The 57,051-nt window shown below is 71.4% G+C and carries 49 protein-coding genes (2 of these 49 only partly in view); 30 read left to right on the forward strand and 19 right to left on the reverse strand.

Annotated features, from left to right (window positions below; all coding sequences use genetic code 11):
* From AC5L30_RS08810 to AC5L30_RS08825, 4 genes are all read right to left on the reverse strand, one after another.
* Window positions 1-116: the 5' portion of a sensor histidine kinase gene (locus AC5L30_RS08810; protein ID WP_494866399.1), read on the reverse strand. It extends 1,222 nt beyond the left edge of the window; only the first 116 of its 1,338 coding nucleotides appear in the window; the start codon lies at window positions 114-116; the stop codon falls past the left edge of the window.
* A gap of 122 nt (window positions 117-238) precedes the next feature.
* Complete coding sequence (locus AC5L30_RS08815) at window positions 239-1,186, reverse strand: permease prefix domain 1-containing protein (protein ID WP_494866400.1); 948 nt, start codon at window positions 1,184-1,186, stop codon at window positions 239-241.
* The gene (locus AC5L30_RS08820) at window positions 1,183-1,524 is read right to left on the reverse strand and encodes a PadR family transcriptional regulator (RefSeq protein ID WP_494866401.1); all 342 of its coding nucleotides are present in this window, start codon (window positions 1,522-1,524) and stop codon (window positions 1,183-1,185) included. Before AC5L30_RS08820 ends, AC5L30_RS08815 begins: the two co-directional genes overlap by 4 nt.
* Before the next feature lie 130 nt (window positions 1,525-1,654).
* A complete protein-coding gene (locus AC5L30_RS08825; protein ID WP_494866402.1) occupies window positions 1,655-2,254 on the reverse strand; it encodes a hypothetical protein in 600 nt (199 codons plus the stop codon).
* Window positions 2,255-2,386: 132 nt separating this feature from the next.
* On the opposite strand from AC5L30_RS08825, the gene AC5L30_RS08830 reads away from it, so the two are divergent.
* Window positions 2,387-3,841: a serine/threonine-protein kinase gene (locus AC5L30_RS08830; protein ID WP_494866403.1), complete on the forward strand. Its 1,455-nt coding sequence runs from the start codon at window positions 2,387-2,389 to the stop codon at window positions 3,839-3,841.
* A 50-nt stretch (window positions 3,842-3,891) separates the two neighbouring features.
* Window positions 3,892-5,073 carry a low temperature requirement protein A gene (locus tag AC5L30_RS08835; RefSeq protein ID WP_494866404.1) on the forward strand — a complete coding sequence of 394 codons (1,182 nt, stop codon included), beginning with the start codon at window positions 3,892-3,894 and terminating at the stop codon, window positions 5,071-5,073.
* On the opposite strand, the gene AC5L30_RS08840 is transcribed toward AC5L30_RS08835, so the two are convergent.
* From AC5L30_RS08840 to AC5L30_RS08850, 3 genes are all read right to left on the reverse strand, one after another.
* Window positions 5,070-5,618, reverse strand: coding sequence for a hypothetical protein (locus AC5L30_RS08840; RefSeq protein WP_494866405.1), 549 nt, complete (start codon window positions 5,616-5,618; stop codon window positions 5,070-5,072). The two genes, AC5L30_RS08835 and AC5L30_RS08840, sit on opposite strands and share 4 nt — an antisense overlap.
* The gene (locus AC5L30_RS08845) at window positions 5,615-6,154 is read right to left on the reverse strand and encodes an RNA polymerase sigma factor (protein WP_494866406.1); all 540 of its coding nucleotides are present in this window, start codon (window positions 6,152-6,154) and stop codon (window positions 5,615-5,617) included. Before AC5L30_RS08845 ends, AC5L30_RS08840 begins: the two co-directional genes overlap by 4 nt.
* Window positions 6,155-6,252: 98 nt before the next feature.
* Window positions 6,253-6,873: an L-threonylcarbamoyladenylate synthase gene (locus tag AC5L30_RS08850; protein ID WP_396716972.1), complete on the reverse strand. Its 621-nt coding sequence runs from the start codon at window positions 6,871-6,873 to the stop codon at window positions 6,253-6,255.
* A 145-nt stretch (window positions 6,874-7,018) separates the two neighbouring features.
* Here AC5L30_RS08850 and dnaE point away from each other — a divergent pair, with 145 nt between their 5' ends.
* The gene (gene dnaE / locus AC5L30_RS08855; RefSeq protein WP_494866407.1) at window positions 7,019-10,549 is read left to right on the forward strand and encodes a DNA polymerase III subunit alpha; all 3,531 of its coding nucleotides are present in this window, start codon (window positions 7,019-7,021) and stop codon (window positions 10,547-10,549) included.
* 54 nt (window positions 10,550-10,603) lie between these two features.
* On the opposite strand, the gene abc-f is transcribed toward dnaE, so the two are convergent.
* From abc-f to AC5L30_RS08870, 3 genes are all read right to left on the reverse strand, one after another.
* Window positions 10,604-12,241: a ribosomal protection-like ABC-F family protein gene (gene abc-f, locus AC5L30_RS08860; RefSeq protein WP_494866408.1), complete on the reverse strand. Its 1,638-nt coding sequence runs from the start codon at window positions 12,239-12,241 to the stop codon at window positions 10,604-10,606.
* A 325-nt stretch (window positions 12,242-12,566) separates the two neighbouring features.
* Window positions 12,567-13,262, reverse strand: coding sequence for a response regulator (locus tag AC5L30_RS08865; RefSeq protein WP_494866409.1), 696 nt, complete (start codon window positions 13,260-13,262; stop codon window positions 12,567-12,569).
* Window positions 13,259-14,845 (reverse strand): ATP-binding protein, encoded by a 1,587-nt coding sequence (locus AC5L30_RS08870; protein ID WP_494866410.1) that lies wholly within the window; start codon window positions 14,843-14,845, stop codon window positions 13,259-13,261. Before AC5L30_RS08870 ends, AC5L30_RS08865 begins: the two co-directional genes overlap by 4 nt.
* A gap of 98 nt (window positions 14,846-14,943) precedes the next feature.
* Between AC5L30_RS08870 and AC5L30_RS08875 the strand changes: the two genes are divergently transcribed.
* Window positions 14,944-16,338: a cation:dicarboxylate symporter family transporter gene (locus tag AC5L30_RS08875; RefSeq protein ID WP_494866411.1), complete on the forward strand. Its 1,395-nt coding sequence runs from the start codon at window positions 14,944-14,946 to the stop codon at window positions 16,336-16,338.
* Between the two features lie 188 nt (window positions 16,339-16,526).
* Here AC5L30_RS08875 and AC5L30_RS08880 read toward each other — a convergent pair whose 3' ends face one another.
* A complete protein-coding gene (locus AC5L30_RS08880; RefSeq protein WP_494866412.1) occupies window positions 16,527-17,054 on the reverse strand; it encodes a hypothetical protein in 528 nt (175 codons plus the stop codon).
* A gap of 293 nt (window positions 17,055-17,347) precedes the next feature.
* Between AC5L30_RS08880 and AC5L30_RS08885 the strand changes: the two genes are divergently transcribed.
* On the forward strand, window positions 17,348-18,760 hold the full coding sequence (locus AC5L30_RS08885) for an FAD-dependent oxidoreductase (protein WP_494866413.1): 1,413 nt from the start codon (window positions 17,348-17,350) through the stop codon (window positions 18,758-18,760).
* Between the two features lie 87 nt (window positions 18,761-18,847).
* Window positions 18,848-21,037, forward strand: coding sequence for an FUSC family protein (locus AC5L30_RS08890; RefSeq protein WP_494866414.1), 2,190 nt, complete (start codon window positions 18,848-18,850; stop codon window positions 21,035-21,037).
* Window positions 21,038-21,067: 30 nt separating this feature from the next.
* On the opposite strand, the gene AC5L30_RS08895 is transcribed toward AC5L30_RS08890, so the two are convergent.
* Window positions 21,068-23,179, reverse strand: a complete 2,112-nt coding sequence (locus tag AC5L30_RS08895) for an NACHT domain-containing protein (RefSeq protein ID WP_494866415.1) — start codon at window positions 23,177-23,179, stop codon at window positions 21,068-21,070.
* 149 nt (window positions 23,180-23,328) lie between these two features.
* On the opposite strand from AC5L30_RS08895, the gene AC5L30_RS08900 reads away from it, so the two are divergent.
* The gene (locus AC5L30_RS08900) at window positions 23,329-24,366 is read left to right on the forward strand and encodes an aminotransferase class V-fold PLP-dependent enzyme (RefSeq protein WP_494866416.1); all 1,038 of its coding nucleotides are present in this window, start codon (window positions 23,329-23,331) and stop codon (window positions 24,364-24,366) included.
* A gap of 61 nt (window positions 24,367-24,427) precedes the next feature.
* Here AC5L30_RS08900 and AC5L30_RS08905 read toward each other — a convergent pair whose 3' ends face one another.
* Window positions 24,428-25,600: an acyl-CoA dehydrogenase family protein gene (locus tag AC5L30_RS08905; RefSeq protein ID WP_494866417.1), complete on the reverse strand. Its 1,173-nt coding sequence runs from the start codon at window positions 25,598-25,600 to the stop codon at window positions 24,428-24,430.
* Window positions 25,601-25,717: 117 nt separating this feature from the next.
* Between AC5L30_RS08905 and AC5L30_RS08910 the strand changes: the two genes are divergently transcribed.
* The 3 genes from AC5L30_RS08910 (at window position 25,718) to AC5L30_RS08920 (ending at window position 29,050) form a co-directional block, all read left to right on the forward strand.
* Window positions 25,718-26,374: a TetR/AcrR family transcriptional regulator C-terminal domain-containing protein gene (locus AC5L30_RS08910; RefSeq protein WP_494866418.1), complete on the forward strand. Its 657-nt coding sequence runs from the start codon at window positions 25,718-25,720 to the stop codon at window positions 26,372-26,374.
* A gap of 82 nt (window positions 26,375-26,456) precedes the next feature.
* Complete coding sequence (locus tag AC5L30_RS08915) at window positions 26,457-27,911, forward strand: aldehyde dehydrogenase family protein (RefSeq protein WP_494866419.1); 1,455 nt, start codon at window positions 26,457-26,459, stop codon at window positions 27,909-27,911.
* Window positions 27,908-29,050: an alcohol dehydrogenase catalytic domain-containing protein gene (locus tag AC5L30_RS08920; RefSeq protein ID WP_494866420.1), complete on the forward strand. Its 1,143-nt coding sequence runs from the start codon at window positions 27,908-27,910 to the stop codon at window positions 29,048-29,050. The genes AC5L30_RS08915 and AC5L30_RS08920 overlap by 4 nt, the downstream gene beginning before the upstream one ends.
* Before the next feature lie 86 nt (window positions 29,051-29,136).
* On the opposite strand, the gene AC5L30_RS08925 is transcribed toward AC5L30_RS08920, so the two are convergent.
* Window positions 29,137-29,424 carry a hypothetical protein gene (locus AC5L30_RS08925; protein WP_494866421.1) on the reverse strand — a complete coding sequence of 96 codons (288 nt, stop codon included), beginning with the start codon at window positions 29,422-29,424 and terminating at the stop codon, window positions 29,137-29,139.
* Window positions 29,425-29,576: 152 nt separating this feature from the next.
* Here AC5L30_RS08925 and AC5L30_RS08930 point away from each other — a divergent pair, with 152 nt between their 5' ends.
* The gene (locus AC5L30_RS08930) at window positions 29,577-29,942 is read left to right on the forward strand and encodes a PadR family transcriptional regulator (RefSeq protein WP_494866422.1); all 366 of its coding nucleotides are present in this window, start codon (window positions 29,577-29,579) and stop codon (window positions 29,940-29,942) included.
* Complete coding sequence (locus AC5L30_RS08935; protein ID WP_494866423.1) at window positions 29,939-31,315, forward strand: permease prefix domain 1-containing protein; 1,377 nt, start codon at window positions 29,939-29,941, stop codon at window positions 31,313-31,315. Before AC5L30_RS08930 ends, AC5L30_RS08935 begins: the two co-directional genes overlap by 4 nt.
* A gap of 165 nt (window positions 31,316-31,480) precedes the next feature.
* On the opposite strand, the gene AC5L30_RS08940 is transcribed toward AC5L30_RS08935, so the two are convergent.
* On the reverse strand, window positions 31,481-32,338 hold the full coding sequence (locus AC5L30_RS08940) for an SPFH domain-containing protein (RefSeq protein ID WP_494866424.1): 858 nt from the start codon (window positions 32,336-32,338) through the stop codon (window positions 31,481-31,483).
* A 223-nt stretch (window positions 32,339-32,561) separates the two neighbouring features.
* Here AC5L30_RS08940 and AC5L30_RS08945 point away from each other — a divergent pair, with 223 nt between their 5' ends.
* From AC5L30_RS08945 to AC5L30_RS08980, 8 genes are all read left to right on the forward strand, one after another.
* Complete coding sequence (locus AC5L30_RS08945) at window positions 32,562-33,323, forward strand: ABC transporter ATP-binding protein (RefSeq protein ID WP_494866425.1); 762 nt, start codon at window positions 32,562-32,564, stop codon at window positions 33,321-33,323.
* On the forward strand, window positions 33,310-34,002 hold the full coding sequence (locus tag AC5L30_RS08950) for an ABC transporter ATP-binding protein (RefSeq protein ID WP_494866426.1): 693 nt from the start codon (window positions 33,310-33,312) through the stop codon (window positions 34,000-34,002). Before AC5L30_RS08945 ends, AC5L30_RS08950 begins: the two co-directional genes overlap by 14 nt.
* Window positions 34,003-34,055: 53 nt before the next feature.
* Window positions 34,056-35,306, forward strand: a complete 1,251-nt coding sequence (locus tag AC5L30_RS08955; protein ID WP_494866427.1) for an ABC transporter substrate-binding protein — start codon at window positions 34,056-34,058, stop codon at window positions 35,304-35,306.
* Window positions 35,303-36,184, forward strand: coding sequence for a branched-chain amino acid ABC transporter permease (locus AC5L30_RS08960; RefSeq protein WP_494866428.1), 882 nt, complete (start codon window positions 35,303-35,305; stop codon window positions 36,182-36,184). The genes AC5L30_RS08955 and AC5L30_RS08960 overlap by 4 nt, the downstream gene beginning before the upstream one ends.
* Window positions 36,181-37,194 (forward strand): branched-chain amino acid ABC transporter permease, encoded by a 1,014-nt coding sequence (locus AC5L30_RS08965; RefSeq protein WP_494866429.1) that lies wholly within the window; start codon window positions 36,181-36,183, stop codon window positions 37,192-37,194. The genes AC5L30_RS08960 and AC5L30_RS08965 overlap by 4 nt, the downstream gene beginning before the upstream one ends.
* A gap of 77 nt (window positions 37,195-37,271) precedes the next feature.
* The gene (locus AC5L30_RS08970) at window positions 37,272-37,961 is read left to right on the forward strand and encodes a transcriptional regulator (RefSeq protein WP_494866430.1); all 690 of its coding nucleotides are present in this window, start codon (window positions 37,272-37,274) and stop codon (window positions 37,959-37,961) included.
* 83 nt (window positions 37,962-38,044) lie between these two features.
* The gene (locus AC5L30_RS08975; protein WP_494866571.1) at window positions 38,045-39,613 is read left to right on the forward strand and encodes an MFS transporter; all 1,569 of its coding nucleotides are present in this window, start codon (window positions 38,045-38,047) and stop codon (window positions 39,611-39,613) included.
* 11 nt (window positions 39,614-39,624) lie between these two features.
* Complete coding sequence (locus tag AC5L30_RS08980) at window positions 39,625-40,233, forward strand: TetR/AcrR family transcriptional regulator (protein ID WP_494866431.1); 609 nt, start codon at window positions 39,625-39,627, stop codon at window positions 40,231-40,233.
* A gap of 46 nt (window positions 40,234-40,279) precedes the next feature.
* On the opposite strand, the gene AC5L30_RS08985 is transcribed toward AC5L30_RS08980, so the two are convergent.
* Both AC5L30_RS08985 and AC5L30_RS08990 read right to left on the reverse strand, forming a co-directional pair.
* Window positions 40,280-42,199 (reverse strand): helix-turn-helix domain-containing protein, encoded by a 1,920-nt coding sequence (locus AC5L30_RS08985; RefSeq protein ID WP_494866432.1) that lies wholly within the window; start codon window positions 42,197-42,199, stop codon window positions 40,280-40,282.
* 14 nt (window positions 42,200-42,213) lie between these two features.
* Window positions 42,214-42,996: a 3-hydroxybutyrate dehydrogenase gene (locus tag AC5L30_RS08990; protein WP_494866433.1), complete on the reverse strand. Its 783-nt coding sequence runs from the start codon at window positions 42,994-42,996 to the stop codon at window positions 42,214-42,216.
* 568 nt (window positions 42,997-43,564) lie between these two features.
* Here AC5L30_RS08990 and ruvC point away from each other — a divergent pair.
* From ruvC to AC5L30_RS09030, 8 genes are all read left to right on the forward strand, one after another.
* Window positions 43,565-44,092, forward strand: coding sequence for a crossover junction endodeoxyribonuclease RuvC (gene ruvC / locus AC5L30_RS08995; protein WP_112584546.1), 528 nt, complete (start codon window positions 43,565-43,567; stop codon window positions 44,090-44,092).
* A complete protein-coding gene (gene ruvA / locus AC5L30_RS09000; RefSeq protein WP_494866434.1) occupies window positions 44,089-44,691 on the forward strand; it encodes a Holliday junction branch migration protein RuvA in 603 nt (200 codons plus the stop codon). The genes ruvC and ruvA overlap by 4 nt, the downstream gene beginning before the upstream one ends.
* Before the next feature lie 87 nt (window positions 44,692-44,778).
* On the forward strand, window positions 44,779-45,846 hold the full coding sequence (gene ruvB / locus AC5L30_RS09005) for a Holliday junction branch migration DNA helicase RuvB (protein WP_494866435.1): 1,068 nt from the start codon (window positions 44,779-44,781) through the stop codon (window positions 45,844-45,846).
* Between the two features lie 122 nt (window positions 45,847-45,968).
* Window positions 45,969-46,325, forward strand: a complete 357-nt coding sequence (yajC, locus tag AC5L30_RS09010; protein ID WP_494866436.1) for a preprotein translocase subunit YajC — start codon at window positions 45,969-45,971, stop codon at window positions 46,323-46,325.
* Window positions 46,326-46,603: 278 nt separating this feature from the next.
* Window positions 46,604-48,523 carry a protein translocase subunit SecD gene (secD, locus tag AC5L30_RS09015; RefSeq protein ID WP_494866437.1) on the forward strand — a complete coding sequence of 640 codons (1,920 nt, stop codon included), beginning with the start codon at window positions 46,604-46,606 and terminating at the stop codon, window positions 48,521-48,523.
* Window position 48,524: 1 nt separating this feature from the next.
* Window positions 48,525-49,724, forward strand: coding sequence for a protein translocase subunit SecF (gene secF / locus AC5L30_RS09020; RefSeq protein ID WP_494866438.1), 1,200 nt, complete (start codon window positions 48,525-48,527; stop codon window positions 49,722-49,724).
* Between the two features lie 78 nt (window positions 49,725-49,802).
* On the forward strand, window positions 49,803-50,369 hold the full coding sequence (locus tag AC5L30_RS09025; protein WP_494866439.1) for an adenine phosphoribosyltransferase: 567 nt from the start codon (window positions 49,803-49,805) through the stop codon (window positions 50,367-50,369).
* Window positions 50,370-50,566: 197 nt separating this feature from the next.
* Complete coding sequence (locus AC5L30_RS09030) at window positions 50,567-53,089, forward strand: RelA/SpoT family protein (protein ID WP_494866440.1); 2,523 nt, start codon at window positions 50,567-50,569, stop codon at window positions 53,087-53,089.
* Window positions 53,090-53,186: 97 nt separating this feature from the next.
* On the opposite strand, the gene AC5L30_RS09035 is transcribed toward AC5L30_RS09030, so the two are convergent.
* Together AC5L30_RS09035 and AC5L30_RS09040 are read right to left on the reverse strand one after the other, a co-directional pair.
* Window positions 53,187-54,026 carry a peptidylprolyl isomerase gene (locus tag AC5L30_RS09035; protein ID WP_494866441.1) on the reverse strand — a complete coding sequence of 280 codons (840 nt, stop codon included), beginning with the start codon at window positions 54,024-54,026 and terminating at the stop codon, window positions 53,187-53,189.
* A gap of 59 nt (window positions 54,027-54,085) precedes the next feature.
* Window positions 54,086-54,970 carry a peptidylprolyl isomerase gene (locus AC5L30_RS09040; RefSeq protein ID WP_366636727.1) on the reverse strand — a complete coding sequence of 295 codons (885 nt, stop codon included), beginning with the start codon at window positions 54,968-54,970 and terminating at the stop codon, window positions 54,086-54,088.
* A 270-nt stretch (window positions 54,971-55,240) separates the two neighbouring features.
* Between AC5L30_RS09040 and AC5L30_RS09045 the strand changes: the two genes are divergently transcribed.
* Entirely contained in the window at window positions 55,241-55,951 is a 711-nt protein-coding gene (locus tag AC5L30_RS09045) for an MBL fold metallo-hydrolase (protein WP_494866442.1), read from the forward strand.
* Window positions 55,952-56,023: 72 nt separating this feature from the next.
* Window positions 56,024-57,051, forward strand: the 5' portion of a protein-coding gene (hisS, locus tag AC5L30_RS09050; RefSeq protein ID WP_494866443.1) for a histidine--tRNA ligase. 301 nt of this gene lie beyond the right edge of the window; 1,028 of the gene's 1,329 nt are visible here — the first part of the coding sequence; it begins with the start codon at window positions 56,024-56,026; the stop codon falls past the right edge of the window.

Consider the following 57,051-nt stretch of genomic DNA (forward strand, 5'->3'; position numbering starts at 1 on the left):
AGGGTGAGGCTGACCACCGCCAGCCCGGTCACCGCCAGCCCGATCCACAGGTCGAACCGGCGCTGTTCCGCCGTCGGACCCGGCCGGCGCCATTCCTCTCGCGGTGCCACGGTCATCCCGGAACGATGCCACGCCACCCGCCCGGCTTGCCGACCGGGCGCGCCGGTTCCCGCGCGGTCGCGCCGACGGGCGGCGGCCCGACGCGGGGTACGCGCCGGGCCGCCGTGCGGGGTGTCGCTCACGCCGTCTGACGGCGCGTCTTGATCGCGGTGTCGATCAGGTCCCAGACCGCTACCACGGCCGCGCCCACCGCGATGGTAGCGCCGAGGACGTTGCGGTTGTCCGCGTCCGCCAGCCAGGCCAGGCGCTCGGCCAGGGCCGGGTTGAGTAGCCGGTCGGAGAGCGCCAGCCACATCAGCGGCACCGCGAACGCCAGGCTGAGCAGCGCCCTGGCCACGAAGAGCGCCCAGGTCCAGTGCGCGATCCGGTACTTGACGATCTCGACCACCACGCTGGCGGCCAGGACGACGATCAGCGCCGGCAGCCAGAACGACCAGAGTGCCGGGTCGAGGATCGGAATGTTCTCGCCGTCGGTGCCGCGCACCCAGGACCGGTAGTGCTGGAACGGCAGGTACGCGATGGTCAGCACCAGCATGATCACCGATGCGACGGTGTCGGCGAGCGGGATGCCCCGGTGCACCGGGGCGTCGGGCAGCTGGTCGACCGTCCAGCCCGGCAGGTCCACCGTCGCCTGGGAGCGCTCGATGATGGCGAAGGTCAGGGTGAGCCAGAAGGCGATGTGCACGGCCACGTGCAGGGCGACCACGATGCCTGGCCCGATGGCCCCGAAACCCTTGCCCTCGGCGACCTCGACGATGGCGACGATCGTGCCGACGAGCGCCGGGATGAAGCTGAGCAGCAGCTTCAGCAGCCGCTGCCAGACCAGGTAGTAGGTCGGGCCGATGAGCTGCAACCGGCGGTCGGCGTACCGGGCGGCCAGCACGTCGGGGTTGCCCAGCTCGGTGAGCACCTCCCGCTCGGCCACGGTCGGGTCCGCGCCGCCGCCGGTGCGGTCGTCGATCATGTCCTCGATGGAGGCCCGCAGCTCGGTGGCGATCTCGTCGCGGCGCTGGGTGGGCACCGAGCGCAGGGTGGCGGCGAGGTAGCGGTCGGTCAGGGTGTTCATCGGTCCACTCCTTGGATCAGCCCGGTGACGGAGGTCTGCACGGCGGCGAGGTCGTCGAGGAGCCGGTTCAGCATCGACTCGCCCTCGTCGCTGGTCCGGTAGAACTTGCGCGGTCGGCTCTCCTCGGTGTTCCACTCGCTGGTCAGCAGCCCTTGGTCCTCCAGGCGGCGCAGCAGCGGGTAGAGGGTGTTGGCGTCGACCGGGAAGCCGTGGTCGGTGAGCCGTTGCAGCAGTGCGTAGCCGTAGTCCGGTCGGCGCAGCGCGACCAGGCTGGCCACCACGACGGTGCCTCGACGCAGCTCCTGTAGGTGCGTCCGTAGAACGTCCTCGCTAACCATGTGTCACACCATACTGTGTGACACACAGTGTTGTCTAGCAAGACATCATCGTGTCCGCCCGGCCTCCGTTCGGTCCGACACGACGTACGGGGCGCCCGGTCGACACCGGACGCCCCGCACCTGGGAAAAGTCAGCAGGACACGCCCTGGCGGAAGTTGCGCTCGACGAAGCTGGCCGGGCCGACCTGGAAGTAGCCCACCCCGGGCCGGATCGGATGCCCGGTGAACAGCTCCACCCGCGACCCGACCCGGACCAGGTACGCCTCGGCGTCCCCCGCGTCGTTGCGGATCAGCGACCCCCGTCGGCCATAGATCGCCTCCAACTCGTCGAAGGACATGCCGACCGTGGCGCCGGCGGGGGATCGCGGCGGCGCGGTGGCCGTACCGACCTCCACCAGTCGCCCGTCGCGGAAGGCCAGCAGCAGCACGCCGGCCCAGGAACCGGTCACGCCGGCGTGCACCACCCCGCCGCAGCTCGGCGCGGTCCAGCCGATGTGCCCGTTCGTGGTGAGCGCCGCCAGGCTGGCGCCGATGCGGTACACGCCGGCGCCGCCGACGCTGAGCACCTGCGGGTGGCTGTGCCCGACGGTGGCGGCGAGCGGACCGCGCGTCGAGGCGGGCGTGGCGCCGCCGGCCAGGGGTGCCGCCGCCGCCGGGCCGGCGACGGTCGCCGGAGCGAGCGTGCCGAGCGCCAACGCGGCGGTGGTGAGAAGGATCGCGGGACGGTTCATGGTGGCTCCTTCGGTGATGGGTCTCCTGCCCTGTTAGTCACCGCGCCGGGGCCAACGGTTCGTCGGGATTCCGACCGGCCGGGTCTACTGTGCAGAGAAACGCCGACCGACCGTGCTGGCCGGGGGTGAACGGTGACGGCTCCACTGCGGATCGGGCCCTACGCCATCGAGCGACTGCTGGGCGTCGGTTCGTTCGCGACGGTCTGGCTCGGCTACGACCGGGCGCTCGACGCGTACGTGGCGATCAAGGTGCTGGCCGAGAACTGGAGCCACGACCTGCGGGTCCGGGAACGCTTCCTCGACGAGGCCCGGTTGCTGCGCCGGTTGGAGCACGAGCGGCTGATCCGGGTGCACGCGGTCGGCGAGCTGCCCGACGGCCGGCCGTACGCGGTGCTGGCCTGGGCGGACGGAGGCAGCCTGCGGGACCGGCTGGCCGCTGGCGAGATCCCCGCGCCGACGGCGCTGCGGCTGCTCGGCGAGGTCTGCGCCGGGGTCGCCGTCCTGCACCGGCACGGCGTCGTGCACCGCGATCTCACCCCGGGCAACATCCTGTTCCGCTCCGCCGGCCCCGGCGGCGCGGAACAGGTGCTGATCGCCGACCTCGGCCTCGCCAAGGCGCTCGCCGCCGCATCCGGGCTGACCGCCCGGGCCGGCACCCCGGGCTACATGGCCCCCGAGCAGGACGATCCGGGCGCGGTGGTCGACACCCGCGCCGACGTGTACGGGCTCGGCCGGCTCGGCATCCGGCTGCTGGCCGCCGAGCCGTCGGGCGCGAACCCGACCAGACCCGAGCCACCTCGGCGCGCCCTGGAGATCCGCCTGCGGGACGATGTGCCCCCGGCGGTCGCGGCGGTGCTCGCCCGGGCCACCGCCCGCCGCCCGGCCGACCGCTACTCCGACGCCGCGACCCTGCACGCCGCGTTGACCCGCGCGAGCGGCCCGGCGGGACGGCCGATCGCGGCGACCCGCGCCAGCGGCCCGGCGGGACTCGCTGCGGCGTCCGGCCCGGCGCGGCACCAACCTCCGCCGGGCCGCCGGTACCGGTTGCGGCTGGCCGGGGCCGCGGTCGTGGCCGTCGCCGCCGTGGGTGCGGTGGGCGCCGAGCCGGGTGGCGCCGGGTCGGGTCGGCCGGTCGGCGGCACGTACACGACCGGGCCGTTGACAGTGACGTTGCCGCCCGGCTGGTCCGCCACGGGTGCCACCTGGGCCGGCCAGTACGGTGCCGACGGCAAACCCGAGCCGGCGCTGGTGATGTCGCCGCAACCCCGCCGGTGGGCCGCCGACCCTCGCCTGCCTGGCGCGTTCGTGGGCCTCTCCACCAGCACGGCGGCACGCGCCACGCCCACCGGGTTCCTGGCCGAGCGCACCCACGGCGACTGCACGCCCACGCCGGCCCGCGCCAGCCGACAGGCGGGCGTCGAGTGGACCGTGGTGGCGTACCGCTGCGACCGGGGGCGACCGCAGATCATCGAGTCGGCCGCCCTGCACCCCGGCCGGCCCGCCCTGGTGTACGTGCAGATCGTCCCGCCGGCGGACAGTGGGCCCGCCTTCGTGGACACCCTGCTCGCCGGCGTACGCCTGCGGTAGGTGCGGCCGAACGCGCCCGTCGGCGGTCCTCCGGGTGTGAAGCTGTCACCGTGGCGGAGAAGCGCGAGCCGGTGAGCGGCGGCACGCGTCGGGCGCCGATCCGCACGCCCAACGGGTCACCGCGTACGGATCTGCTGGAGCTGTTCTTCGACCTCGCACTGGTCGCCGGTCTGGCGATGACCTCGATGAAGATGGCCGCCGACCAGAGCTGGACCGGCATCGTCCAGGCGCTGGTCCTGCTGTCGACGCTGTTCGCGGTGTGGGTGACCACCACGTTGATCACCGACAGCTACAGCCCCCGGAAGCATCCGATCCCACTGCTGATCCTGGGCACCATGTTCGGCCTGATGCTGATGTCGGCCACGTTGCCAACGGCGTTCGGTGACCACGGGTTGATCTTCAGCGGTACCTGGGTCGCGATCTTCCTGGTCCGAGGGCTGGTGCTCGCCTGGTACCTGCGGGGCCGGCCGGAGCAGGAGCGTTCCGTACGTGCCCTGATCTGGGACGTCGGCACGGGGACCCTCTGGGTCGTCGGCGGTCTGGTGGCCGATCCCGGCTGGCGGCTCGGACTGTGGCTGGCCGCGCTGACGGTGGACTACACCGCGTACGGTCTGCGCTATCCGATTCCCGGTCGGGCACCTCTGCCGCGCTACCAGGTGGTACCCGAGCACCTCGCCGAGCGCTACCAGCAGATCTACATTCTGTCCCTGGGTGAGCTGGTCCTGGTCACCGTCCTCAGCCTGGGCCACCAACCGTTCACCGCGGATCGGGTGGCCACCTTCGGCACCGCGTTCCTCACGGCCGTGGTGCTTTGGTGGAGCTACGCCCGGGGAGCCGGCGCGACCCTGCGCGCGGCCATCGAGTCGTCACCGCGTCCGGCCCGGCTGGTGCAGACCAACCCGTACGCCCACTGGCTGATGCTCGCCGGGGTGGTCGGCACGGCTGCCGGTGTCGAACGGATCCTCGAGCAGCCCGGCGAGCGGCCGGACGCCCCGATGACCGCGCTCATCCTTGGCGGCGCCGGGCTGGTGCTGTGCGGTCGGGCGGTGCTCGAATACGAGGTCTACGACCGGCTGCCGTTGTCCCACGTCCTCGGCGTCGCCGTGACGATCGCTCTCGCCCCGGTCGCGCCGCACCTTCCCGGCCTGGCGGTGGGCGTCGTCGCCGGTCTGGTGCTGCTGGGCGTCGCCGCCGCCGAGTTCCTCCGGGCTCGGCGCCAATCCGCTGGTTAGCGGACCACCACGGTGATGGTGTGCTCCCGGCCCTCCTTGGGGATCGTCACGGCGACCGTGCCGGGGCGGACGAAGCGGATGTCCACCACGCCCGCCTCGTACTGCTGGGAGACCAACTCCGGGCGGTCCACGGTAACCAGCCCCGGCCCGATGCCCTGGATCCGCAGCACCGCGCCGGTGGCGAAGCAGAGTGATGTGAGCAGCTCGATCTCGGTCTCGGCGAGCGGCAGGTCGTAGCGGACCGCGCCCTGACAGGCCGGCGTCGCGTCGGTCGGCGGGGGAGTCGTTCGGGGCGTACCCCGTGTTCTGGTGGGTGCGGGCGGTGCCGCGACCGGGCGCGTGCTGGTCGGCGGCGGTCGGGACGGTGACCAGGTGGGCGCGGGGATCGCGGAGATCGCGGGGGTCGCGGAGGGGGTCGGCGTCGAACGGGTCGGGCCGGGCGGTTGTACGGGCAGTGGCGAGACGGCGTCGGCGCCGCCGCAGGCGGCGACGCCCACGGTGGCCGCGAGGACGAGGACGACCCGGTGGAGCGACGCCCGGCTCATTCGGCGCCGAGCCGTTGCCGGACCTGCCGCCGGGCCAGGTGCAACCGGGACTTCACCGTGCCCACGGGCACGTCGAGCAGGGCGGCGATCTCGGGGTAGCTCAGCCCGAGGACGTCGCGCAGGGCGACCACCTCGGCGAGGTCGGGGTGGACCGAGTCGAAGGCGTCGAGCAGGTCGAGGCGGGTGCCCGCGACCACGCTGGTGCGCCGGGGGTCGGCCTGGTCGGGCACCGGTATGCCGCCGGCCTCCAGGCGGCAGCGGCGGCGCAGCGTGCGGTACGTGGAGCGGGCCCGGTTGGCGGTCAGCCGGTGCAGCCAGGTGCGGAACGAGGAGCGCCCCTCGAACCGGGTGATGCCGCCGGCCAGCGCCAGCAACGTGTCCTGGCAGGCTTCCTCGGCGTCCTCCCGGCTGGGCAGGAAGCGGGCGCACAGCCGCAGCACCTCCGGGCGCACCGCGACCAGCAGGGCGTTCAGCGCGGCCGGGTCGCCGTGCGCGGCGGACCGGGCCAGGGCGTCGATGTCGTCCGCGTCGGGCATGCCGGATGTCCAATGCTCGCCGGTGCCGATCCCTGAGCGTACGACCGGCGCCGCCGCGGCGGCCCCGTAGCGTCCGGCACCCGACGCGAACCGGCGGGCTACTCGAAGCGGGACACGTCCCCGGCACCGCGGCGCAGGATCTCCGGCTCGGGCCCGGACAGGTCGATCACGGTCGTCGGCTCCTTGCCGCAGTCGCCGGCGTCGAGCACCGCGTCGAGCTGGTGGTCGAGCCGTTCCTTGATCTCCCAGCCCTGGGTCATCGGCTCCTCGTCGCCGGGCAGGACCAGCGTGCTGGACACCAGCGGCTCGGCCAGCTCGGCCAGGAGCGCCTGGGTGACGGTGTGTCGGGGCACCCGCACGCCGACGGTCCGCTTCTTCGGGTGCAGCATCCGGCGGGGCACCTCCCGGGTGGCCGGCAGGATGAAGGTGTAGCTGCCCGGGGTGGACGCCTTCACCAGGCGGAAGACCGCGTTACTGATCTGCACGAACTGACCGAGTTGGGCGAAGTCGTGGCAGACCAGGGTGAAGTGGTGCCGATCATCGAGGTGTCGGATCTGCCGGATCCGGTCCAGCCCGTCCTGGTTGCCCAGTTGGGTGCCGAGCGCGTAGCAGGAGTCCGTCGGGTAGGCGACCAGCCCACCACCGCGGATCAGGTCGGCGACCTGCCCGATGACCCGGGGCTGTGGGTTCTCCGGGTGTACGTCGTAGTACCTCGCCATCCTGAAGAGCCTAGGCCCATCCGGGGCCGATCAGGAGACGAGGGCCACCCTCGGCGCGGACGGTGGAGCCGCCGAGATCACCTCGGTAGGGTAGGTCCCGGTCGGCTCCGACCAACAAGATCCACACCGCCGGGGGGCGCCACGCATGGCTGATTCGTTCGCGCATCTGCACGTGCACACCGAGTACTCGATGCTCGACGGAGCGGCCCGACTGAAGGACCTGTTCGCCGAGGCCAAGCGGCTGGGCATGCCCGCTGTGGCGATCACCGACCACGGCAACATGCACGGCGCGAACGACTTCTACAACCAGGCGATGGCCGCCGGGATCACCCCGATCCTGGGCGTCGAGGCGTACGTGGCGCCGGAGTCGCGCTATCACAAGGCGCGGGTCAAGTGGGGTCGCCCGGAGCAGAAGAGCGACGACATCTCCGGTAACGGCGCGATCACCCACAAGACCATGTGGGCGAAGAACGCGCAGGGCCTGAAGAACCTCTTCACCCTCAACTCGCGCGCCTCCATGGAGGGGCACTACGTCAAGTGGCCCCGAATGGACATGGAGCTGATCGCCGAGCACGCCGAGGGGATCATGGCCACCACCGGCTGCCCGTCCGGCGCGGTGCAGACCCGGCTACGGCTGGGCCAGTTCGACGAGGCGCTCAAGGTCGCCGCCAGCTACCAGGACATCTTCGGCAAGGACAACTACTTCCTGGAGATCATGGATCACGGCCTCTCCATCGAGAGCCGGGTCCGCGAGGGGCTCACCGAGATCGCCCGCAAGCTGGACATCCCACCGGTGGTCACGAACGACTCCCACTACACCCACGAGGCGCAGGCCACCGCCCACGACGTGCTGCTCTGCGTGCAGACCGGCAGCAACATCGACGACCCCAACCGGTTCCGGTTCGAGGGCGGCGGCTACTTCATCAAGAGCGCCGACCAGATGCGCGCGGTGGACTCGTCCGAGCTGTGGCAGGAGGGCTGCCGCAACACCCTGCTGGTCGCCGAGAAGGTCGACCCGAAGGGCATGTTCGAGTTCCACAACCTGATGCCGCGTTTCCCGGTGCCCGAGGGCGAGACCGAGGAGTCCTGGTTCCGCAAGGAGACCTTCGCCGGCCTGGCCCGCCGCTACCCGAACGGCATCCCGGAGGGGCACGTCGTCCAGGCGGAGTACGAGCTGGGCGTCATCAACCAGATGGGCTTCCCGTCCTACTTCCTGGTGGTCGCCGACTTCATCCAGTGGGCGAAGAACCAGGGCATCGCGGTGGGCCCGGGCCGTGGTTCGGCCGCCGGGTCGCTCGTGGCGTACGCGCTGGGCATCACCGACCTGGACCCGATCCAGCACGGCCTGATCTTCGAGCGGTTCCTCAACCCCGAGCGGGTCTCGATGCCGGATGTCGACATCGACTTCGACGAGCGTCGGCGCGGCGAGGTGATCAAGTACGTCACCGACAAGTGGGGTGAGGACAAGGTCGCCCAGATCGCCACCTTCGGCACGATCAAGGCGAAGGCCGCGATCAAGGACTCGGCCCGGGTCCTCGGCTTCCCGTACGCGGTCGGCGACCGGATCACCAAGGCCATGCCACCGGCGGTGATGGGCAAGGACATCCCGCTCACCGGCATCTTCGACAACAAGCACCCCCGCTACGCCGAGGCGGGCGAGATCCGCGGCCTGTACGACTCCGACCCGGACGTCCGCAAGGTCATCGACACGGCCAAGGGCATCGAGGGGCTGATCCGGCAGACCGGTGTGCACGCCGCCGGCGTCATCATGTCCGCCGAGCCGATCATCGAACACATCCCATTGACGCGCCGCGACGCCGACGGGGCGATCATCACGCAGTTCGACTACCCGACGTGCGAGTCGCTCGGGCTGCTGAAGATGGACTTCCTCGGCCTGCGCAACCTGACGATCATCGACGACGCGGTCAAGAACATCGAGCTGAACCACGGCCGGAAGCTCGACCTGCTGGCCCTGCCGCTCGACGACAAGGCCGCGTACGAGCTGCTGGCCCGCGGTGACACCCTGGGCGTGTTCCAGCTCGACGGTGGGCCGATGCGGTCACTGCTGCGGTTGATGAAGCCGGACAACTTCGAGGACATCTCCGCCGTCCTGGCCCTGTACCGGCCCGGCCCGATGGGCGTCGACTCGCACACCAACTACGCGCTGCGCAAGAACGGCCTCCAGGAGATCACGCCGATCCACCCGGAGCTGGAGGAGCCGCTGCGGGAGATCCTGGCGCCCACCCACGGCCTGATCGTCTACCAGGAGCAGGTGCAGCGCGCCGCGCAGATCCTCGCCGGCTACACCCTCGGTCAGGCGGACCTGCTGCGCCGGGCCATGGGTAAGAAGAAGAAGGAGATCCTCGACAAGGAGTTCATCCCGTTCCGGGACGGCTGCCGCGAGCGCGGCTACTCCGACGAGGCGATCCAGGCGGTGTGGGACGTCCTGGTGCCGTTCGCCGGCTACGCCTTCAACAAGGCGCACTCGGCCGCGTACGGCCTGGTCTCCTACTGGACGGCGTACCTGAAGGCGCACTACCCGGCCGAGTACATGGCCGGGTTGTTGACCAGCGTCGGCGACGACAAGGACAAGATGGCGCTCTACCTGGCCGAGTGCCGCCGAATGCGCATCCAGGTGCTGCCGCCGGACGTGAACACCTCCGCCGGGCCGTTCACCCCGGTCGGCAAGGACATCCGCTTCGGCCTGGCCGCCGTGCGCAACGTCGGGGCGAACGTGGTCGCCTCGATCATGCGCTGCCGGGAGGAGAAGGGCGAGTACACCGACTTCTACGACTTCCTGTCCAAGGTGGACGCGGTGGTCTGCAACAAGAAGACCATCGAATCGCTGATCAAGGCAGGCGCGTTCGACTCCCTCGACCATCCCCGCAAGGGCCTGCTCGCGGTGCACGCCGACGCGATCGACGCGTACGCCGACGTCAAGCGCAAGGAGGCCGTCGGCCAGTACGACCTGTTCGGCGCCGGGTTCGGTGACGCCGACACCGGCAGCACGACGGTGATGCCCACCATCGGCGACAGTGAGTGGGACAAGCGCGACAAGCTGGCCTTCGAGCGGGAGATGCTCGGCCTGTACGTCTCCGACCACCCGCTGTTCGGCCTGGAGCACATTCTCAACGCGGCAGCCGACACCACCATCGCCTCCCTGGCCGAGGAGGGCGCGGTGCCCGACGGGGCGGTCGTCACCCTCGCCGGCATCCTCTCCGGGGTGCAGCGCCGGGTCACCAAGCAGGGCCGGGCCTGGGCATCGGCCACCCTGGAGGACCTGGCCGGCGGGGTGGAGACGCTGTTCTTCCCCAACACCTACGAGGTGATCGGGCAGTACATCGCCGAGGACGCCATCGTGGTGGTCAAGGGTCGGGTGGACCGCCGCGACGACACCCCACGGATCATGGCGATGGACATGTCCATGCCGGACGTCAGCACCAGCGCCACCAACAAGCCGGTCACCCTCACCATCCCGGTGCACCGGTGCACACCACCGCTGGTGGAACGGCTCAAGGAGACCCTCGTGCTGCACCCCGGCGACACCGAGGTGCACGTCAAACTGCAGAACGGCGGCCGCACCACCACCCTGCGGCTGGGTCCGTTCCGGGTGGCGGCGACGACCGCGCTGATGGGTGACCTGAAGAGCGTCCTCGGCCCGGCCAACGTGAGCTGACCGGGCCTCGGTCCGGCCGGCGTACGCCGGCCGGACCGAGGACGGCCGCCGGGCTCAGCCCCGGTCGGGGGCGCTGATCTCCCGCAGCTGGCCGTCGGCCAGCCGCAACCAGCGCTGTACGCCGATCTCGGCGAGGAACCGTTCGTCGTGGCTGACCACCACGAACGCCCCCTGGTACGCCGACAACGCGCTCTCCAACTGGGAGACGCTGACCAGGTCCAGGTTGTTCGTCGGCTCGTCGAGCAGCAGCAGCTGCGGCGCCGGTTCGGCGCAGAGCACACACGCCAGGGTGGCGCGCAGCCGTTCACCGCCGGAGAGCACCCCGACCGGCAGGTTCACCCGCGAGCCCCGGAACAGGAACCGGGCCAGCAGGTTCATCCGCTTGGCGTCCGGCAGGCTGGGCGCGTACGCGGCGAAGTTCTCCGCGACCGTGCGGTCCAGGTCCAGCAGGTCCAGCCGCTGCGACAGGTACGCGATCCGCCCGTCGCCGCGCTTCAGCTCACCGCCGGACGGTTGCAGGTCACCCTGGACCAGGCGCAGCAGGGTCGACTTGCCGACGCCGTTCGCCCCGGTGAGCGCGATCCGTTCCGGACCCCGGATCACCAGCTCGGCGCCGTCGCCGCCGAACAGCTCCCGGTCGTCGAAGCGGGCCCGCATCCCGTGGCCGGAGAACACCGTGCGCCCGCTCGGGACGGTGGTGTCCGGCAGGTCCACGACAATCCGGTCCTCGTCGCGTACCGCCCGGCCGGCCTCGTCGAGTCGAGCCTTGGCCTGACCGAGCCGGGAGGAGTGTGTCTCCTGCGCCTTGCCCGCCGACTCCTGCGCGCTGCGCTTGAGCCCGCCGGCGACGATCCGGGCCAGGCCGGCGTTCTTCAGGTTCTTCGAGGCGTTGCTGGCCCGCCGGTCAGCGCGCTCCCGGGCCTGCTGCATCTCCCGCTTCTCCCGCTTGACCTCCTGCTCGGCGTTGCGCAGGTTGCTCTCGGCCACCTCCCGCGCCGCCTGCACCGCCTCGGTGTACGCGGTGAAGTTGCCCCCGTACCAGCGGATCTCGCCCTGTTCCAGCTCGGCGATGCGGTCCATCCGGTCCAGCAGCTCCCGGTCGTGGCTGACCAGCAGCAGGCACCCGGACCAGTCGGTCAGCACGTCGTAGAGCTTGTGCCGGGCCGCCAGGTCCAGGTTGTTGGTCGGCTCGTCGAGCAGCAGCACGTCCGGGCGGCGCAGCAGTTGGGCCGCCAGACCGAGGGAGACCACCTGGCCTCCGCTGAGGGTGTGCAGCCGCCGGTCGAGTTCCAGGTCACCGAGGCCGAGCCGGTCCAGCTCGGCCCGGGTGCGCTCCTCGATGTCCCAGTCGTCGCCGATGGTGGCGAAGTGCTCCTCGCTGGCATCGCCGGCCTCGATGGCGTGCAACGCCGCGATCCGCTCGGCGACGCCCAGCACCTGCGCCACGGTCAGGTCGCCGACCAGCGGCAGTGTCTGCGGGAGGTAGCCGAGCACACCGTCGACGGTGACGCTGCCGCCGCTGGGCCGCAGCTCCCCGGCGATCAGCCGGAGCAGGGTGCTCTTGCCGGCGCCGTTGGGCGCGACCAGGCCGGTGCGACCGCCCGGCACGGTGAAGGACAGCTCCGAGAAGACCGGGGTGTCGTCCGGCCAGGAGAAGGAGAGATTCGAGCAGACAATGAACGCATCAGACATGCGAGTGACCTCAAAGGGTGGGGTGGGCGCGCCTCAGCCGCCCGACGACAACGGGAACCGGTGGAACGACGTCATGGCCTCGGCGGCTGCGCCTACGCGCGCCGAACCGATGGCCGAACACATCCGGTCTCACCCGGAGATGTCGTCGTCACCCGCCATGTCTGGTCTCCCTGGTCGTACCGCTAACCCAACCCGGTCAGTCTAACAACGGATCTCCGCCCCGCCACCGGTTACGGCCCACCTCGGTCGATCTTGCACTTGCTGTTGTAGAAATGTCGCTTCTGCGAGTAATAGTCCCCGCAGAAGACGCAAGATCGGCGAGGCGTCAGCGGGGTCGGTACTCGACCTCCGGGCGGCCGGGGGTGCCGTAGCGGGGGGTTCGAGCGGCCCGGTCGACGGTGACCAGATACTCCAGGTAGCGGCGGGCGGTCACCCGGGAGATGCCGGTCAGCGCGCTCACCTCGGTCGCGGACAGCCCGAGGGCCGCGCGGGTCCCGTCGGTGAGCGCGGCGCGTACCCGATCGAGGGTCTGCGCGTCGAGCCCCTTGGGCAGGCTGTGCCCGGCGGTGCCGCGCAGGGTGGCGAACATCTGGTCCACCTCGTGCTGGGCGGCGACCTCGCCGTCGGCGAGTGCCTGGGCGCGGTAGTCGGCGTACCGCTCCAGCTTGTCGCGGAACGCGGCGAACGTGAACGGCTTGAGCAGGTAGTGGGTCACCCCGAGAGACACGGCGGTGCGCACCACCGCCAGGTCCCGCGCGGAGGTCACCGCGAGCACGTCGACGCTGCTGCCGGCCGCGCGCAGCGCCCGGCAGACGTCCAGGCCGTGCAGGTCGGGCAGCCGAAAATCAAGGAGTACGAGGTCCACGTCGCCGCCGTCGTTGGCGCGCAGGGCCGCCATCGCCGCCCGCGCGGTGTGCGCCACCCCGACCACCACGAAACCGGGGACCCGTTCGGTGTACGCGCTGTGCGCCTCGGCCAGCAGCGGCTCGTCCTCAACGACAAGCACCCGGATGTCGGTCATCGGCGTGCCCCGACGACCGGCAGCCGGACGGTGAACACGCTGCCGCCGTCGTCCGAGCGGTCCACCTCGGCGCTACCGCCGTGCCGGCGCACCACCTGCCCGACCAGCGCCAGGCCGAGCCCGCGGCCGGTGCTCTTGGTGGACCAGCCGCGCCGGAACGCGTCGGCGACCCGCTCCGGCGCCAGCCCGGGGCCGCTGTCGGCGACCCGGACCACCAACTCGTCGTCGGCCGCGCCGACGAAGACCCGGACCCGGCGCGGCGCCGGCGTGCCGGCCACCGCCTCCAGGGCGTTGTCGACCAGGTTGCCGACCACGGTGAGCAAATCACCGGTCGGCAGCGGACTGTCGTCGAGGCGGCAGTCCGGCTCGATCACCAGATCCACCCCGCGCTCGCCGGCCTGCGCGGACTTGCCGAGCAGCAACGCGGCCAACGCCGGCTCGGTCACCGCGCCGACCACCCGGTCGGTCAGCTGCTGGGCGAGGACCAGGTCCCGGGTGCCGAGCCGGACGGCCTCGTCGGCGCGGCCCAGCTCGACCAGGGTCAGCACGGTGTGCAGCCGGTTGGCCGACTCGTGGGTCTGCGCCTGCAACGCCTCGGTCAGCGCGCGCACCGAATCCAGCTCGCTGGCCAGGGTGCGCAGCTCGGTCTGGTCGCGCAGGGTCAGCACGGTGCCGAGCACGGCACCCTCGAAGCGGGTGGTTCGCTGGTTGGCGACGAGCACCCGGTCACCGGCGAGGATCGGCTCGTCGCGGGCGTCGCGCCCGGAGTCGAGCAACTCGGCCGCCGCGGGCGGCAGGTCGATCCCGGCCACCGGCTGGTCGATCACCGGCGCGTCCGCGTCCAGCCCCAACAGCCGGCGGCCCTCGTCGTTCACCAGCGCCACCCGACGATCGGTGGTCAGCACGACGAGACCTTCGCGGACCGAGTGCAGAACGGCGTCGTAGTACTCGTACATCCGGGTCATCTGCGCTGGACCCAGACCGTGCGTCTGGCGACGGAGCCGGCGGCTGAGCAGCCAGGAGCCCGTCGCGGCGAGCGCCAGAGCCGGTGCGGCCACACCGAGCAGCACCGGCAACTGGCCGAGCAGCTTACGGTCGATCGCACGGGTGGTGATGCCCACCGAGACCAGACCGACGAGGCGTCGCTGCTCGTCGTAGACCGGGACGACCGCGCGTACCGACTCGCCGAGCGTCCCGACGTTGGTGGTGGTGAACGGGCGGCCCGCCAGGGCGGGCCCGATCTCGCCGACGAACGGCTCGCCGATCCGGTCCCGGGTCGGGTGCGAGAAACGGGTGCGGTCGGGGGCCATCACCACCACGAAGTCGGTGCCGGTGGCCTTCCGGGTCGATTCGGCGTACGGCTGGAGGACCCTCGCGGGGTCGGCGGTGGCGAGGGCCGCGCGGACGTCGGGGGAGCCGGCCACGGTCTGCGCCACCGCGAGCACCTCCTCCTGCGCGGCCTGGCGGGAGTCGCTGCGGGCCAGCCAGACGGCACCCGCCGCGCCGGCCAGCACGAGCAGCGTCACCACCATCGCCTGGAGGGCGAAGAGTTGCCCCGCGATGCTCCACTGGCGTCGGGCCACCCCCCACCACCTCCTCGTCACGCCACCGTCGACGCCATCGCGGTGAACAGAATGACCGCAAGGCTGTCAACGGGTGAGACGCGCTTCACATTGTCGACATGGACACCACCGCACCCGACACCACCCCGGCACCGGCGGTCCGCCGGGACCGTACCCGTTACCTGTATCTGGCCGTCATCGTGGCCGTGGTCGCCGGCATCGTGGTCGGCCTGGTCGCCCCCGATTTCGGCAAGGAACTCAAGCCGATCGGCACCGGCTTCGTCAACCTGATCAAGATGATGATCAGCCCGGTCATCTTCTGCACCATCGTGCTCGGCGTCGGCTCCGTCCGGCAGGCCGCGAAGGTCGGCAAGGTCGGCGGCCTGGCCCTCGGCTACTTCCTGACCATGTCGACCGTCGCCCTCGCCATCGGCCTGGTCGTCGGCAACCTCATCCACCCCGGCTCCGGGCTGAACCTCGGCCCGGACCTCGCCGGCGCCGGCAAGGCCGCCGCCGGTGACGAGGCCGCCGGTACGGCGGACTTCCTGCTCGGGATCATCCCGACGACGCTGCTCTCCTCGCTCACCGAGGGCAAGGTGCTCCAGACGCTGCTGGTCGCCCTGCTGGTCGGCTTCGCCGTCCAGGCCATGGGCCGGCGGGGTGAACCGGTGCTCAGCGCCATCACCGTCATCCAGCGGGTTGTCTTCAAGGTCCTCGCCATGATCATGTGGTTGGCGCCGATCGGTGCGTTCGGCGCGATGGCCGCGGTGGTCGGCGCGACCGGCGTGGACGCCCTCAAGAGCCTCGCCCAGATCATGGTGGGCTTCTACGCCACCTGTCTGATTTTCGTGCTGGTCTTCCTGGGCGCGCTGCTGTGGTTCGTGGCCCGGATCTCGATCTTCTCGCTGCTGCGTTACCTGGGCCGGGAGTTCCTGCTGATCCTGTCCACCTCGTCGTCGGAGTCGGCGCTGCCGCGGCTGATCGCCAAGATGGAGCACTTCGGCGTGAGCAAGCCGGTCGTCGGCATCACGGTGCCGACCGGCTACTCGTTCAATTTGGACGGGACGGCCATCTACCTGACCATGGCGTCGCTCTTCATCGCCGACGCGCTGGGCAAGCCGCTGGCCATCGGCGAGCAGATCTCGCTGCTGCTGTTCATGATCATCGCGTCGAAGGGCGCCGCCGGGGTCACCGGCGCCGGGCTGGCCACGCTGGCCGGTGGCCTCCAGTCACACCGCCCGGACCTCGTCGACGGGGTCGGGCTGATCGTCGGCATCGACCGGTTCATGTCGGAGGCTCGGGCGCTGACCAACTTCGCCGGCAACGCGGTGGCGACCGTGCTGGTGGGGACCTGGACCGGAGAGTTCGACCGGGACCGGGCGGCCGCGGTGCTCAGTGGGAACGACCCGTTCGACGAGGCCACCATGGTCGACGAGCACGACGACGACCACGACGACGAGGCGGCGCCCCGCCCCGACGAGAAGGAAGCTACGCCAGCCGGAGCCCCGGCCTGAGTCACGGCATGGACGGGTCGCGGCGGCCGGTGCCACCGCGACCCTGCCCGGCAATGATCCACTCCGTTTCCCGAAAATCGGGGCATCCGAACGACCCCGACACCGCGTTTTCCTGCAACCCGGGTCGATCTTCAGGTGCCGGGCGCGGAGACGGCCCCCGTCCACCCCAACCGCCTGAGCGCGCGGGGCTATGGCGCGGTGCTCCTGTCGCAGGGGACGCCGATGCCGAGGTTGACGCGGTCGTCCTGGCCGTTCGACGTCACGACGAGCGGTACACAGGCGGCCTGCGCGACCCAGGTGCCGCCCACGAAGGCGAGCCACTGAGCCGGCCCGCCCTCCGGCGCGCACGTGTGCACCGTGGTGGCCGCCGCGGGCGTGCCGGTGCCGCCCCATCCGAGCCGGGCCTTGTCCTGCCAGCCCGGCGCCACCCGCAGGTCGACGACCCGGCCAGCGCGGACGACGAGCCCCCATTTGGCGAACAGTCGCGCCGCCGGATCGGCCTCCCCGGAATCTTCCACCGACATCACGGGGGCGTCGGGCACTGCCACGTCCTGCCCCACCAACCGGTAGCCCGCCGGCGGTGCCGACAGTTCATCGACCGACGCCGTGCAGGGCGGCCCACCATCGCTGGCGTCGGTCGACGGCGCCGCGCCGTTGGCCGGCGGCGGGGTGTGCTGGCGCGACTCACCTGCCGGCGTGCAGGCGGACAGAATCATCGCCAGGCACAGGAAGCCCCACCCGGCGATCGGCCTGGCCCGACTGCGCACACCGGACTCGGGAAGGGCCGGGGCAGGTGGGGTCCGGGTCGCACCGGCATGGGCACTCATCCCGGTATTCATAGCTGCTGGTTGGTCCCGGCGCGACCCTGGCCGGCGGGCCCGCCGCGGACCTGGCCACCGCAGCCGGGGTGTCAACTCGAAATAGTGAGCCAACTGAGCGCTGACGGCGGGCACCGCGATGGTTACGGTCGTGGATGCCACGGTTTCCCGACCGTTCGAGGAGTGATCGCATGTCCCCCTCTCCGTCCCGGCTCTTTGCCGAGCTAGCGACGGCCGAACCACCGGCCGAGACCAGAGTGGTCATGCGACGTGCGGTGGTGCTCGGTGGCAGCATGGCCGGGTTGCTGGCGGCCCGGGTGTTGAGCGACCACGCCGAGGAAGTGCTGATCGTCGAACGGGACCCGTCCGATGTCGACGCCGGGCCACGGCCGGGGGTGCCCCAGGGCAGTCAGGTGCACGCGCTGCTGCCCGCCGGTCAGGTCCAGTTGGAGCGCTGGTTTCCCGGCATCGCCGACGAGGCGCTCGCGCTCGGCGCCCCGCCGCCGTCGCGCGACCCGAGCACGGCGAAGGTCTTCGTGAACGGCAGACTGGGCCTGCCGCCCGCGGCGACCGGCACCGGGCCGGCGCTGATCACCACCCGTCCGTTCCTGGAGGCGCTGGTCCGGCGGCGCACCCTCGCCACCGACAACATCCGCATGGTGTACGGCCGGGCGGAGGGCCTGCTCTTCGACGAGCGGCGGGTCACCGGCGCCCGGTACCTGCCCGAGGGCGGCACCGAGCCCGTCGTCGAAGCGGCCGACCTGGTGGTCGACGCGATGGGGCGGTCCAGCCGGTTGAGCGACTGGCTGGCCGAGCACGGGTGGCCGCGCCCGCCGATGCACCGCATGCCGATCAAGCTGAACTACGCCACGGCGCTCTTCAAGCGCGACGAGAAGGTCAGCGACGCCTGGGTGGCGGTCTTCCACACCATGGCGGGCAAGGGGCGTACCGCCCGGATCGGTGGGATCAACTCGGTCGAGGGGGACCGCTGGATCATGCTGGTGGCCGGTTACGACGGGGACCGGCCCAGCCGCGACGTCGCCGACTTCACCGCCCGCTGCCGGGAGCACTACCCGCAGATGTTCGGTGACATCGCCGAGCACGGGGAGATGCTCGGCGGGGTGGTCACCTACCACCAGGCGGACAGCCGACGCCGCGACTTCCACAAGCTCGACCGGCTGCCCGCCGGGTTGGTCGCCGCCGGCGACGCGGTGGCGTCCTTCAACCCGGTGTACGGCCAGGGCATGACCTCCGCGGCGCTACACGCCTCCTGCCTGTCGAGGTATCTGCGCTCCGGTCCGAAGCCGCACGACGAGCCCGCGCGGGCGTACTTCGACCAGGTCCGGGTGGTGGTCGACGCCGCCTGGCAGATCTCCACCACCGCCGACATCGAGCTGCCACACGTCGGCGGGCCGTACCCGCCCGGTTACAAGGTCACCAAGTGGTTCGGGGACCTGCTCTTCCGGGCGTCGCTGACCGACCCGGTGCTCAACGCCCGGTTGGGCCGGGTCACCACCATGCTCGACCACCCGGCCGCCCTGAGCCGCCCCGGCACCCTGTTCCGGGCCCTCCGGCTCGGTCTGCTCGGCAACTCCCGACGGTGATTCGTCGGCAAACCCGCCGCCCACCGCCGAACGCGGTGGAGAATGGTGGGCCGGGGAGGGGTGCTGTGACGAACCGGGGGAGCGGTTGTGCTCGGAACCAGCCTCCTTGGCCGGCTTCGCCGCCGTGACCCGGGTGACGCCATCCTGCGACGGGCGGCACGGCTGACGCTCGTCGCGTCCGTCGTCTTCTACAGCTGCCGGTACGGCGTGGGCAGTTCGACGCTCGCCACGTACGGGTTGTTCGGCACGATCGCCGCCGGGTCGTTCGCGCAACTTCCTGGCCCGGCGCCGCAGCGGGCGCGAATCCTGGTGCTGTCGCTGCCGGCGGTGTGGGCGCTGATCGCGGTGGGCTCGCTCCTGGCGTGGAGCACGTGGGCGGCCGCTGGCGGCATGCTGGTCATCGGGTTCGTGGTGGCGTTCGCCGGGGTCGCCAATCCCCGTCTGGTCGGGTTGGCGAGCGCGTTCCAGCTCTTCTACATCCTGGCGTCGTTCCCGCCGTACCAGCCGGGCACCCTGCCGGAGCGACTCGGTGGGGTCACGTTCGCCGTCGTGCTGCTCGCCGCGGCCGAGGTGTTCCTCTGGCCCGACCCGGTGCCGGTCTCCTACCGGCAGCGCCTCGCCGAGGCGGCGGACGGCGTCGCCGCCTTCCTCGACGCGGCCGCCGAGGGGTTGACCGACCCACGCGCCGATCCGGCTGGTCGGGGCACGCGGCGCGAGCGGGCGCATGACGTGGTAACGGCGATCGAGTTGGGCCGCGACCCCCCGGAGTGGGCTCCCATCGCAGCGGGCGTCAAGGACCGGGCACTGCGGATCAGCGCCACCGCGTTACGGGAGGTGTTCGCCTTGGCGGACCGGCTGGCGGCGGACCTCCCACCGGAGCCGATCCCGGACCTGTCGGCGGCCCGTCTGCTGCGTTCGTGCGCGGACACGACCCGTGCCGCCGGTCGGAGCCTGTCGCCGGGTGCCCCGGCGGTGGACCTCGACGACCTGGACGCCGCAGTCGGGCGAGCCGAGGCGACGTACTCAGTCGGAGGGGGCGACGGCCGCGACGCGTTGGACGTACCCCGGTTGTGCCAGGACGCGAGCGCGTTGGCCCTCGCCGACCAGGTGCGGGTCTTCGCCGTCGGGTCCCGGGTGGCCACCGGGCCGCGGCCCGACGGGACGGACACCGGCTCAGGGGTGTTCGAGTACGCGCGGCACCGTCCCTGGACGCTGTACTGGTGGCAGGTCCGCTCCCACCTCGCACCCCGCTCGGCTCACCTGCACAGCTCGCTGCGGCTGGCCGTGGCACTCGCCATCGCCCGGGTGGCCGCCGGGGTATTGCAGCTGACCCACGGCTTCTGGGTGCTGCTGGCCACTCTCACGGTCCTGCGGACCTCGGCCGCGGACACCCGCACCGCGCTGCGGCCGGCCGTGCTCGGCACGATCGCCGGTGCCGTCGTCAGCGGCGGCGTGATGCTCGTCGTGGACCAGCCGATCGTGTACGCCGTCGTCCTGCCGGTGACCCTGATGCTGGCTTTCGGCGCTGGTCGGCTGCTCGGTCCGGTGTGGCAGCAGGCGCTCTTCACGGTGCTGCTGACGGTCGTCTTCGCGCAGCTCAACCCCGAAGGGTGGCGGCTCGCCGAGATCCGCCTCGTCGATGTCCTGCTCGGCGCGGTGATCGGTGTCCTCGCCGGCGTGGCGATGTGGCCGCGCGGCGCGGGCCACGACCTGCGGCACAACGCCACCCGCTATCTGGCGGCCAACGCGGACGCGGTCGAACAGACTGTCGAGGCGGTGCTCGGCGGAGCGCCGCCATCCGACCGTGCCATCGACCGGGTTCGGCGTCGGATGATCCTCGTCGACTCGTCCTACGGCCAGTACCACTCCGAGCGGCACGATCCGCACCGTCAGCAGGTGAACTGGGATGCCGTCCTGAGCGCCGGGAACCACGTCGTGCCCGGCGCGGAGTCGCTGTTGCGTCGCAACCCGCCCGGCTGCCTCGCCGGCTGGCCCGAGGCGGCGGCGCTGTTGCGGGACTCCGCCGGGCGCCTGCGATCGGCGTACGAGGACCTCGCCGACGAGGTCGCGGACGGCCGCCCCTCGGCTTCGACGCCGGTCCCGACCAACCGTGCCGTCGAGCTGGACCGGATCCGCGCGCTGCTGAGCGGGGCCGACCCGTCGTCGGTGCGGCATCTGGTGGAGGTCGACCGGTGGCTCGCCGGTCTCGCCGACAGCCTCGCCCGGATCCGTCGGCCCGTCGGTGACGAACCGGTCGATCGCGGCCGGAGGCCGTGACGGCAGTTGGCCAACGGCCCCGACTGACGATCATGAGGGGTCTTCTCGACGGCTCGCCTTTCGTGCGACCCGCTGGTTGCGGCGCCACGACTCGGCGAGATGCCGCTGGATCTCCCGGTGCGGGAAGCGGTACGCGCTGCCGGCGGCCTGTAGCACCAGCCGTTCCCGGCACCAGTCCAGGAAGCCCAGGTAATCGGCCGGTCCGTGACCGGACTTCGCGAGTTGGCGGAAGAACGCCCGGTACTGCAGGACCGGTACGCCGCCGAAGATCAGCCAGAAGCTGGCCATGCAGAGGACCGCGAACGGAATCCCGAAGCTGAGCCCCCATGCCAGGTCGTCGTCGTGGAGCCCGCGCATCAGCCCGGCCGCCAGGGCGATCGGCGGGCCGAGCCCCAGCGCGGCCGTCCAGGCGATCCGCTTGGATCGCCGCACCCGCGCGCCCGGCGGCAGACCCTCCCGGTCGGGGATGGATACCGGGTTGCCGGCGAGCGCGATCGCCACCGGCGCCGTGGCGAGCGTTGCGGTGACAGCAGTCACGACGACACCCGTGCCGGCGATGGAGGTGGGGAGGGACGGCCGGGCCACCAGTACTCCGATCGAGGAGAAGAGCAGGCCGAGCAGCGTCAGCGGCAGCCACTGCCCCGTGACCCGCCACACCGGCTCGATGGGCCGGTCCGGCCTGCAGTGCCGGCGTCGGATGTGCAAGCTCGTGGCGAAGGTCAGCAGCAGACCGTTCCACATGAGGGGAATCCCGGCGAAGAGGTCGCCGCCCCCGACGAACGCGATGACGTACAGCACGCCGATGGCGGCCGTCCAAGTCATCGGAAGCCAGTACCTCGGCCGGATTTTCAGCTCTTTGGCATCGGTGACGTCCGCGATCCACGCCGGTGGGAGCCGGTCGAGGTAGAAGTCTGCGCTGCGGTGCCGGGTCATCCACTCCGCGAGCCACTCCAGCCACCGCCGGGCGTCCTCGGGCGGGAAGCCCGGCTGCCGGTCTGTCCGCCGGTGCAGCAGGGCGTCGACGTGGATCTCGATGAGGTCGGCCCGCCGCTGACGTACCGAGCCCTTTGCCGGCAGCGTGGCGTCCGGACGGCTGGCGGACACCCGGGCGACAACGCCCAGCATCATCGGCGTACCGATCATCGCCCACCACGCCTGGTCCTTGGCCGGCACCGCCCGAACGGCTTCCGACACCGAGCTGCCCAGGTCGGCGAGGTAGGTGTCGACCTCGCGCCGGTCGAGCGGCACGATCTCCAGCGCGTGCGAGAGGCTGAGTTTGGTGCCGCCGGTGAGGTGGTCGTCTGTCCGGGAGCCGACCGCCACGGGACAGGGGCCGAGACGAAGGAATGCGTCGAGTGCCCGGACCGCCCGTTCCCGGCCGCGGATCTCGTCGAGCCCGTCGAGAAGGAGTACGAGTGACCGTTCCTCGACCCACTCTCGGACCAGGTCGGCCCCCACCCCCGGGTAGGTGTCGGCGGTGACCCGGCACAGCCACTCCGTCACCGGTTCGTCGCCACCCCGCCAGGACGCCAGGCTAACCAGGATCGGAATCTGCGGGTCCTCGTCACGCGGGTCGGCCCGCTCGCACAACCACAGGCACAACTCGGCCAGCAGGGTGCTCTTGCCGGCACCGCCGGCACCAATCAGGAGCAGCGACCGCCCGGTGCCGTCAAAGATCTCGCCGATCTCGTCGGCACTGGCGGTCGGGCCACCATTCGGTGTCGCCGAGCGGGGTGCGTCCGGCAGCAGGCGGGGATTGCCGAGCAGATCCGGGCGGCCTCTCAGCCTCAGCGGAAGGCGCGGAATCTCGGCGAACGTCTCCCGCAGCGCTTCCCGCGCGGCGGCTTCTACGAGCCGGATCGTCTGCTGCTTCTCCCTCAGCCGCCGCGCCCTGGAGCGGCGGCTGCCCGCGCCCGGCATGCTCTGCCGCGTCTGCCACGCCACCGCGAGCAGAAAGGCGACGACCGCCGCCGCGAACGCCGGCAGCGCCAGCCGGTCCAGCTGCGCCGGCACCCGGTCGCTCACCAGATTCGTGAGCAGTCCCACCGGGACGGAGAGCGCGGCGACGGCCAGCGCCGCCAGCCACGTCCGGCGGTGCCGGCCGGCGGAGCCGGCGGCGTCGACAGATCGCCTGAAGCGCATGGCCTCCCCAGCCTGGCCCGCCTCGTGTCGGGCCATGCGAGACAGTACTCACCGGGGGCCGCTCAGACCGGCCCGCCGCCGTGCGCCACAGGCCGCCGGTTGCCGATTGGCCGTGCCGGTCGCGCGCCGCTCGGCCTAGCGTCGAGGGCATGGAGATCGAGCAGGCGCAGAAGCTGTGGCAGCCGGAGCCGGGCTGGTTGAACACCGCCAGCTACGGGTTGCCGCCGGAGCCGGGGTGGGCGGCGGTGCAGGAAGCCCTCGCTGCCTGGCGGGTTGGTCGTACGTCGTGGGAGGGCTGGGGCGAGTCGACGCACCGGGCTCGCGTCGCCTTCGCCGGCCTCATCGGGGTGCCGGTCGGTGACGTGGCGGTCGGCGCGGCCGTGTCTCAGCTCCTCGCGCCGGTCGCGGCGGCGCTGCCGGCCGGTGCCACGGTGGTGGTCCCCGAGGTCGAGTTCACCTCGAATCTCTTCCCCTGGCTGGTTCAGCAGGAGCGGGGCGTCAAGGTCCGCACGGTGCCGCTGGAGTCGCTGGTCGACGCCATCGACGCCGACACCGACCTGGTCGCGTTCAGCCTGGTGCAGTCGGCCGACGGGGCGATCGCGGCGTACGACGAGATCGTGGCCGCCGCCCGTGCGCACGACGCGCTGGTGGTGGTGGACGCCACCCAGGCGTGCGGCTGGCTGCCGTTCGACGGCAGCCGGGCCGATGCGGTGGCGGTGGGCGGTTACAAGTGGCTGATGAATCCGCGCGGGACCGGGTACGCCTATCTGGCCCCGGCGTTGCGCGAACGGCTGCGCCCCGACGCGGCCGGTTGGTACGCGGGCGGCGACCCGCACGCCTCCTACTACGGCCCGCCGCTGCGGCTGGCCGACGACGCCCGCCGGTTCGACATCTCACCGGCCTGGTTCAGCTGGGTCGGTGCGGCGCCCGCCCTGGAGGTGGTCGCCGAGATCGGTGTGTCGGCGATCGGGGCGCACAACGTGGCGCTGGCCAACCGGTTCCTGACCGGGCTGGGCCGGCCACCGGGGCAGAGCGCCATCGTCAGCGTGGACGTGCCCGACGCGGAGCAGCGCCTCGCGGCGGCCGGCATCCGGGCGGCGGTGCGCGCCGGACGGGTCCGGGCCTCGTTCCACATCTACTCCACCGAGGCCGATGTGGACTCCGCCCTGACGGCGTTGACCGGCTGAACCTGACGCCGAGGACGGCCGGCGCGCGGCCGGCCGTCCTCAGCGGCATCAGGCATCCGGCTCAGGCCAGGTGGCCACCGATCTTCGTGTAGCCGCGCAGCAGGTCCCGCGAGATGATCAGCCGCTGCATCTCGTCGGTGCCCTCGAAGATCCGGTAGAGCCGGACCTGCCGGTACCAGCGTTCGATGGGCAGCTCCCGCGTGTAGCCCATGCCGCCGTGGATCTGGAGCACCCGGTCGACCACCCGGTTGACCATGCCGGCGCCGTAGAGCTTGCCCATCGACGAGGCGTGTCGGGGGTCCAGGCCCGCGTCGACCGTCCACGCCGAGCGCAGCACCAGCCAGCGGGCCGCCTCCAGCTCCGTCTCCGAGTCGGCGATCATCCACTGGATGGCCTGGTTGGTGCCGATCTTCGCGCCGAAGGTCTCCCGGGTGTTGGCGTAGTCGATGGCCATCTGCAACACCCGCTCGGCGATGCCGATGGCGTGCGAAGGGATGGTGTAGCGACCCTTGCCGATCCACTCCATGCCGAGCGTGAAACCCTGCCCGATCTCGCCGAGGATGTTGCGGTGCGGCACGCGTACGCCGTCGAAGATGAGCGACGCGGGCCCGCCCTCGCCCATCGTCTGGATGAACTCCGAGCGCCAGCCCATCGACCGGTCCACCAGGAACGCGGTGGCTCCGCCGTTGCGGGCGCCCTTCTCCCGGTCGGTCACCGCGACCACGATGGCGAAGTCGGCGTCGTGACCGCCGGTGATGAAGGTCTTCTCGCCGTCGAGGATCCAGTCGTCGCCGTCGCGGCGGGCGGACAGCCGGATGTTGGCCGCGTCCGACCCGGCGCCCGGTTCGGTGATGGCGAAGCAGGAGCGTCGCTCGCCCTCGATGGTCGGGATGAGGAACTCCCGCTTCTGCTCCTCGGTGGCGTGGAACAGGATGTTGTCCGCCTCGCCACCGAAGCGGAATGGCACGAACGTGCGGCCCAGCTCGGTCCAGATCAACGACTGGAGTACGGCTGGCAGGTTCATCCCGCCGTACTCTTCCGGGGTGGCCAGGCCCCAGAAGCCGAACTTGCGCGCCTTGAGTTGCAGCTCGCGCACCTCGGAGTGGTCGAGGCCCGGCTGGTGCGCCCGTTCCCGGCGGAGCACCTCCGCTTCCAGGGGCATCACCTCGCGGGTTATGAACGCGCGCACGGTGTCTCGGACGGCGCGTTCCTCGTCGGACAGTGCGAAGTCCACGGTTCCCCCTCGGTCGGCGTGGCGGTGCGCCGCTACGGGCCGCAGCGGTCATACATAAACTAGCGGTGTAAGTTTTCATTCGTCCAGACCCCACGGCCCGAGACCGCGAGGAGCGCAGTGCCCCGACCCCGCCAGCCCCGGCTCACCCGGTTGCTGATCGTCGAGACAGCCACCGCGCTCATCGACGCCGAGGGCCTGCCCGCCTTCTCCACCCGCCGGCTCGCCGCCGAACTGGGCGTACGCGGACCGTCGCTCTACAACCACTTCGCCACCAAGGACGAGATCCTCGACGCGGTCGCCGACACGGTCACCGGCGCCGTCGACACCAGTGGCTTCGCCAGCCGGGACTGGGTCGCCGCGCTGCGGGACTGGGCCTGGTCGTACCGACGGGCGCTCACCGCGCACCCGAACATCGTGCCGTACCTGGCGCAGGGGCCGGGTCGTCGACCGGCCGCCCTCGCCATGGCCGACGCGGTCTACGGCGGCCTGGTCCGGGCCGGCTGGCCACCGGCCCGCGCCACCCACATCGGCGCGGCGCTGCGCTACTTCGTGGCCGGGTCGGCGCTCGGCTCGTTCGCCCGCGGTTTCGTCGAGGACCCGGAGCTGTACGCGGCGCACTACCCGCACCTGCGCCAGGCGCACCGGCTCGCCGAGCACCAGCAGAGCGTGGACGAGGGCGCCTTCGCCCTCGGCCTGGACGCCCTGCTGCACGGGCTGGCCGCCGAGTACACCCGCACCGTCGAGACGGTGGAGTCCGCCCGGCCCACCGGGTAGCGTCCAAACTCCCAGCGCTAGTTTCATCGCCCCATCGCGACCCCCGTCGCCCTCGCCCATCGCCCACCCTCGAAGGGACGACATGGACCTCGCCGCCCCGCTGTCGCAGTTGCCCGACTCCCTGCGCCTCCGGCGCCACCTGCACGTCGGCGGGGAGTGGACGTCTCCCGCCGACGCCGACCTGATCGACGTGGAGAACCCCAGCACCGGGGAGCTGGTCGGGCAGGTGCCGGCCGGCACCCCCGCCGATGTGGATCGCGCCGTGGCCGCGGCCCGCGCCGCGTTTTCCGGCTGGTCGGCCGCCACTCCCGCCGAGCGCTCCGCCCACCTCGACCGGCTGCACACGGCGCTCACCGCCCGCGCCGACGACCTCGCCCGCACCATCGCCGTGGAGCTCGGCGCGCCGCTCAAGCTCGCCACCCGGGTGCAGGTCGGGCTCCCGCTGACCGTGCTGCGCGACCACGTCGCGCTCGCCGCCCGCGCGCCGGTCGAGGAGAGCATCGGCAACTCCCTCGTGGTCCGCGAGCCGATCGGCGTGGTCGGCGCGATCACCCCGTGGAACTACCCGCTGCACCAGGTGATGGCGAAGCTCGCACCCGCGCTGGCCGCCGGCTGCACGGTGGTGCTCAAGCCCAGCGAACTGACCCCGCTGACGGCGTACCTGCTCTTCGACGCGGTCACCGAAGCCGGATTGCCGCCGGGCGTGCTCAACCTGGTCCCCGGCACCGGGCCGGTGGTCGGCGAGGCTCTCGCCGGGCACCCCGACGTCGACCTGGTCTCGTTCACCGGCTCCACCGCCACCGGCGCGCGGATCATGCGGCTCGCCGCCGACCGGATCGCCCGGGTCGCGCTGGAACTGGGCGGCAAGTCCGCCAACGTGATCCTCCCCGACGCCGACCTGGCCGCCGCCGTCAAGGTGGGCGTCGGCAACGCCCTGCTCAACTCCGGGCAGACCTGCACCGCGTGGACCCGGATGCTGGTGCACCGCGACCGGTACGACGAAGCCCTGCACTTGATCGGCACGGCGGTGGCCGGCTACCGACTCGGCGACCCGTTCGACCCGGCGACCCGGCTCGGCCCGCTGGTCTCCGCCGCCCAGGCCGAGCGGGTGCGCGGCCACATCGACCGGGCCCTCGCCGACGGTGCCCGGTTGGTCGCCGGCGGACCCGCCGCCCCGGTGCCGGCCCGGGGGCACTTCGTCGCCCCGACCGTCTTCGCCGACGTGCACCCCGACAGCGCGCTCGCCCAGGAGGAGGTCTTCGGCCCGGTGCTCGCCGTCATCCCGTTCGCCGACACCGACGAGGCGGTCGCCATCGCCAACAATTCGAAGTACGGGCTGGCCGGCGCGGTCTGGTCCGCCGACACCGACGCGGCGCTCGCGGTGGCCCGGCGGCTGCGCACCGGTGCGGTCGACATCAACGGCGCCCCGTTCAACCCGCTCGCCCCGTTCGGCGGCTACAAGCAGTCCGGCCTGGGCCGGGAGTTGGGTGTGCACGGGCTGGCCGAGTTCTGCGAGCTGAAGGCGATCCAGCGATGACCGGCACCGAGCTGTCCCCGGCCGCGCCGGGTGGCGGCACCGAGCCGGCGTCCGCGCCGGTCATTGTTCGCGCGCTGGTCGCGCGCGGGTCCGGCGCCGAGCTGCGGGTCGAGCGGGTACGCCTGCCCGCGCCCGGCCCTGGCGAGGTGCGGGTGACGATCACAGCGGCCGGTGTCTGCCACTCCGACCTGTCGATGGTCAACGGCACCCTCGCCGCGAGGTTCCCGCTGGCGTTGGGGCACGAGGCGACCGGAGTGGTGGCCGAGGTCGGGCCGGGCAGCCACCTGACCGTCGGCACACCGGTGGTGCTCAACTGGGCGCCGGCCTGCCGGGCCTGCTGGTGGTGCCGGCGCGGCGAGCCGTGGCTCTGCGCCGACACCACGGCCCCGACCGTGCCGCGCGGCGAGACCGACGACGGGCTCCCGCTGCATTTGACCCTCGGCCTCGGTGCGCTCGCCGAGGCGGTGGTGGTACCCGAGCGTGCCGTCATCCCGATCCCCGCCGGGCTGCCGCCCGAGCAGGCCGCGCTGCTCGGCTGCGCGGTGCTCACCGGCGTCGGCGCGGTTCGGAACACCGCCCGGGTGGCGCCCGGCGAGTCGGTGGCGGTCGTCGGGCTGGGTGGGGTCGGGCTCGCCGTGCTCAGCGCGGCCCGCCGAGCCGGTGCCACGACGATTCTGGCCATCGACGTCGCCGAGGCGAAGCGGGACCTGGCGCTCGCCGCCGGGGCGACCGACTTTTTGCTCTCCGACGATCGGCTCTCCAAGGAGGTACGGGCGCGCACCGAGAGCCGCGGCGTCGACCACGCCTTCGAGTGCGTCGGTCGGGCCGCCACCATCCGCGCCGCCTGGCGGCTGACCCGGCGTGGGGGAGCGGTGACCGTGGTCGGCATGGGCGCGAAGGACGACATGGTCAGCCTCGGCGCGCTGGACATCTTCCACTCCGCGCGCACGCTGCGCTCCTCGGTGTACGGCTCGTCCGACCCGGACCGGGAGGTGCCGGTGTTGGCTGCCGAGCTCGCCGACAGCGCACTGGATCTGGGGGTGCTGGTCAGCGGAACGGTCCCGTTGGAGGAGGCGCCCGCGGCGTTCGACCGGCTGGCGCGGGGCGAGGGCGCTCGCTGGGTGGTCACCCTGGACTGACTGGCGTGGTTGGTCAGGCGCCCTGGGCTGACCCCGGAAGGGGTCAACCCAGGGCGCCTGGGTGACGAGAGCCGTGCGACTGCTGGTCAGAAGGGCGGGGCGTCCTCGCCCATCAGCGCCAGCACGACGCCGCCCTTGCCGCTCTTGAGGCCCTGGACCACGACCTTGCCGGTGCTGCCGTCGGGCAGTTCCAACGTGAAGGTCTTGCCGATCGCGTTCTTGGGGCCGTTGCCGGCGCTGTTGGCGGGTCGGAAGTCGCCCGCCCACGGCGGAACCCCGCCCCTACGGGCCGGCTCGGCGAAGAGGGCGGCGGTGCCGGGGGTCCTGGTGCCGTCCGAGGAAAGGAGCACTGAGGCGCTGCGAAAGGTAGCCATATGCGCCAAGGCTAACCCGGACGGCGCCGATCGCGGCACCACAACTGTCCGTGACGGCGATTCGTCGACGTCTCGCTCCCGGGCCGTTGCGCCAGGAGCTATACCTAGCAGTACTATGCATCGTACTTCTAGGCTTAGGGACGGGAGGTCTCGTGAAGGTCGCCAAGGATCTGGTCGCCGCCTCGGCGACGCCGATGGTGCTCGGCATTCTGGCCGAGGGCGAGAGCTACGGCTACGCCATCATCAGGCGGATCAACGAGCTGTCCGGTGGTGAGTTGGACTGGACCGAAGGGCTGCTGTACCCGTTGCTGCACCGGCTTGAGCGCCTCGGCTATCTGGAGTCGAGTTGGCAGGCGGTCGCCGGGGAGCGGAAGCGCAAGTACTACCGCATCACCGACAGAGGGCTGGCTGAGCTTGCCGAGCAGCGCCGGCAGTGGGACACCGTCGTGGGCGCGCTCAAGGAGATCTGGCACGACCGCACGCCACTGACGGCGCACCCGTTGGAGGGCCTCGCATGACCGCGCACGACGGGCCACCGGAGCTGGAAGCGCAGTTCGAGCAGTGGCGCCAGTACGTGCTGCGCCGCAGAGAGCTGCAAGCGGTGGACGCCGACGAGCTGGAAGACCACCTCCGCGGCTCCGTCGACGAGCTCGTCGCCGCCGGCCTGAGCCCGGACGAGGCGTTCCTGGTCGCGGTGAAACGAATGGGCAGCCTCGACGACCTCTCCCGCGAGTTCGCCCGGGAACATTCGGAACGTCTATGGAAGCAGCTGGTGCTGACCGGCGACTCCGGCAGCGCGGTCGGCGGCACGCGCTCCCGGCGGGAGCTGTGGGTCATGCTCGGCTGTGCGGCGGGTGCCCTGGCCTCCGTCAAGGTGCCGGCGCTGTTCGGGCTGAGTTTCGCTGACGACGGCTCGTTCTACGCCCGGAACTTCACAGTGCTCGTGCTGCCCTGGCTGGCGGCGTACCTGGCCTGGCGCCGCGGAGCCCGCCGGTCGGTGATCGCGGCACTGGTGGCGCTCTTCGTCCTCGGCGCCGTGGCGGCCAACGCCTACCCCCTGGCGGACGATTCGCAGTCCGTGGTCGTCACCAGCATCCACCTTCCCATCGCCCTGTGGCTCGTGGTCGGTCTGGCCTATGTCGCCGACGACTGGCGCTCGTCCCGTCGACGCATGGACTTCATCCGGTTCACCGGTGAGTGGTTCATCTACCTGGTGTTGATGGCCCTCGGCGGCGGCGTGCTCGCCGCGTTCCTGTTCAACACCTTCGCGGCCATCGGCATCGTCCCGGAGGAGTTCATCTCGCAGTGGCTGCTGCCCGGTGGCGCCGCGGCCGCGGTCGTGGTGGCCGGGTGGCTCGTCGAGGCCAAGCAGAGTGTCGTCGAGAACATCGCGCCGGTCCTCACCCGGCTGTTCACCCCGCTCTTCACGGCCGCCCTGCTCGCCTTCCTCGTCGCTGTCGTCTGGACCAGCCACGGCATCGACGTCGAGCGCGAGGCGCTGCTCCTCTTCGACCTGCTGCTGGTCGTGGTGCTGGGGCTGCTGCTCTACTCACTCTCGGCCCGTGAGCCGCTGGCCCAGCCCGGCCCGTTCGACAAACTTCAGCTCGCGCTCGTGGTCAGCGCGTTGGCCATCGACGTGCTGGTGCTGCTGGAGATCACCGGTCGCATCACCGACGAGTACGGCGGTACGCCCAACCGCGCGGCCGCGCTCGGCGAGAACGTGATCCTGCTGGTCAACCTCGCGTGGTCGGCGTGGCTGCTGCTGTCCTTCATCCGCCGGCGTACGCCGTTCGCGGCGCTCGAACGCTGGCAGACCAGCTACCTGCCGGTGTACGCCGCGTGGGCCTGGATCGTGGTCCTCGTCTTCCCGCCGCTGTTCAGCTTCGCCTAGACGAGTATTTCCTCACGGCCTCCACCGTGCGCTCGGCTGGCCCGCCATGTCGATCTGCCGAGGAGCGGTATACCTCAGCGGCATATCTATGCCTCTGAGGTATACCGCTTGATGCCGCATCCGCCCCCCGACGAAGGTGACCGACGGTGGTGGGCCGGCCGCGGGTCACTTGCCGGTGACGATGCCCGGGTTGATGCAGAGCCCCGGGTTGGCGCCGTTCTTCTCCGCGATCTCCAGACAGCGGGTCACCTTGTCGACCTTCGCGTTGGTCTCGGTGATCTGCTTCGAGATCTCGGCGTTCTTGCGGTCCTGCTCCAGGTTGCGGGTCTGCGCCAGCTTGTCCTGGAACGCCTTGATGTTGCCCTCGGTCTTGTCGTCGTGGTTAACCCGGGTGATGGTCACCGAAAGGATGTCCACGTCGGTGGCGAGGCGGGTCTCCGCGCTGGTCTTGATGTTCGCGGCGAACGGCTTCAGGTCGACGTTGAGGTCACCGGTCTGGTCGTCGATCTTCTCCAGCGGGTTGTACGCGGCGAAGGCGTCGTTGACCGCGCTGTCGAGCTGCACACCCACCCGCTGACCCCGGAAGCTGTCGAAGTCGCCCTTGTAGTCCATGAACTGCTTCGGCGCGTTCTCCGGCTTGACCTGCCATTCGACGAGCACCTCGACGCAGGCGTCGGCGAGGGTGCCGGTGCGCACACGTACGCAGTTGTTGCCGCCGATGTGGTCGTACTTCTGTCGGCCCGCGTCCCACTCGCCGACCTTCTGCCAGGGCGCCACCCACTTCAGGCCCGAGCCGGTCACCTCGCCGGTGGGCTTGCCGAAGCTGGTGACGATGCCGACCGAGCGGATCGGCACCGAGTGGGCGCTGGAGGCGATGCCGACCACCAGGGTGAGGGCGAGAAAACCGAGCGCCGCGAGGGCGGCCATCCGCTTCAGCGACCGTGCGGGAGCGACGAGAGCGACGATGGCGCTGACCGCCAGGGCGACGGCGAAGACGATCGCCATGGTGAAGCCGACGGGCATGGGGTGAGGACCTTCCGCTGGGCTGTGTGGATCATCAACCTAGGGGGTCCGGTCAAGTCGACGGCACGGGGGAGTGGCGTCGGCGCACGTCAACCGCGGGTCGAATATGGAGACCGTCGACATGGTTCGACTCCGGCGGCCCGCCGTAGGTTTCGTCCACGCGACGGGCCTGTGACCACGGTCACCGAACCGACCGTCGCCGCGACGTGCGGAGGATGAGGCGATGGCCGGGCAAGCGCTCCTGTCGGCCCGTGGGCTGACCCGCGACTTCCGGGGCTTCCGGGCGGTCGACGATGTCGACCTCGACGTGGCGCCGGACAGTGTGCACGCGCTGGTCGGCCCGAACGGCGCGGGCAAGACCACCCTGTTCAACCTGCTCACCGGCTTCCTGCGACCCAGTGGTGGACGGATTGAGTTGGCCGGACGGGACGTCACCGGGCTGCCCCCGGAGCAGGTGGCCCGTCTCGGCGTGGCCCGCTCGTTCCAGATCACCAGCCTCTTCCCCCAACTGTCCGCCCGCGAGCACGTAGCGCTGGCGTTGCAGTCGCCCAGTGGGCTGGGCTGGCGGTTCTGGCGTTCGGCGAAGCTGATGGGCCGCTACACCGAGCGGGCCGACGAACTGCTGGACATGGTGGGGCTGGCCGAGCTGGCGGACGCCCCCTCCGCGGCCCTGGCGTACGGCCGTAAACGTGCCCTGGAGTTGGCCATCGCCCTGGCGCTGGACCCGAAGGTGCTGCTGCTCGACGAGCCGACCGCGGGCATGGGCCTGGAGGACGTCGACCGCACCGTCGAGCTGATCGGCCGGGTCCGCCAGGGCCGGACCGTGGTGATGGTCGAGCACAACATGAGCGTGGTGGGCCGTCTCGCCGACACCGTCACCGTGCTCCAGGCCGGCAAGGTCCTCGTCGAGGGCCCGTACGAGCAGGTCCGCGCCGACGAGCGCGTGATCACCGCCTACCTGGGAGTCGCCGATGCTGCGCATTGAGAACCTGTCCGCCTTCTACGGCGAGGCGCAGGTGCTGCGTGAGGTCAGCCTGGAGGTCTCCGCCGGTGAGGTGGTCACCCTGGTCGGCCGCAACGGCGCCGGGAAGTCCACCCTGCTGCGCTGCGTGATGGGACTGCACCCCGGTCAGCGCGGCACGGTGGAGCTGGACGGGCGGGACATCACCAGGTTGCCGGCGCACAGGCGGGCCCGCCTGGGGCTGGGCTGGGTGCCCGACGACCGGGGCAGCTACGCCACCTTGACCGTCACCGAGAACCTCACGCTGCCGCCCACGGTCGGCCCCGACCCGTGGTCCCTGGAGCGGGTGTACGAGGCGTTTCCGGCCCTGTACACCCGGCGGGACTCCGCGGCCACCATGCTCTCCGGCGGCGAGCAGCAGATGCTCGCGCTGGCCCGGGTGCTGCGGATGGGCGCCCGGCTGCTGCTCTGCGACGAGCCCACCGAGGGGCTGTCGCCACTGCTGGTGCAGCAGGTCGGCGACCTGCTGCGCGAGGCCAAACGGCACGGGGTGACCGTGCTGCTGGTCGAACAGAACCTGCACTTCGCCACCGGTGTCGCCGACCGGCACTACCTGCTCGCCGAGGGCCGGGTCGCCGAGGCGATGGAGAACTCCGAGGTGCGTTCGCGCGAACGCGAACTGCTCGCGTACCTCGGCATCTGAATTTCTCAACGACGACGACCCGCGCGACGACGCACGGGATGGATGGAGTGGGCATGCGCAGGACGATGGGTGTGGCCGCGGCGTCGGCCGTGGTGGTGCTGGTCGCCGGATGCGGCGGCGGTGGCCCGCAGTCGAGTGGCGACCAGAAGCTGACCGGCGACAAGATCGTGCTGGGCGTGCTCAACGACCAGTCCGGGGCGTACTCGGAGTTGTCCGGGAAGAACTCGGTGGCGGCGGTGGAGATGGCCATCGCCGACTTCACCGCGAAGTACGGCGACAGGGCGGTGACCAAGGACATCACCGTGGAGACCGCCGACCATCAGAACAAGCCGGACGTGGCCAACTCCAAGGCACAGGAGATGTACGACCGCAAGGGCGTCGACCTGATCCTGGACGTGCCCACCTCGTCGGCCGCGCTGAAGGTCGCCGACGTGGCGAAGGAGAAGAAGAAGCTCTACTTCAACATCGGGGCGGCCACCACCGACCTGACCGGCAAGAGCTGCAACAAGTACACCTTCCACTACGCGTACGACACGTACATGCTGGCCAACGGCACCGGGAAGACCACCACCGAGCAGATCGGCAAGAACTGGTACATCCTCTACCCGAACTACGCCTTCGGTCAGGACATGGAGAAGAGCTTCTCCACCGCGATCACGGCGGCCGGCGGCACGGTGGTCGGCAAGGACGGGGCGCCGTTCCCGAACACCAGCGGTGACTTCTCCACCTTCCTGCTCAAGGCGCCGAACCTGAACCCGAAGCCGAACGTGCTGGGCACCATGCAGGCCGGCGCGGAGCTGGTCAACGTGGTGAAGCAGTACAACGAGTTCAAGCTGCGGGACAAGGGCGTCGGCCTGGCGGTGGGCCTGATGTTCCTCACCGACATCCACTCGCTCACCCCGGCCGCGCTGGCCGGCACCACGTACACCGACGCCTGGTACTGGAACTTCGACGCCAAGAACCGGGAGTTCGCCGACCGCTTCCAGCAGAAGGCCAGCACCCGGCCGACCTTCGCGCACGCCGCCAACTACTCCGCGGCGTTGCAGTACCTGGAGGCGGTGCAGGCCGCCGGCACCGACGACGCGGACGCCGTGGTCAAGGGTCTGGAGGGCAAGACGGTCGAGGACGTCTTCCTGCGCAACGGGAAGATCCGCGCCGAGGACCACCGGGTGGTGCACGACGCGTACCTGGCCCAGGTGAAGCCGCAGTCCGAGGTCAGCGAGCCGTGGGACTACGCGAAGGTGCTCAAGACGATCCCCGCCGCGGAGGCGTTCCGCGCGCCCTCGGCGGACTGCAAACTATGAGCGGATTCGCGCAGAACACGTTCAACGGGCTGGTGAGTGGGGCGTTCTACGCCCTGCTCGCCCTCGGGCTCGCGGTCATCTTCGGCATGCTGCGGGTGGTCAACTTCGCCCACGGCGCGTTCTACATGCTCGGCGCGTTCGGGGCGTACGTACTGCTCAGCGAGGCGGGCGTACCGTTCTGGGCCGCCTTGGTGATCATGCCGGTGGGGCTGGCTCTGCTCGGCATGGCGCTGGAACGCGCGGTGATCCACCGGCTGACCAAACTGGACCCGCTCTACAACTTCCTGCTCACCTTCGGTCTGACACTGATCCTTCAGGACCTGGTGAAACTGCGCTACGGCGTGCAGTCCAGCCCGTACGAGACGCCGTCGCTGTTGAGCGGGTCGGTCAACTTCGGGCTGTTCGACTTCCCGACGTACCGGGTGTTCATCCTCGGCTTCGCGGTGCTGCTCTGCGTCGCGGTGTGGTGGGTGCTGACCCGGACCCGGATCGGCATGGTGGTCCGTGCGTCCACCGAGCGGCCGGACCTGACCCGCGCGTTCGGCATCGACGTCGGACGGTGGGTGACCCCGGTCTTCGGCTTCGGCATCGGGCTGGCCGGCCTCGCCGGTGTGCTGGCCGCGCCGATGCGCGCGGTCAACCCGTTGATGGGCGCCGACCTGATCATCGTGGTGTTCGCCGTGGTGGTGATCGGCGGGCTGGGCTCGATCTTCGGGTCGGTCGCCGCAGGCTTCGGCATCGGGCTGGTCCAGGCGTGGGGTGAGGCGTACCTGTCCAACTTCCCGCTCGTCTCGCAGACCATCGTCCTCGTCGTGATGGCCGGCGTGCTGCTCTGGCGCCCGGCCGGTCTGTTCGGTCGGGAGGAGGCCCCCGCATGACCAACACCGTGGACACCCCCACCGACGCGTCCCGCTCGACGCCACCGTCCGGGCTGATCGCGGTGGCCCGGGCCCCCGGCTGGGTCCGGTACGCGCTGCTCGCCGTCGGCCTGGCCGTCGCCGCATGGCTGCCCAACGGCCTCTACCCGGCGGTCGCGGTGGACATCCTCTGCTGGGCGCTGTTCGCCGTGGCGGTGGACCTGCTGCTCGGCTTCACCGGGCTGATGTCCTTCGGCCACGCCGCGTTCTGGGGCACCTCCGCGTACGTCACCGGGCTGGTGGCCATCCACGCCGGCCTGCCGTTTCCCCTCGCGGTGCTGGCCGGGGCCCTCGCCGCGGCCGTGCTGGCGGTGCCGATCGGGTACCTGGCGGTCAAGCGGACCGGCATCTACTTCGCCATGGTGACCCTGGCCTTCGCGCAGATGGTCTACTACGTCGCCAACGAGTGGCGCTCGGTCACCCAGGGCGAGAACGGCCTCCAGGGGGTGCCCCGCGAGCTGTTCGGCATCGACCTCACCGACGACTACTTCTTCTACTACGCGATCCTGCCGATCGTGCTGCTCGGGCTCGCCGCCGCCTGGCGGATCGTGCACTCACCGTTCGGTCGGGTGCTGGTCGGCATCCGGGACAACCCGGCCCGGGCGCGGGCACTGGGCTACCCGGTGCACCGCTACAAGCTCACCGCGTTCGTGCTCTCCGGCTTCATCGCCGGTCTCGGTGGCGGGTTGTTCGCGGTCGGCCACCGGTTCGTCTCGCTGGACGTGCTGCACTGGACCACCTCCGGCAAGGCGGTCATCGTGGTGGTGCTCGGCGGGATCGGCACCCTCTGGGGCGGGGTGCTCGGCGCCGCCCTCGTGGTCCGGCTGGAGGACTGGTTGTCGTTCTCCGGGTTCGAGGCGATCGGCCTGGTCACCGGCGGCATCTTCGTCCTCGTCGTGGTGCTGTTCCGGCGCGGCATCTGGGGCAGCGTCGCCGCGTTGGCCCACCGGTTGGCGGCCCGCCGCCGCTGAATTCGGCGACGGCGCATCCGCCACCCGCCCTACGAGCGAACCCCCGGGTAGAGAACGTCTACCCGGGGGTACGTCTGGTGCTGACCGATCCGATGCCGGCGGAGGCCGTGGAGATCGCGCACAAGCAGGTTTCGCTGGCGGCCGAGGACCTGGACGCCAACGGCGTTGCCTCGTTGCTGCTGGAGTTGGTCGAGGCGTGGGGCGTGCCGGCGCTCTGGGAGCAGGTCTGCCGTCCGCTGCTGGCCCGGCTGTCGGGGCGTACCGCCGCCGAGATCGTCATCGAGCACGCCCTCTTCGAGGGCGTCCGGGTCGGGTTGGACGCGTACCGCCGGGAGCCCGGCCGGTCACTGCCGACCGGCGGGGTGCTGCTGGCCGGCGGGGTGCTGCTGGCCGGCGCCGAGAAGGAGGCGCACTGCCTGGGTCTGCTGGCGCTCGCCGCCGCGCTGCGGGAGCAGGGCCGCGGCTGTCTGAACCTCGGCTCCGCGCTGCCCTGGTCCGCGCTCACCAGCGCGGTGTACCGGGCCCGCCCGCGCACCGTCGTGCTCTGGTCGCAGACGCCGCTCACCGGCCGCGCGTGCCGCCTGGTGCGCTTCGCCCGGGACTTTCCGCTCCTCCGGGTGTACGGCGCGGGGCCGGGCTGGATCGAGCCGCTCGGCGCTCCGGCGACCCGTCTCGGAACCCTGACGGACGCCGTCACCGCCTGTCTGGCGGTCGCGCCCGGTCGTGACGCCCACCACATACGATACGGATCGGTGCCGTATCGTTAATGTGCGTCGTAGGCTGATCCGCGTTACGAGTCTGACCCGTATCGTATTTGTCGCGGGTGATCAGCGTGGGGGGAAAGCCAGGCATGGAGCTGCACAACAACACCGGACACCCGAGGCGGTGGGCGATCCTGGGGGTGCTGGTGATCAGCCTCCTCGTGGTCGTCCTCGACAACACGATCCTCAACGTCGCGCTCCGCACCCTGGCCGACCCGGTGCACGGCCTCGGCGCCAGCCAGGGCGAGCTGGAGTGGTCCATCAACTCCTACACGCTGGTCTTCGCCGGGCTGCTGTTCACCTTCGGGGTGCTCGGCGACCGGGCCGGCCGCAAGCGCTTCCTGATGATCGGTCTGGTGCTGTTCGGCCTCGCGTCGCTGCTCTCCGCGTACGCCCAGAGCCCCGGACAGCTCATCGCGGCCCGCGCCCTGATGGGGGTCGGCGGCGCGGCCATCATGCCGGTGACGCTGTCGATCATCTCCAACGTCTTCGACCCACGCGAGCGTGGCCGGGCCATCGGGGTCTGGGCCGGCGCGGTCGGTCTCGCCGTGGCGATCGGCCCGATCCTCGGCGGCGCGCTGCTGGAGCACTTCTGGTGGGGCTCGGTCTTCCTGATCAACGTGCCGGTGGTCGCCGCCGGTGTGGTGCTGGTGGCGCTGCTGGTCCCCGAGTCGCGTGACCCGCGGCCGGGCCGGGTCGACGTGCTCGGCGTCCTGCTCTCCGTGGTCGGCCTGGTCGCCCTCTCCTACGGCATCATCGACGGCGGCGAGCACGGCTTCGACCGCCCGGTTGCCTGGGGCTCGATCCTGGTCGGCATCGCGGTGCTGGCCTGGTTCGTCCAGCACGAGCGGCGCAGCGACCACCCGTCGCTGGACGTCCGACTGTTCAAGGTGCCCCGGTTCGCCGCGCCGGTCGCCATCGTCGGCCTGGTGTTCTTCGCCGCGATGGGCTCGATGTTCTTCGGCTCGTTCTACCTGCAACTCGTGCGTGACTACAGCCCGTTGCAGACCGGTCTGCTCTTCCTGCCCTTCGCCGGCGCCCAGCTGGTCTTCGCGCCGCGCAGCGCCGCGATGGTCCGCCGCTACGGCGGTAAGGCCGTCGCCACCGTCGGGTTGGCGCTGACCGTGGTGTCACTGGGGGCCTTCGTCTTCATCGGCGCCTCCACCCCGATCTGGGTCGTGCTGCTCGTCTTCCTCATCCAGGGCGCCGGGATGGCCAACATCATGCCGCCGGCCACCGAGTCGATCATGTCGGCGCTGCCCCGGGAGAAGGCCGGCGTGGGCTCCGCGGTCAGCAACACCATCCGCCAGGTGGCCGGCGCGCTCGGCGTGGCCATCCTCGGCTCGGTGCTCTCCGCGGTCTACCGCAGCGACATCGGTGACGCGCTGACCGGTCTGCCCACGCAGGCCCGGGACGCGGCCAACGAGTCGATCTCCGGGGCGTACGCGGCGGCGGGCCAGCTCGGCCCGGCGGGGCCGGGGCTGATCTCGGCGGCCAACGAGGCCTTCGTCACCGCCATGCACTGGGCGGCCGGGCTCTCCGCGGTCATCGCCGCGCTCGGGATCATCGTGGTGCTGCGCTGGATGCCGGGCAAGGAGGACACGAGCGTCGCTCCGGCGGCTCCGGTCGCCGAGCCTGAGCTGGCCGGCACGGCCTAGGTTCGGGGAGAATGGCGGACATGACGTCCACTGCCGATGCTCCGCGGTCGCCCGGGCGACCGCGGAGCATCCGCGCCGACGAGGCGATCATCGAGGCCACCCTCGACCTGCTCGCCGAGGGCAGCACCATCGAGGCGCTCTCGATCGAGGCGATCGCCGCCCGCGCCGGGGTCGGCAAGGCCACCATCTACCGCCGCTGGGCCGGCAAGGACGCGTTGCTGCTGGACGCGTTGCGCCGACTCAAGGGCGTGATGGCCCAGCCGGCCGGCCACTCCATCCGCGACGACCTGGTGCTGTTGGTCGGCGCGATCGGCAAGAACGTCGACCCGCGCGCGGCCAAGATCATGCCTTGCCTGGCACCCGCCGTGAACCGCAGCGCGGACCAGTTCCAGCTCTACCAGAACATCATCGCCCCCCGGCGGCAGCTGATGCGCGAGGTGCTGCGCCGCGGCATCGACGAGGGGGTGCTCCGCGCCGACATCGACGTCGAGGTGACGATGGCGCTGCTCACCGGGCCGATGCTGATCCAGCGGGTGCTCCAGTGGAATCCGGACCTGGACGAGCAGACCCTGCCCGAGCGGGTCGTCGACGCCGTACTGGAGGGCATCCAGGTCCGCTGACGTCGGGCGCTGGGTCGGCGGCGTTCGTGCCGCCGGCCGGGGTCGGTCAGCCGGCCGGCGCGCGCAGCCGGTGCAGCCGCAGCGCGAGCTGCACCTCCAACGCCCGCTCGGGCCGCTGCCAGTCGACGCCGAGCAACTGCCCGACCCGCTCCAACCGCTGGGTCACCGTGTTGACGTGCACGTGCAGTTGCTCGGCGGCCCGGGCCAGGCTGCCACCCACCCCGAAGTACGCCTCCAGCGTCTTCACCAGCGCCGTGCCGCGGCGGGCGTCGTAGTCGAGCACCGGCCCGACGGTGGCACTGAGGAACTCGGTCACGTCCTTCTCACCCCGGTCACCGACCGTGCCCAGCAACAGCCCGACGAAGCCCAACTCCACCGTGCTCGCGCCCTGCCCGGCGCGGCCCAGCGCGCCCAGCGCCGTCAGGCACCGGTCCGCCTCCTGGAACGTCCCGGCCAGCGCCGACGGCGTGTTCGACGGGCCACTCGCCCCGGCGGTCACCGGTCGACCGGTCACCCGGGACAGGTCCCGGGCCACCGCGCGGGCGCTGCCGCCCGCGTCCAGCCCCGGCAGCATCAGCACCACCCGGCCGTCACGCGCCGCGGCCAGTCCGCCGCGCGCCGAGGCGTACGTGGTGGCCCAGGAGAGCACCCGCTGCCGAGCCGAACCGGTCGCGGCGATCGCGTCATCGCCCACCGCCACCAGCACGTGCGGCGCGTCCAGATCCACCCCGAGCCGGCGGGCCCGGCTGCGCAACGCGTCGGTGTCGCGCAACGGACGGGCGATCAGGTCGTCCAGCAGCTCGCCACGCACCCGCCCCTCCGCCTCCGCGACCGTCCGGCGGAACAGCAGCAACAGCGCGGTCACCAACGCGGCCCGCTCCAGGATGCGCTGGTCGGCGTCGACCAACTCGTCGTCCGGGCGCAGCACCAGCGCACCCAGGTTCTCCGCGCCGGCCACCACGGCGGCGTACCAGAGTGGACCCCGGCGTACGCTGCGCCCCTCGGTCCGGGACGCGGCCACCGCCTCGACGATGTCCGCCCGGTCCGGTTCCTCGATCTCACCCACCCGGGCCAGCAGGCGGCCCTCGGCGTCCAGCGCCAACAGCGCGCCGCCCAGCACCTCGGTCACCGCCGCCGCCACGTCCTCCACACCGCCCCCGCGCAGCACCAGCGCGGTCATCCGGTCGTGCGCCGCCGCGGCCCGCTCCACCGAGCTGCTGTGCGCCCGGATGGTGGTGTTCGCCGCCGACAACTCGGCCAACGCCGACCGGGTCTCGGTCAGCAGCCGGGCGGTGTCGATCGCCACCGCGGCGTGCGCCGCCAGGGACACCAGCAGCGCCACCTCCTCCCGGACGAACGGCCGGGCCGAACGGTTGGCCGCGTAGAGCACCCCGATCGAGGTGGAGCCGAGCCGCAGCGGCACCCCGAGGATCGCCACCAACCCCTCCTCGCCCACCCCGGCGTCGATCTCGCCGGTGTGGTGGAAGCGGTCGTCCTCGCCGTAGTTGGCGGTGACGTACGGGGCGCCAGACTGGGCCACCAGGCCACCGAGGCCGGCGCCCATCGGCAGGCGCAGCCGCTGGAAACGGGCCGAGACCGACCCGTCGGTCACCCGCATGTAGGTGTCGCCGCGTTCGTCGTCGTTGAGCGTCATGTACGCCACGTCCGCACCGAGCAGGTGACGGGCCCGGTGCACGATCGCCCGCAACACATCGTCCAGGTCACGCAGCCCGGCCAGGTCGCTGACCGTGTCGTACAGGCCGGACAGCTCGCTCTCCCGGCGGCGCCGACGCTCCAGCAGGGCGCGGACCCGCAACGCCACCGACTTGGCCTGCTCCAGCTCGGCCAGCCGGTCCGGCGGCAGCCCGGCGGCCCGCGCGGCCACCAGCGGGCCCTCGAACTCGACCGCCGCCGCCTCTCGGGCGAGCAGCTCCAGGAACTCCACCGGCGATGACATGGTCGACATTGTGCTCAGCCCCACTAGTTGGCCGTCCAGCCCCCGTCGAGCGCGATCGACGCGCCGGTGATGAACGCCGCCGGCGGCGAGCAGAGGTACGCCAGCAGCTCGGCGACCTCCTCCGGCTCGATCAGCCGTTTGATCGCCGCGCGGGCCAGCATGATCTTCTCGATCACCTCGGCCTCGTCGATGCCGTGGCTGGCCGCCTGGTCGGTGATCTGGCTCTCCACCAGGGCGGTACGCACGTACGCCGGGTTGATGCAGTTGGCGGTGACCCCGTGCGCGGCGCCCTCCAACGCGACCACCTTCGACAGCCCCTCCAGAGCGTGCTTGGCCGAGACGTAGGCCGCCTTGTACGGCGAGGCGCGCAACCCGTGCACCGAGGAGATGTTGATGATCCGCCCCCAGCCCCGGGCGTACATGTGCGGCAGCGCCCGGCGGATCAGCAGGAACGGCGCCTCCACCATCACCCGCTGGATGTACTCGAAGCGCTCGACGGGGAAGTCCTGCAACGGCGCAACGTGCTGGAGCCCGGCGTTGTTCACCACGATGTCCACGTCCACGTCGAGGGAGTCCACCGCCGCGGCGTCGGACAGGTCCACACCCTCGGCCCGGCCACCGGCCTCGGCGGCCACCGCCTTGGCCGCCTCCAGGTTGCGGTCCACCACGAGCACCTTGGCGCCGGCCGCGCCCAGCCGCAGGGCACACGCCCGCCCGATGCCGCCGCCGCCCCCGGTGACCAGGGCGGTCCGACCGGAGAGGTCGACCTGTACGACGTGGGGGACCACCACGGGTTCTGCCGTCATGGCGCAAGAAGTTACGAGCTGTGTGCTCTCCGGCACATGGGCCAGCGACACATACTCCGTACCAAAGCTGTGTGGCCCCACCCGCCCCCACCGCCCACAGCCGCCCGCTCCCGCCTCGATCGCCCGGCGCTGCCCCCGACCCGCCTGCCCCCGCCGCGCCTCGCGCCGCGCCCGCCGGTCCGGCCATGCCTCGTGCCGGGCTTGCCGGGTCTGGCCGTGCCTCGGGGCCGCAAGATCGCGCAACATCCTGGATGTAGTGGCTTCCCCGGCGCTTCGTGGCCACTACACCCTGGTTCGAGCGTGACCTTGACGGCCGGTGGCGTGAGACCTCGCTTCCGGGCTCTCGGCCACCGTGTCCGGTCGTCAAGATCCGCGCAACATCAGGGGTGTTGCTGTCTCGCGCGCGTCGCAGGCAGCAACTTCCGTGAAGTTGCGTAGATCTTGCGTGGGCTGTGGGCTGTGGGGGCGTGGGCGTGGAGGGCAGAGGGCGTGTCCCGTGGGGCTGGTGGGAACGGGGCCGGTTAGGGTGTCGAACACACGTACTGCTGACGGCTGGGGAGGGGGCGGCGTGCGCGTGCTCGGTGTCGACCCGGGGTTGACCCGGTGTGGGGTGGGCGTGGTCGAGGGTGTGCCCGGCCGGCCCTGCACGCTGGTCGCCTACTACGTGGTCTACACCGACCCGGCCGACGACCTGGCGCTGCGCCTGCTGCACCTGGACCGGTCGCTCAACAAACTGGTCGCCGAGCATCAACCGGAGAGCGTCGCCGTCGAGCGGGTGTTCAGCCAGCACAACGTGCGCACCGTGATGGGCACCGCGCAGGCCAGCGGCATCGCCGTGCTGGCTGGGGCGCGGGCCGGGCTGCCGGTGCAGACGTACACCCCGAGCGAGGTGAAGGCGGCCGTGACCGGGTCCGGTCAGGCCGACAAGGCGCAGATGACCGCGATGGTGACCCGGCTGTTGCGGCTGGCCGAGCCGCCGAAGCCGGCGGACGCCGCCGACGCGTTGGCCCTGGCCATCTGCCACGTGTGGCGCGGCGGGACCCGCTCCAAGCTGGCCGCCGCGGCCGACCGGGCACGACGAGGAGGAGCACGATGATCGCCAGCGTGCGCGGCACGGTGACCGCGACGGGTCCGGACCAGGCCGTGATCGAGGTCGGCGGGGTCGGCCTCGCCGTGCACTGCGCACCGGGGACCCTCGCGGAGCTGCGCGTCGGACAGGTCGCCCGGCTGGCCACCAGCCTGATCGTGCGGGAAGACTCGCTGACTCTCTACGGCTTCGCCGACGACGACGCCAAGTCGCTGTTCGAGCTGCTCCAGACCGCCAGTGGGGTCGGCCCGCGACTGGCCCAGGCGGTGCTGGCGGTGCACACCCCGGACGCGGTACGCAAGGCGATCGCCAACGCCGACACCGCTGCCCTGACCCGCGTACCCGGGATTGGCAAGAAGGGCGCGGAACGCCTGGTGCTGGAGCTGCGCGACCGGATCGGCCCGGTGCCGATCGGCGCCGACGGGGTGGGCGGGGTGACCCGCGGCAGTTGGCCCGACCAGGTCCGGCAGGCACTGGTGGGGCTGGGCTGGTCGGCCGGTCAGGCCGATCAGGCGGTGGCCGCGGTGGCGGAGTCGATCGAGGGCGAGACCCCACCGGTGCCGGTCCTGCTCAAGCAGGCCATCCGACTGCTCGGTCGCACCCGATGACGGCCCGGCCGCGACGGGCGGCGCCACGATGAGCGCGAGGAGTGAGCCGGGTGTGCGAACCCCGCAGTCGCGAATGAAGGCGGTGCTGTGAGCGAGACCGAGGGGCTCGTCTCGGCGTACGTCAGCGACGCCGATCGGGACGCGGAGGCCACGGTACGGCCGAGGCGGCTGGCCGAGTTCATCGCCCAGGACCGGGTACGCGACCAGCTCGACCTGTTGTTGCAGGGCGCCATGCGGCGGGGATCGCCGCCGGATCACATCCTGCTCTCCGGCCCACCCGGGTTGGGTAAGACGAGTCTGGCCAACATCGTGGCCGCCGAGCTGGGGGCGGGCATCCGGGTGACCAGCGGCCCGGCGATCGAGCGTTCCGGTGACCTGGCGGCGATCCTGACCAGCCTCGCCGAGGGTGACGTGCTCTTCATCGACGAGATCCATCGGATCGCGCGGCCGGCCGAGGAGCTGCTGTACAGCGCGATGGAGGACTTCCGGGTCGACGTGGTGGTGGGCAAGGGTCCGGGGGCGACCGCGATCCCGCTGGACGTCGAGCCGTTCACCCTGGTCGGCGCGACGACCCGCTCGGGCCTGTTGACCGGGCCGATGCGGGACCGGTTCGGCTTCGTCGCGCACCTCGACTTCTACGCCCCGGCGGATCTGGAGACGCTGCTGCACCGTTCGGCGCGGATCCTGGGGGTGCCGATCACCGCCGAGGGCGCTACCGAGATCGCCGGTCGGTCCCGGGGCACCCCGCGGATCGCCAACCGGCTGCTGCGCCGGGTCCGCGACTATGCCGAGGTTCGGGCGGACGGCGTGGTCGATCTCGACACCGCCCGTGCCGCCCTGGTCGTGTACGACGTGGACGCGCTGGGCCTGGACCGGCTGGACCGGGCGGTGTTGACGGCGTTGGTCGACTCGTTCCGGGGCGGCCCGGTCGGGTTGTCCACGCTCGCCGTGGCGGTGGGGGAGCAGCCGGACACGGTCGAGGAGGTCTGCGAGCCGTTCCTGGTGCGAGCTGGGCTGTTGGCCCGTACGCCCCGGGGTCGGGTGGCGACGGAGGCCGCCTGGCGGCATCTGGGGCGCACGCCACCGAATGGTACATTTGGTGTAGATAGTCCGCCAGTGCCCGACTTGTTCTCCTTGGATGTCGACCAGCCGTGATGTGAACGTGATCTGTGCCGCATTCGGCGTTCTCAGGTGCAGGGTTTAGACTTCGCCGCGGTCTGTACAGGACGTGAGAATCCGCCTCCGCTCCGGCACCTACGGTGCCGGGCAGGCGGCCAATGGGAAGGTCAGTAACCGTGCGTTACGCAGCAGCGGGTGGCGGGGCCGGCAGTTTCACGCCGATCCTGATGATCGCCCTGCTCTTCGGTGTCATGTACTTCATGATGATCCGGCCCCAGCAGAAGCGCCGCAAAGAGGCGGAGGCGATGCAGTCCAACCTCGGCCCCGGCGACGAGGTCGTGACCATCGGTGGGCTCTACGGCACGGTCACCGGCATCGAGGACGACACTGTCCTGATCGAGGTCGCACCGGGCGTGCAGACCCGCTACGCCCGCCCGGCCATCGCGCGGGTGGTCACCCGCGCGGAGCTGCCGAGCGAGCCGGTCACCGAGGACGCGGACACCGTCAAGGACTAACCCGTCCCCTCGGGAGCGGCGAGTCCGGCGTACGGCCGGTCGGCCGGCTTCCGGGTCGTCGCGCCCGAACGGGGCAGCGGGCGAGACGTGAAAACTGGATAGTTGGGTCGACGCCGGGCGTCGGCACGTTCCCGTAACCGTCGGCGTTCCGCGCCGGGGTGCCCGGTCCTCGTGTCGGCATTCCGTCGGCTCAAGGCAGACCCCGTCGGGCGGGACCCCCGGCCCGACACCGCCGCCGCTGCGACAGCGGCGCGACCGTACAGGGAGACAGGACAGCCGTGGCACCACCTCAGGGACAGATGCGCCCCGGGCGGCAGCTCGCCGTGCTCGGGTTCATCTTCGTGGTCCTCTATCTTTTGGTGTTCTTCGCTGGCGCCAGCGGCAGCTGGAAGGACCGGCTCGAGCCCAAGCTCGGCCTGGACCTCATCGGCGGCACGCGGGTGACACTGGAGGCGACCAACAGCGTCGACGGCAAGCCCCCGACGGCGGAGAACCTCGAGGAGGCCCGCGAGATCATCGAGAGCCGGGTCAACGCGTTCGGCGTGGCCGAGGCCGAGGTGGTCACCGAGGGCAACCGCAACATCGTCATCTCCCTGCCCGGTCAGAACCGGAACCTCGACGACGTGGGCGAAGCGGCTGAGCTGCGCTTCCGCAAGGTGCTCAAGGCCGCCTCCGGCAGCGGGGTGGCCGAGGCGCCGCCCGCCGCCACGCCGACCCCGTCCGGTAGCGCCGCCCCGACCGGCAGCGCGACCCCGACCGGCGCCGCGACCCCGACCCCGACGGGCAGCGCCTCGCCGAAGGTGACCTCGTCGCCCAGCGGCGGTCAGGGCGGAATGGCCCCGGCGTCGCCCAGCGCCACGCCGACCCCCTCCGCGTCCGCCACTGCCTCGCCGAGCGCCGCCGCGCCCAGCGCCAGCGCCGAGCCGGTGCCGGCCAGCGTCGAGGAGCAGCGCAAGGTCGTCGAGCAGAAGGTCGGCGCCGCCGCGTGGCAGGCCGCCAACGGGCTGCAGGCCCCGGCCGATCTGACCGCCGACCCGTCGCTGGCCGAGAAGCTCAAGCCGTTCGGCACGCTGTCTCCGCAGGAGGTCGCGGTGCTGCCGGCGCAGATGCAGTTCAACGTGCCGACGATCAGCTGCGCGCAGCTCGACCAGCGCCCCCCGGCGTCGATCTCCGACCCGAAGCAGCAGGTGGTCTCCTGCGAGGACGGCGCGTCGAAGTACCTGCTCGACCAGGCCAAGGTCGAGGGCACCGACGTGTCCGACGCCGACGCGGTGCTCGACCAGACCAACGCCTGGGTGGTCAGCCTGGACTTCACCGGCGACGGCCAGGGCAAGTGGACCTCGCTGACCCGTGAGGCGTTCAACAACGAGGGCCAGGCCTGCGACGCGAGCGCGCTGGGTCAGGACGGCAAGTGCCGGGTGGCCGTCGTGCTGGACAACAAGATCGTCTCCTCCCCGGAGATCCAGGGCGTGCTGACCGGCAACTCCCAGATCACCGGCACCTTCACCCAGAAGGACGCCAGCACCCTCGCCGGTCAGCTCCGCTACGGCGCGCTGCCGGTGACCTTCGAGCAGCAGGAGGAGCAGAACGTCACCGCCACGCTGGGTGCCAGCCACCTGCGCGCCGGTCTGCTCGCGGCGGGCATCGGCATGCTGCTGGTCATCATCTACGCGTTCTTCTACTACCGGCTGCTCGGCTCGGTGATCTTCCTGAGCCTCATCCTCTCCGCGCTGCTGATCTTCGGCGCGCTGGTGGTGCTCGGCCGGCAGATCGGCTTCACGCTCACCCTCGCCGGCATCGCCGGCATGATCGTCTCGCTCGGTGTGGCGGCGGACTCGTTCGTCATCTACTTCGAACGACTGAAAGACGAGATCCGGGAGGGGCGCAGCCCGCGTAGCGCGGTGCCCCGCGCCTGGATCCGGGCCCGTCGGACGATCATCTCGGCCAACGCGATCACCCTGCTCTCCGCTGTGGTGCTCTACGTGGTCTCGGTCGGCACGGTCAAGGGCTTCGCGTTCGCGCTCGGCCTGGCCACCGTGCTGGACCTGGTAGTGGTCTTCCTCTTCCGGCACCCGATCATGACGATGTTCGCCCGGACCCGGGCGTTCCTGTCCCCGCGGGTCAGCGGTCTGGGCCGGGCACTGCCGGCCCGCAACCAGCCGACTCAGCCCCGCAACCCGCGCGCCAAGGAGGCCTGAGATGGCTGAAAACGGTCTGGCGAGCCGCCTCTACAACGGCGAGGCCGGTCTCAACATCGTCGGCCGGCGCAAGCTCTGGTTCGGCGTCGCCGGGCTCCTGGTCCTGATCGCGATCCTCAGCTTCTCGATCCGTGGGTTCAGCCTGGGCATCGAGTTCGCCGGCGGTAACTCGTTCCAGGTGCCGGCCAGCGTCGGCACCCTGGACGACGCCGAGCGGGAGGTCAACTCGGCCCTCGCCGCCGAGAACACCGGCGTCACGGTGGCCACCACGCAGAAGATCGGCGGCCCGGGCGGCGACTCCTACGAGCTGCGCACGCCGCAGCTCACCGCCGAGCAGGCCACCGCGGTCAAGGCCCAGATCGCCGAGGACCTCGGCATCAGCGCCGACCAGATCAGCGACAACCAGGTCAGTGAGGCGTGGGGCAGCCAGGTGACCGAGCGGGCCGTGCTCGGTCTGGTCATCTTCATCGCGCTGGTGATGGTCTACCTGATCCTGCGCTTCGAGTGGCGGATGGCCGTGGCCGCGGTCGCCTCGCTGATCACCAACCTGATCCTCACCGCCGGCATCTACTCGCTGGTCGGCTTCGAGGTCACCCCGTCGACGATCATCGGCTTCCTCACCATCCTGGGCTTCGCGCTCTACGACGTGGTGGTGGTCTTCGACAAGGTCCAGGAGAACACCCGGGGCATCACGGCCAACAACAACCAGACGTACGGCGAGGCGTCCAACCTGGCCATCAACCAGAGCCTGATGCGGTCGTTGAACACCTCGGTGGTCGCCCTGCTGCCGGTCGGCGGTCTGCTCTTCATCGGTGCCGGCCTGCTCGGCGCCGGCACGCTGAAGGACCTCGGTCTGGTGCTGTTCGTCGGTATGGCGGTGGCGTTCCTGACCTCCATCCTGGTGGCCACCCCGCTGCTGGCGCTGCTGAAGAACTACGACCCGCGGATCCAGGCGCACAACAAGCGCGTCCTGACCCGGCGGGGCACGGTCGGCCGCGGCGAGGTCACCGGTAAGGGTGCTGCCGCGAGCCCGGTGGCCCAGGCCGACGCGACCGACGAGCCGGTCGACCCGGACGCCGCCGCGCTGGCCGGTGCGGCCCCCAAGGTGGGCGCTCGGCCGGCGGGCAAGCGGCCCACCGGTGCCCGGGGCGGTCGCCCGGGTGGCGGCGGCAACCGGCCGGGTGGCGCCAAGCGGCGCTGACCCGACAGGAAACACCCGAACGGCGTCCGGCATGCTGTTGCCGGACGCCGTTCGTCGTCGAAGGAGAGCGAAACAGCCGTGACGGAGACCCACAGCACCGCAGCGCGCGGGGACAGTGGCCCGGAGGTCGCCCGACTGGTCGCCAGTCGGGTGCTGGACGTGCCCGACTTCCCCAAGCCCGGCGTCATGTTCAAGGACCTGATGCCGCTGTTCGCCGACGGCAAGGTCTTCCGGGACGTGATCGACGGGATCGTCGCGTACCACGGGCGGGACGCCTTCGACGTGGTGGTCGGCATCGAGGCTCGCGGGTTCGTCGTCGCGGCGGCCATCGCGTACGCGACCGGCGTGGGGGTGGTGCCGGTGCGCAAGGCCGGCAAGCTGCCCCGCCCGGCGCACTCGGTCTCCTACGCGCTGGAGTACGGCGAGGCCACCCTCGAAGTGCACGAGGACGCCTTCACCGCCGGGCACCGGGTGTTGGTGGTCGACGACGTGTTGGCCACCGGTGGCACCGCCGAGGCGACGCTGGACCTGGTCGAGCGGGCCGGCGGGACCGTCACCGGCTTCACCGTGCTGCTGGAGCTCGGCTTCCTGGGTGGGCGTGAGCGGCTGGCGCCGCGTCCCGTGCACGCCCTGTTGACCGTTTGAACCGGTCGATACTCTGCTGACCGTTTGATCCCGGACCCGTCGGATGGACCCGGCGCCGACCGTCCGGCGGAGCGGCAGGGGACCGTCCGTGCGGGTAGCATTGCCCTTTGCTGACGCCGGCGGTACCCCGTCCGGCGGGCGAGACCAGGTCGGCCGATCTTCGGCCGGCGTCTTTCCGGCGAGCGGTGAGGAGGCCGGTGTCCCACGATGTCGTCCCTCCGGCGGAGGGCACGGTGCACCCGACAGGCGACGCTGACGGCTCGGTGACTGACCGGACAGGCGACGCGCCGGCCCGGGTCACGGGCACCGGCAACGGCTCCGGCGGGGCCTCCGGCGAGAGCGCGGTGCGTCCGACCAGCGGCCCGCCGAGCGTCGAGGCGTCCCCCGGCGCCGACGGTGTCGTGGTGCCGTTCCCGGCCGACGCGGGCATCGATTCGTCGCCCAGCGGTGGCTTCGGGCTGTCCAACGCGCCCACCGGCCGGCGGGTCCGGGCCCGGTTGGCCCGGTTCAACGCGCCCTGGCAGACCTCCCAGGTCAGCGAGGTGCTGGAGCCGCTCATCGCCAGCCACCGGGACAACCACCCCAAGGCGGACGCCCGGCTGCTCCAGCGTGCCTTCGACACGGCCGCACGGTGGCACTCCGGGCAGTACCGCAAGTCCGGTGACCCCTACATCACCCACCCGCTCGCGGTGGCGACGATCCTCGGCAACCTGGGGATGGACACCACCACGCTGGTCGCCGCGCTGCTGCACGACACCATTGAGGACACCGAGTACACCCTCGACCAGATGCGGGCCGACTTCGGTGGCGAGGTGGCCCTGCTGGTCGACGGCGTCACCAAGCTCGACAAGGTCAAGCTGGGCGACGCGGCCAAGGCCGAGACGATCCGCAAGATGGTCGTGGCCATGGCCAAGGACCCGCGGGTGCTGGTGATCAAGCTGGCCGACCGGCTGCACAACATGCGCACCCTGACCTTCCTGCCCCGCCCCAAGCAGGAGCAGAAGGCGAAGGAGACGCTGGAGATCCTGGCGCCGCTGGCGCACCGGCTCGGTATGAACACGATCAAGTGGGAGCTGGAGGATCTGTCCTTCGGCACGCTCTTCCCGAAGCGCTACGAGGAGATCAACCGGCTGATCGGGGAGCACCAGCCGCAGCGCGAGGCGCTGCTGCGGCAGGTGACGCAGAAGGTGCAGACCGACCTGAAGGCCGCCAAGATCAAGGCGGAGACCACCGGGCGGCCGAAGCACCTCTACTCGATCTACCAGAAGATGATCGTGCGGGGTCGTGACTTCAACGACATCTACGACCTGGTGGGCGTGCGCATCCTGGTCGACACGGTTCGCGACTGCTACGCGGCGCTGGGAGTGATCCACGCCAACTGGCAGCCGGTGCCGGGCCGCTTCAAGGACTACATCGCGATGCCCAAGTTCAACATGTACCAGTCGTTGCACACGACGGTCATCGGGCCCACCGGCAAGCCGGTGGAGATGCAGATCCGCACGTACGCGATGCACCGCACCGCGGAGTTCGGCATCGCCGCGCACTGGAAGTACAAGGAGCACAAGGGCACCCAGATCGTCGGCCCGCCCGCGCACATCGACGAGATGACCTGGCTGCGGCAGCTGCTCGACTGGCAGCGTGAGGCCGCCGATCCGAGCGAGTTCCTGGACGCGCTGCGCTTCGACCTGTCCAGCCAGGAGGTGTACGTCTTCACCCCGAAGGGTGACGTCATCCCGCTGCCGACCGGGTCGACACCCGTGGACTTCGCGTACGCCGTGCACACCGAGGTGGGGCACAAGTGCATCGGGGCGCGGGTCAACGGCAAGCTGGTGCCGTTGGAGTCGACGCTGTCCAACGGCGACGTGATCGAGATCTTCACGTCGAAGTCCGAGACGGCCGGCCCGACGCAGGACTGGCTGGGCTTCGTCAAGAGCCCGCGCGCCCGGACGAAGATCCGGCAGTACTTCAACAAGGAGCGGCGCGAGGAGGCGATCGAGGCCGGCAAGGACGCGATCGTCAAGGCGATGCGCAAGCAGGGCATGCCCCTGCAGCGGATGCTCACCTCCGACGCGCTGATGTCGATCGCCCGGGACCTGCACCTGGCCGATGTGGCCTCGCTCTACGCGGCGGTCGGCGACAGCCAGGTCTCCGCGCAGTCGGTGGTGCAGAAGCTGATGGCCGCGTACGGCGGCGAGGAGGGCGCGGCGGAGGACATCGCCGAGACCGCCGTCGCCACCCGGCCGCCGCGCAGCCGGCAGAGCAGCAGCGACCCGGGCGTGGTGGTCCGGGGCGTCAGCGACGTCTGGATCAAGCTGGCCCGCTGCTGCACCCCGGTCCCACCGGACTCGGTGTTCGGCTTCGTCACCCGCTCCGGCGGGGTGAGCGTGCACCGCGACGACTGCGCCAACGCCGAGGACCTGCGCGCGCAGAGCGAGCGGGTCGTCGAGGTGAGTTGGAAGCTCACCTCCGCCTCGACGTTCCTGGTCGCCATCCAGGTCGAGGCCCTGGACCGGCACAAGCTGCTGGCCGACGTCACCCGGGTGCTCTCCGACGAGCGGGTCAACATCCTCTCCGCCACCGTCACCACCACCCGCGACCGGGTGGCGGTGAGCCGGTTCAGCTTCGAGATGGCCGACCCGAAACACCTGGGCCACCTGCTGGCCACGGTCCGCAAGGTCGACGGCGTCTTCGACGCCTACCGGGTCACCTCCGGGGCCTGACGCCCACCGGATCCGTTCCGCGGCCCGGCGCGTACCCCGAGGGCGCGACAGCGCCCGCCGGCTCAGCCGGCGGGCGCTGTGTCGTCTGCGCGGGTTGTCAGCCCTGCGGCGCGCTCATCGTGAGGTCCTTGATGATGACCTCCTTCTTCGGGTGGCCGCCCCCGGCCTGCTGGGCGAACGCCCCGTCGTCGCCGGCCTTGGCCACGTCCTTGACCAGGTCCATGCCGCCGGTGATGGTGCCCAGCACGGTGTACGCCGGGTCCAGCGGAGAGTCGCCGAAGACGATGAAGAACTGGCTGCCGGTGCTCCCCGGATCCTGGGATTTGGCCATGGCGATGACGCCCTCCGGGTACGGCGGGCGCTTGTCGGTGGGCAGGTTCTCCTCGGCCAGGCGGTAGCTCGGGCCGCCCTGGCCGTCGGTGTCCCGCCAGCCGTTGCCGGTGGCGCTGGGGTCACCGCACTGCAACACCTTGATGCCCTCGGTCACGAGACGGTGGCACTTGGTGTTGTCGAAGAAGTTCTTCTCGGCGAGGTGGGTGAAGCTGCCCGCCGTGCACGGCACCAGCGACCGGTCGACCTTGGCGGTGATCGGGCCGAGGTTGGTGTCGATCGTCATGGTCTGGACGCCCTTGGCGGACTGCTGGTTGCCCGGCAACCCCACGTCCTTGATCTGCGGGGGCCGCTGTTCGGTGGGCAGCGCGTTGTACGCGCACTCGGCCGCGCCCGCCGCCGGCGCGGCGGTGTCGCTCTTGTCGTCGCCGCCGCCGAGGCTCACCGCCAGCCAGACGGTGCCGGCGACCACGAGCACCAGCGCGGCACCCGCGCTGACGATCGCCGTCGTCTGCCGGCGCTTGCGGGCCTTGGCCGCGCGCTCGGCCATCTCCTTCTCGAGCCGGGCGCGTGCCGCCGCGCGCTGCCGCTCTCTGGTGGACGTCACGCCTGGATCCTCCTGGCTGTCTGCTGCTGGGTGCCGCTTGGGTGGGTGATGGCGCCCGGTCAGCCGGCGCTCGGGCTGCTGGCCGGGGTGCCGGAGGCCGAGGGAGCCGGTGCCGCACCGGTGACCGGCTCACCGACCGTGAGGCTCTGGATCGTCACATCGGTGCTGGGCTTGACCTTCGCCCCGGTCCCATTGTCCACGGTCGGGAGGGCACCGATCTTCTCCACCACGTCCAGCCCACCGGTCACCCGGCCGATGACCGGGAACTTCGGGTCGGCGGTGGTGAAGTCCTTGAAGAAGATCAGGAACTGGCTGCCGTTGCTGCCCGGCGGGTTGGAGATCATCGCCACCGTGCCCTTCGGGTACGTCGGTGGCTGGCCGGGAGCCGGGCTGGCCGACGGGGACGCCGACGGCACTGTCGGCAGCTCCTCGTCGTAGAACGAGTAGGTCGGCCCACCGAGGCCGGTGCCGCTGGGGTCGCCGCAGCGCAGCGCGCCCTCGGCGGTGATCTCGTGGCACTTGGTGTTGTCGTAGAACGATCGGCTCGCCAGGTGGGCGATGCTCGCCGCCGCGCACGGGGAGTTGGTCAGGTTCAGCTCCGCGGTGATCGGCGCGCCCTGGTTGGTGGTCACGGTCATCGCCCGGGTGCCGTCGGTGGGCAGATCCTTGGTGGCCGGCGTGCCGACGTCCTTGAGGTTGGTGTTGGCCGTCGCGTCCTGCGGCGTCCAGAGGCAGGTGTCCTCCGCGGCCGTGTTCTGCTTCGGGTCGGAGTCGAACGCGCCGAGCGCCCAGGCCGAGCCGGCCACGACCAGCACGAGGATCAGAGCAGCGCCGACTCCGGCCTGGATCTGCCGTCGGCGTCGCGTAGCGGCGGCCCGGCGAGCCAACTGCCGGTCGAGCTTGGCCCGCGCCAGTTTGCGCTGCCGGTCCCTGCTGGAAGCCACCCGTGCTCCCCTTTCCTCTACCTGGTCGTCGCCGGCGGCCGGTCGCCCCGGCCCGTCCGGGCGTCACGTGTGCCGCGCCACACGCCCGCCAGAGTGTACGGCTAGTGACTGGGAATGTGGTGTACGAGGTCCACCCCGTCCCGAGCAGCGCTTATCGGAGCCTGTCACTGTGCCGTACGGGGCGCGCGGGACGGACGCGGCAAACTCGCTCGGTGCGCCCGATAGGCTGCTGGAAAGGACGACAGCTGCTCGACGGAAAGGACAGCGCCCGTGCTCGTGGCCGGCTTTCCCGCGGACGCCTTCGGCACCAACTGCTACGTGGTTGCCACCGCGCCGGGGGAGCAGTGCGTGGTGGTCGACCCCGGGATCGGGGTGCTCGACCAACTCGACGCGCTGCTCGCCGAGCACCGCCTGCATCCGGCCGCCGTGCTGCTCACCCACGGCCACCTCGACCACACCTTCTCGGTCGCGCCGGTCTGCGGTGCGCGCGGCATCACCGCGTACGTGCACCCCGGTGACCGGGAGATGCTGGCCGACCCGGCCAAGGGCCTCTCGACCGACCTGACGTCGCTCTTCGGCGGCCGGCTGAGCTACACCGAGCCGGAGGACGTGGCGGAGTTGACCGACGGCGCCACCCTCACGCTCGCCGGCCTGGAGATCGCCGTCGACCATGCCCCGGGCCATACCGGCGGGTCGGTGCTGTTCCGGCTGCCGGGCGCCGGGTCGAGCTGGGAGGCTGACGAGCTGTGCCTCTCCGGCGACGTCCTCTTCGCCGGGTCGATCGGCCGCACCGACCTGCCGGGCGGGAGCATGCCGGCCATGCTCACCAGCCTGCGGGAGAAGATCCTTCCGCTGGCCGACGACACCGTCGTGCTGCCCGGCCACGGTCCGAGCACCACCATCGGCCGCGAGCGCGCCAGCAACCCGTACCTCATCGAGGTGGCCGGCACGTCGCCGGCCGCGCCCACCCGGGGCCTCTAGATCTTCTGTCCGCGCCGCGCGCGGACCCACGACACCACCGTGCCACCGGCGCGGAACCGCAAGGAGTACGCGATGAGCAAGCCCACGCCCATTTCTGGCTTCCCGGAGTGGACCCCCGGCCAGCGGATGATCGAGCAGTTCGTGCTCGACAAGATCCGGGCCACCTTCGAGCTGTACGGCTTCGCGCCGCTCGAGACCCGCGCCGTGGAGCCGCTGGACCAGTTGCTGCGCAAGGGTGAGACCTCGAAGGAGGTCTACGTGATCCGGCGGTTGCACGCCGACGCCGAGGGCGCCGGTGGTGACGACCAGCTTGGCCTGCACTTCGACCTGACCGTGCCGTTCGCCCGGTACGTGTTGGAGAACGCCGGCAAGCTGAGCTTCCCGTTCCGCCGCTACCAGATCCAGAAGGTGTGGCGGGGCGAGCGGCCGCAGGAGGGCCGCTACCGCGAGTTCGTCCAGGCCGACATCGACATCGTCGACCGGGACACCCTGGCTGCGCACCACGAGGCGGAGATGCCGCTGGTGATCGGGGACGCGCTGCGCTCGCTGCCGATCCCACCGGTGACCATCCAGGTGAACAACCGCAAGATCTGCGAGGGTTTCTACCGGGGCATCGGGCTGACCGACCCGGAGGCGGCGCTGCGCGCCGTGGACAAGCTCGACAAGATCGGCCCGGTGAAGGTGGCCGAGCTGCTGGCCCAGACCGCCGGGGCGAGCGAGGCGCAGGCCAAGGCGTGCCTGGCGCTGGCCGAGATCTCCGCCCCGGACGCGTCGTTCGCCGACGCTGTCCGGGCGCTCGGGGTGAGCGACCCGCTGCTCGACGAGGGCATCGAGGAGCTGGTCCGGGTGGTGGACACCGCCGCCGAGCACTCGCCCGGCCTCTGCGTGGCGGACCTGCGCATCGCCCGTGGCCTGGATTACTACACGGGCACCGTCTACGAGACCCAGCTGCGCGGCTACGAGCGCTTCGGCTCGATCTGCTCCGGCGGCCGGTACGACAACCTGGCCAGCGCCGGGGCTGTCTCGTACCCGGGGGTGGGTATCTCGATCGGGGTGACCCGGCTGCTCGGTCTGCTCTTCGGTGCGGGGGAGCTGTCGGT

The organism is Micromonospora sp. BQ32 (assembly GCF_059358895.1).

Bases quoted from the DNA above. Each gene is read 5' to 3' on its own strand.
- AC5L30_RS08815 (WP_494866400.1), bottom strand. From the start codon at position 1,186: ATGAACACCCTGACCGACCGCTACCTCGCCGCCACCCTGCGCTCGGTG.
- AC5L30_RS08820 (WP_494866401.1), bottom strand. From the start codon at position 1,524: ATGGTTAGCGAGGACGTTCTACGGACGCACCTACAGGAGCTGCGTCGA.
- AC5L30_RS08825 (WP_494866402.1), bottom strand. From the start codon at position 2,254: ATGAACCGTCCCGCGATCCTTCTCACCACCGCCGCGTTGGCGCTCGGC.
- AC5L30_RS08840 (WP_494866405.1), bottom strand. From the start codon at position 5,618: ATGAGCCGGGCGTCGCTCCACCGGGTCGTCCTCGTCCTCGCGGCCACC.
- AC5L30_RS08845 (WP_494866406.1), bottom strand. From the start codon at position 6,154: ATGCCCGACGCGGACGACATCGACGCCCTGGCCCGGTCCGCCGCGCAC.
- AC5L30_RS08850 (WP_396716972.1), bottom strand. From the start codon at position 6,873: ATGGCGAGGTACTACGACGTACACCCGGAGAACCCACAGCCCCGGGTC.
- dnaE (WP_494866407.1), top strand. From the start codon at position 7,019: ATGGCTGATTCGTTCGCGCATCTGCACGTGCACACCGAGTACTCGATG.
- abc-f (WP_494866408.1), bottom strand. From the start codon at position 12,241: ATGTCTGATGCGTTCATTGTCTGCTCGAATCTCTCCTTCTCCTGGCCG.
- AC5L30_RS08865 (WP_494866409.1), bottom strand. From the start codon at position 13,262: ATGACCGACATCCGGGTGCTTGTCGTTGAGGACGAGCCGCTGCTGGCC.
- AC5L30_RS08875 (WP_494866411.1), top strand. From the start codon at position 14,944: ATGGACACCACCGCACCCGACACCACCCCGGCACCGGCGGTCCGCCGG.
- AC5L30_RS08880 (WP_494866412.1), bottom strand. From the start codon at position 17,054: ATGATTCTGTCCGCCTGCACGCCGGCAGGTGAGTCGCGCCAGCACACC.
- AC5L30_RS08885 (WP_494866413.1), top strand. From the start codon at position 17,348: ATGTCCCCCTCTCCGTCCCGGCTCTTTGCCGAGCTAGCGACGGCCGAA.
- AC5L30_RS08895 (WP_494866415.1), bottom strand. From the start codon at position 23,179: ATGCGCTTCAGGCGATCTGTCGACGCCGCCGGCTCCGCCGGCCGGCAC.
- AC5L30_RS08900 (WP_494866416.1), top strand. From the start codon at position 23,329: ATGGAGATCGAGCAGGCGCAGAAGCTGTGGCAGCCGGAGCCGGGCTGG.
- AC5L30_RS08915 (WP_494866419.1), top strand. From the start codon at position 26,457: ATGGACCTCGCCGCCCCGCTGTCGCAGTTGCCCGACTCCCTGCGCCTC.
- AC5L30_RS08920 (WP_494866420.1), top strand. From the start codon at position 27,908: ATGACCGGCACCGAGCTGTCCCCGGCCGCGCCGGGTGGCGGCACCGAG.
- AC5L30_RS08925 (WP_494866421.1), bottom strand. From the start codon at position 29,424: ATGGCTACCTTTCGCAGCGCCTCAGTGCTCCTTTCCTCGGACGGCACC.
- AC5L30_RS08935 (WP_494866423.1), top strand. From the start codon at position 29,939: ATGACCGCGCACGACGGGCCACCGGAGCTGGAAGCGCAGTTCGAGCAG.
- AC5L30_RS08940 (WP_494866424.1), bottom strand. From the start codon at position 32,338: ATGCCCGTCGGCTTCACCATGGCGATCGTCTTCGCCGTCGCCCTGGCG.
- AC5L30_RS08945 (WP_494866425.1), top strand. From the start codon at position 32,562: ATGGCCGGGCAAGCGCTCCTGTCGGCCCGTGGGCTGACCCGCGACTTC.
- AC5L30_RS08950 (WP_494866426.1), top strand. From the start codon at position 33,310: ATGCTGCGCATTGAGAACCTGTCCGCCTTCTACGGCGAGGCGCAGGTG.
- AC5L30_RS08955 (WP_494866427.1), top strand. From the start codon at position 34,056: ATGCGCAGGACGATGGGTGTGGCCGCGGCGTCGGCCGTGGTGGTGCTG.
- AC5L30_RS08960 (WP_494866428.1), top strand. From the start codon at position 35,303: ATGAGCGGATTCGCGCAGAACACGTTCAACGGGCTGGTGAGTGGGGCG.
- AC5L30_RS08965 (WP_494866429.1), top strand. From the start codon at position 36,181: ATGACCAACACCGTGGACACCCCCACCGACGCGTCCCGCTCGACGCCA.
- AC5L30_RS08975 (WP_494866571.1), top strand. From the start codon at position 38,045: ATGGAGCTGCACAACAACACCGGACACCCGAGGCGGTGGGCGATCCTG.
- AC5L30_RS08980 (WP_494866431.1), top strand. From the start codon at position 39,625: ATGGCGGACATGACGTCCACTGCCGATGCTCCGCGGTCGCCCGGGCGA.
- AC5L30_RS08985 (WP_494866432.1), bottom strand. From the start codon at position 42,199: ATGTCGACCATGTCATCGCCGGTGGAGTTCCTGGAGCTGCTCGCCCGA.
- AC5L30_RS08990 (WP_494866433.1), bottom strand. From the start codon at position 42,996: ATGACGGCAGAACCCGTGGTGGTCCCCCACGTCGTACAGGTCGACCTC.
- ruvA (WP_494866434.1), top strand. From the start codon at position 44,089: ATGATCGCCAGCGTGCGCGGCACGGTGACCGCGACGGGTCCGGACCAG.
- yajC (WP_494866436.1), top strand. From the start codon at position 45,969: ATGGGAAGGTCAGTAACCGTGCGTTACGCAGCAGCGGGTGGCGGGGCC.
- secF (WP_494866438.1), top strand. From the start codon at position 48,525: ATGGCTGAAAACGGTCTGGCGAGCCGCCTCTACAACGGCGAGGCCGGT.